We start from the raw sequence: 54,717 nt of genomic DNA on the forward strand, positions 1-54,717 counted from the left end.
GAGTGGTTGAATTCCAGCAGGTGCGCGGCCTCGTGCAGGGCGACGTAGGCGGCCACCTCGCGCGGCGCGCGGACCAGCGCCCAGTGCAGCCGGATGTCGCCGGACGCCGTGCAGCTGCCCCAGCGGGTCCGGGCGCGGCTGAGGCCCACCCGCCCCAGGCGGCCCCGGGCGCCCAGCGCGTCGGCGTACCGCTCAGCCAGGGCGCGCAGTTCGGGCAGGGCTGCCGCCCGGTACCAGCGCTCCACCTGCGCGGTCAGGGTGGCGGGGTCACCCGGCGGGACGTGCAGGTCGTCGCCCAGGCGCCGGGGGGCGCGCAGGCCGGGGGTCAGGCGCAGGGTGAGGGTCTCGCCCAAGAAGGGCAGGGCCGCCCCGTCCGCCAGCTCGGAGGCCGGGCGCTCCCTGGCCGCGAACGCCTGAAGGTGGCGCTCGGCCCAGGCCCGCTTGGCGTCCAGAAAGTCGGCCAGCAGCGCCTCGGGCACGCGGGCGGGCGCGTGCAGGATCACCGCGCCGGGCTGCACCTGGAGCGCCACCGTGCGGCGGCGGGCGCTGCGCCGCAGCTCCACGGGAACGCCCCCGACTGTCCACGGGGGAACAGGGCGGGGGCGCGTCGGGGACATCGGGACAGGATTATAGCTGGCCGTAATTCTGGTTGAAGGTATCGCAGCCGTTGGGGTCGCCGCTCTGAAAGCCCTTCATGAACCAGCGGACGCGCTGCTCGCTGCTGCCGTGGGTAAAGGCGTCGGGCACGACCCGGCCCTGGCTCTGGCGCTGCAAGGTGTCGTCCCCGATGGCGGCGGCGGTGTTCACGGCCTCGCGCACGTCCTGCTGGGTCAGGTTGGCCAGCGAGGACACCCGGTTGCCCCACACCCCGGCGAAGCAGTCGGCTTGCAGCTCCAGCCGCACCCCGTAGGTGTTCGCCTCGGCCTCGGTGCGCGCCTGCTGCTGGGCGCGGCTGACCTGATCGGCGATGCCGAGTTCGTTCTGAACGTGGTGGCCGACCTCGTGCGCGATCACGTAAGAGTACGCGAAGTCGCCGCCGCCCCCCAGCCGCCGGTCCATCTGGTCGAAAAAGGCGGTGTCGAGGTAGATCTTGTTGTCCAGCGGACAGTAGAAGGGACCGACCGCGCTGCTGGCCTGCCCGCAGGCGCTGCGCACCGCGCCTGTGAACGGCACCACGACCGGTTTGGTGTAGGTGCGCCCCGCCTGCTGGAAGATGCCGCCCCAGACCTCGTTGGTGCTCCCCAGGATGCGGTCGAGAAACTCGTCGACCTCGCTCTCGCCGGGCTGCCCGGCCTGCGGCACAGACTGGGGCTGCGTCTGGGCCGGGGGAGCGCCGCCGCCTCCGCCCAGCACCGCGCCGGGATCGACCCCGAAGAACATGGCGATGAGGGCGATGATCAGGCCGCCGATGCCGCCGCCCACCGCCAGGCCGCCGCCCGGCAGGCCACCGCCGCCGCTGCGCTGCACACCGCCGCCACTGCGCGGGAGGTTTTTCCAGTCCATAGTCCCTTGTCTCTCCTTTGTCTGCCCGGCTCCCCGCCTGCTGGGCCGCCCGGTTGTACGCTGGCCCGCATTCTAGGCGGGCCAGCCCCGGCGCGGCCTTGAGGGAAACTGCACCAACCGGCGGGCGCGGCGCCGGTCCGTCTCGCAGGCGGGTCAGTCTCCGGCGGGAACGAGGTCCGGCGCCGCGTCCTGCGGCTCCCCCGGCCGCGTGCGCCGCCGCTCGAACTGGTAAAAGACGCTGGGCACCACGTAAAAGGTCAGCAGGGTGGAGGTCAGTACGCCGCCCAGAATCACGATGCCCAGGCCCCGCCGGAACTCGGCGCCGTCGCCCTGCCCCAGTACCAGCGGAATGCTGATCACCAGCACGGTCAGGGTGGTCATGATGATGGGCCGGAAGCGCAGCTCGGCGGCCTCGACCAGCGCGTCCCGCAGCGGCAGCGTCCGCATCCGCTCGGTCACGAATTCGAGGTAGAGGATCGAGTTCTTGGTGGACAGGCCCAGCAGGATCACCATGCCCAGCACCGTGATCACGTCGAGGTCCACCCCGAAGAGGCTGAGGGTCCACAGCGCCCCCACGATGGCGAGCGGCACCGGCAGCAGCAGGTAGACCGGGTAGCGGAAGGAATTGAACTGGCTGCCCAGCACCAGATAGGTCAGCAAGACGGCGAGCACGAGGACGATGGGGCCGTAAAACACCAGATCGGCGGTCAGGCCCGCGCTGCCAAAGGCGCTGGCGTTGCCCAGGGTCACGTTGTCGGTGAGCAGTCCGGCCTCGCGCACCCGGTCGGTCAGGGTCTGCTGGTAGGCGAAGGGGTTGGGGCCGCCGGGCACCAGATTGATGTCCAGGGTCGCGGTGTAGGCCTTGTTCAGGCGGCTGAGGGTGGCGGGCGCCTGCTGCGGCCGGAAGCTGCCCAGCTGCGCCAGCGGAATGTTGGCGCCCAGCGTCTGCGAGTACAGCGTCTGCGAGAGCAGGCTCTGCTCGCTGCTGACCTGCGCCGGGTCGAGCCGCACCAGGATGTCCACGCTGCGGTCGCCGTCGCGCAGGCTGCCCGCCACGCTGCCCTCGTTGTAGGTCCGCAGGGCCTGGGCCACGTCGCTGGCGCTCAGGCCGCTGCCCGCCAGGCGGCTGGGGTCGGGCACGAAGGTCCGCTCCTGGCGGGTGGCGCTGAGGCTGCTTTCCAGGGTGGCGATGTTGGGGTCGCCCGAGAGCAGGCGCACGACCTCGCGGTTGCGCTCGGCGAGCAGCGCCTGGTTGGGGGCGGTCAAGGCCAGGCTGAGGTCGAAAGACCCCCCCGGGCCGCCCTGCTGCGAGGCCACCCGGACCTCGGCGCCGGGGACCCCCGCCGTCAGCCTTCTGAGGTCGCGGGCGTAGCGGGCGGCGAGCGTCTCGATGCCGGGGCGCTCCTCTTTGTCCACCAGGGTGACGGTCAGGCTGGCGGTGTTCGCGTTGGTGCCGCCCAGCACGCCGCCCGCGCCCACGCTGGTCTGCACCAGCCGGACCTCGGGGCGGCGCAGCAGGTCGGCTTCCAGCCGGGCGGTGACCGCGTTGGTGCGCGCGAGTTCGGTGCCGGTGGGCAGCTCCAGCTCAGCGGTCAGGACACCGCTGTCACTCTGGGGCACGAAGGCGAAGCCGGTGCCGCGCAGGGCCAGCGGCGCGCTGAGCAAAAAGAGGCCCGCGACCAGCATGACCACCCAGGGCCGCCGCAAGACGTTCCCGACGCTGCGGGCGTAGGCGCGGGCGGTGCCCAGGACCACCCGGTTGGTGAGGCCGTGCAGGGTGCCGGTCAGCGCCTCCAGCACGGCCAGCAGCGCGGTCAGCAGGTAGCGCACCAAAGCCAGCCCCAGCGGCGCGAGCAGAACCGAGAGCGCCGCGACCCCCGCCAGCGGCAGCGTGGTCAGGCGGTCCAGGGCCGCCCACAGCCCCGCGCCCGCCAGCGCGAGCAGCAGCAGGCCGGAGAGGGTACGGACGCCCGAGAGCGCGTCCCGGACCATGCCCGGCCCCCGCGCCAGCACGCCGGGGACCTGCCGCCAGCCCAGCGGCTCGGGGTCGCGGGTGTAGGCCATGCGGACGGTCAGGAACAGCAGGCTCTCTAACCAGCTCAGCACGATCGCGGCGGCCAGCCCCAGCCCGAACTGGCTGAAGAACTGCCCCAGGATGCCCGGCATGAACGAGAGCGGGATCAGCACCGACAGCAGCGCGAAGGTGGAGGCGGTGACGGCGGAGAAAACCTCCGAGCCGCCCAGCAGCACGCTTCTGAGCAGGCCGTAGCCCATATCGCGGTAGCGCTGCACGTTCTCGGCGACCACGATGGAGTCGTCCACCACGATGCCGATGGCGACGATGATCGCCAGCAGCGACACGATGTTGAACGAGAATCCCAGCAGGCTGTACAGCAGCGGCGCGGCGCTGATCGAGATCGGGATGGCAAGGACGACCGCGAAGACGGTGTTCAGCCGCCCCAGGAACAGCAGCACGATCACGCCGACGGCGGCGACGGCGATCAGGAACTCCTTGAAGGTGTCCTCCACCGTCGCGCGGGTCTCGGTGGTCGTGTCGCTGGCGAGGGTCAGGCGGTACCCGGCGGGCAGCGGCTGGGCCTCCATCGCGGCCCGCACCACGTCGGCCACCGCCACGCTGTTGGTGCCGCTGGCCTTGCGGACATCGAGCAGCACGGCGGGCTGGCCGTTCACCCGGGCGTAGCTGCCGGGCCGGGCCGAGGTGTCGCGCACGGTCGCCACGTCGGAGACGCGCAGGCCCGAGGCGGGGTCCACCACGATGCGTTCCACGTCCGCCACGCTGGTGGGCGTGTTGCGGGTGGAAAAGCCGACCGTGTTGCCGTCCTGGGTGACGCTTCCGGCAGGCAGGTCGAGGGCGGAGGCCTGCACCGCGCCCGTCACCCGCGCGGGCGAGAGGTTGTAGGTCTGGAGCCGCGCGGGATCGAGCAAGACCTGAATCTGGCGCTCGGGACCGCCCGAGACGCCCACGTCGGCCACGCCCTCGACGCGCTCCAGCCGGGGAACCAGGGTGTCCTCGGCGTAGGCGGTCACGTCGGCGGCGCGGCTGGAGCCGCCCAGCAGGGCCAGGGTCAGGATCGGGGTGGCGTTGGGGTCGAACTTCTGCACGACCGGCGCTTCGCTGCCGTCGGGCAAGGCGGCCCGGATCGCCGCGACCGCCTGCGACACGCTGTTGGCCGCCGAGTCGATATCGGTGTCGTCGGAAAAGGTGATCACCACCGCCGACTGGTTGCTCACCGAGGTCGTGTTGATGTCCACCACGCCGCCCAGGGTGCTCACCGCGTCCTCGACCCGGCGGCTGACCTCGCGGTCCACCTGGTCGGGGGTAGCGCCCGGGTAGGCCGTGGAGACCGCCAGCACCGGCACCTCGAAGTTGGGCAGCAGCTCGACCCCCAGCCGCGAGGCGGAGATCAATCCCAGCAGCACCGCCAGCACGAAGATGCCGATGGAAAAGACCACGTTGCGGACGCTGAAGCGCACCGCCGGATGCACCGGGGGTTCGGGCGTGCCGTCGGGCAGCGTGCCGCGCGGCAGGCTGAGTTCGGGTGGGTCGTGGGTGCTCATGGGGTCTCCCCTCCCCCGCTGGCGGCGGGTGCGGTGCTGGCCGCAGGCGCAGTCACCCGCACGCTGGCCCCGTCTTGCAGGCTGGGGGGCACGGGGGAGATGACCCGCGCCCCCTCCTCCACCCCGCGCACCGCGACCCGGCCCTGCGTCTCGGCGACGACCGTGACAGGCACCCGGCGGGCCACGCCATCCTCCGCCACGTACACGGCGCTCTCGCCGCCGTCCACCGCCAGGGCCGCCGTGGGCACCAGCACGCCGCCGCCTAGGGTCGCCCGGTAGCGCACCTGCGCCGTGCCGCCCACCGGCAGCGCCTCGCCGCCCTCGACCCGCGCGGTCACCGGGACCAGCCGGTCGGTTCCGGCCACGCCGCTGGCGTCCTGCACGGTGGCGAGGTAGGTCCGGCCCGCGTAGTCGAGGTTGAGCCGGGTGCCGGGGGTCAGCGCTCCGGCGTCTCCGGGCGTCACGTTGAAGGTCGCGCGCAGGCTGCCGGGCGCGACCAGCCGGAAGACCGGGCTGCCCTGGGCGGCGAACTCGCCCTCCTCGACCGCCAGCGAGGCGATCACGCCCGCAAAGGGCGCCCGGACGCGGGTGCGGCCCAGGTTCTCCTCGGCCTGACGCACGCCCGCCTGCGCGCTCTCGACCTGGGCTTCCAGCAGCGCGAGGCTGCCCTGGCCGCCCCGCCCGTTCTGGGTGAGGTTGCTTCTCGCCTGCGCGAGCTGGCTTTCGGCCTGCGCCTGGGCGCTGCGGGCCGCCGTCAGGTCCGCCTGGCTGATGCCGCCCAGCGCATACAGCTCGGCGGCGCTGGCCGCGTCCTGCCTGGCTCTTTGCAGGTTCGCCTCGGCGGCGCGCACGGCGGCTTCCAGCGACGCGCTGCCCTGGGCCGTGTTCGTGCGGGTCTGCCCCAGGTTGATCTGGGCCTGGCGCAGTTGCAGCCGGGCACTTTCCAGCGCCTGCCGCGCCGGGGTGTCGTCAAGCTGCACGACGACGGCCCCGGCGGCGACCTGCTCGCCCTCCTCGGCCAGCACCCGCGTCACGGTGCCGCCGCTCTGGGCGGCCACGTTACTGTCGCGGTCGGCGCGCAGGGTGGCCGAGGCGCTGCGGCCCACCGTCAGGGTGCCGGGCTGGGCGGTGACGGTCCGCACGGCGAGCGCGGTCGTCTTGGGCGGCGCGGCGTCGAGGTCGTTGCGGGCGGCGCTGGAAGCGGAGGCGGCGGGCGTCGCCGTGCCGGACCCGGTCTCCTCCCCTCCGGGCGCGCAGGCGGCGAGCAGCAGCGGCAGGGTCAGCCCCAGCGCCAGAACGGGGCGGTGCAGGGCCGGGCGGCGGGCCACCTCCCTCACCTCACCAGTCCGGTCACGTCGCGGCCGGAAGCGGCGGAGAGGGCGGCGAGGGCGCGCCACAGCCCGCCCTGCGCCTGGGTGACCCCGAACTCGGCCTGCTGCGCCTGCACCTGCGCCGACTGCACCTCGACGGCGGCGGCGGTCCCGGCGCGGAGGCGGGCCTGCGCCTGGCTTAGCGCAGTCTGCGCGTTGGCGAGGGTCTGGCGGGCCAGGTTCACCCGTTCCTGGGCGTCTTGCACGGCGCGGTAGGCGTCGCGGACCCCGGTCGCGGAGGCGCGCACCGCGCCTTCCAGGTCGCGGCGGGCGTTGGCGAGGGCGACGCGGGCGTCTTCCAGGGTGCGGGCGGGCGTGTAGTCGTTGTCGGCCAGCCGGACTTGCAGGGCGGCGAATTCGGCCCCCTGCGCGGCCTGCACCAGCGTGGGCAGGCGGGTGTCCAGCCCGGCTTGCAGCGTGGCGAGCGTGGCTCCGAGCCGGGGCGGGGCGGGGGGCGCGGCCAGCGTCAGGTTGGTCCCCGCGCCCAGGCCCAGCGTGCGGGCGAGCTGCGCTTCGAGGACCGGCAGCCCCGCCCGCGCGTCGGCGAGTTCCTGGCGGTTCTGGTTGAGGCTGGTCTGGGCGCGGTTCAGGTCGAGCTGGGTGGCGACCCGGGCCTGAAGGCGGGCGCGGGCGATCTGCACGTTGCGCTCGTCGAGCCGCACCTGGGCCGCGTTGAGGTTGATGCGCCCGGCGGCCTCGGCGGCGGCGAGGTACTGGTTGATCACGTCTCGCGTCACGTTCAGCTTGGTTCCGGCCAGCGTGGCCTCGGCGGCCCGCAGCCCCTGTTCGGCCTGGGTGATCGTGGTGATGATCGCCGCCGGGTCGGCGCGGGTGGCGCGCACGGTGGCCTGCGCCTTCTGGAGGTTGGCGCGGGCGGTCGTCACGTCGGGGCCGCTTTCCAGCGCGCGGGCCACGGCGCCCGGCAGGGTCAGGCTGGTCTGGGCCTGGGCAGAGGCGGGCGCGGCCGCGCCGAGGGCGAGCGCGAGGGTCAGGGCAGGGGGAACAACAAGCTTCATGGGCGGGCCTCCGGGGGGGCGGGAACGGGGGGAAGGGAGAGCAGGGTGGGGTCGAGGTCGGTGGTGGCCTGCGCCAGCCGCAGCGAGGCGAGGTGGGCCTGGATCAGGGCGGCGTCGGCGGCCAGCCGGGCCTGCTGGGCCGCGAGTTCGGCGGCCTGCACGTCCAGGGCGGTGACCAGCCCCGCTTCCAGCCGCGCGCGGGCGGTGGCGAGCGCGGCCTCGGCGCGGGCAAGGGCGCCGCGCTGGCGCGTGAGGGCGTCCCGGGCCGTGCCCAGGTCCGCGAGGCGTTGGCGCACGTCGAGGTCCACACTCCGGCGGGCCGCGTCCAGCGCGAGCTGGGCACCCTCCACCCCCACCCCCGCCGAGGCGAGCGCGACTCCCTTGCCGCCGCCCACGACCGGCAGGCGCCCGCTGAGGCTGAGGGCCACCCCGGTGGGACGGGCCGGGGTGGGGGACTGGCCCCCCGGCGTCTGGCCGGGCGAGGGGGAGGTCGGGGCGGTCGTGAGCGGCACGCTGACCTGCCCGGCGAGGACACCGGACTTGAAGTCGAGGCTGCCGCCGATCACCCGGCCCGCCGCGCCCTGGGCGCCCGCCAGCTCGCCGACCTGCACCCCGGCGCTGAGGTCGGGCAGCCGGGCGTCGAGTTCGGCGGCGCGGCGCTGCGCCTGCGCGTCGGCGAGGTCGCCCGCCGCGCGCTGCACCTCGGGGCGGCCGCCCAGGGCGCGGGCCACCAGAGGCTCGGCCGGGCCGGGATCGCCGGGCGCGGCGGGCAGCGGGCCGAAGGCCGCCGGGTCCACCGGCAGGGTGACCGGCCCGCCCAGCAGGTTCGCCAGCGCCCGCGCCGCGAGGTCCACGTCGGTGCGGGCTTCCCGCAGCGCGGCTTCCGCGTCGGTCAGCGCCCCCTGGCGGGCCAGCAGGCCCTCGGCAGAGAGGACCCCCGCCGCGCGCTGGGCCTGGGCGACCTCGGCCTGCCGGGCGGCCAGGGTCGCCTGCGCTTCAGCCAGGATCAGCGCCGCCGCCGCGCTGCGGGCGTTCCAGTAGGCCCCCACGGCGTTGACCAGCAGGCCCAGCTGCGAGGCCCGCGCTTCGGCCCCGGCGCGCGCCAGGGCGCGCTCGGCGCTCGCCACGGCGGCCAGGGCAGGCGACCACGGCAGCACGCTCGCAGAAGCCTGCGCGCTCAGGGTGGCCCCCAGGGTGGTGTCGCCCGAGGCCAGCGGCACCCGCACGGCGGTCAGGTCCACCCCCAGCGAGACGTTCAGCCCCGCGCGCGCCCGGGCGCTCTCCAGCGCCAGCGCCGCTCCGCGGGCCTGCAACTCCGCGCTGCGCCAGCCGGGGCTGCCGCGCAGCCGGGTGAGCGTCTCCGCCAGCGTCAGCGGTGGCAGGGGCGACGGAGCGGCGCTGGGCACAGGCGGCGCAGCAGAAGGCGCCGCCCCCCCCTGCGCCGCCGCCAGCGGGGAGGCGAGCAGGGCCAGCGAGAGCAGCAGCAGCAGCGGTCGGAGCGGTGGAGCGTGCATGGAAAACCTCGGCAAAGCGCAGGAGAAGGGGGGAGTTAACGAGTGGGCACTTGCTTATGGGCCGGCTGATGGGGACGGGCCGGAGCGCGCGGCGAGGGGGCCTTTTCTTCGCCCCGCTACGGCTCCAGCCCCGGCCACAGCACGTCGAGCAGCCCGCGCACGAAGCGGCCGGGGTCGAGCGGTTCGCGGCCCGCTTCAGGCAACATCAGCTCGCGGTGAACGTAGTGGGTCAGGGTGCCGACCAGGGTCAGGGCCGCCACGTCGGCGTCCACCGGGCGCACCCGGCCCAGCCCCACCTCGGCGCGCAGGTAGGCGGCCAGGGCGTCGGCGTCGTGCCGGACCGGGTTGCCGAGCCGTTCGAGCATCGGGTTGTGCGCCGGGGCGTGTCCGCGCGAGAAGATCAGCATCAGGTTGGGCACGATCCGCTCGGAGGCTTCCAGAAAGCGCAGCGCCGAGCGCTCCAGGTTGCGCCGCACGTCGCCCGCGCCGACCAGCGTGGGCAATTCCGCGCGCCAGGCCGCGTAGTCGCGCAACCCCACGACCTCCTCGAACATGTCCTCCTTGGTCGCGAAGCGCTTGAAGAGCGTGCCTTCCGAGACCCCGGCGCGGCGGGCGATCTCGGCGGTCGTGGCCGAAAAGCCCTGCTCGACAAACACGGCCCGGGCCGCCTCCACGATCTGCTCGTCGGTGATGGTGCGCGGGCGGGCCATAAGTGAGTGTCTACTCGTTAATGTCGGCGGTGTGCTGTAGGGCAGGGCACATTGCCCCCCTCAGCGCCCCCCTTCAGCGCACCGCCCGCGCTGGCTGGGTCACCCGCACGCGCACCTGCTCGCCCTCGGGCCAGACCTCGCCGCCCGCCGTGTGGACCAGCAGTTCGTGCTGACCCAGGCCCACGGTGTAGGTCACGTCGTGGCCCTTGTACTCGCGCGCCAGGATGGTGACGGCGGCGCCCTCCTCGCCGGGCCGCGCGAAGGCCAGATGCTCGGGCCGCACGCTGACCATCACCGGGCCGTGGGCCGCTTCCGCCAGCGGCAGGTCGCCCAGGGCGGTGCGCGCGGTCAGGCCCGCCGCCGTGCCCGACAGCAGGTTGCTGCGGCCCAGGAAATTCGCCACGAAGGCGGTGCGCGGGTGCGCGTAGACCTCGTGCGGCGGCCCGATCTGCTCGACCCTCCCTGCGCGCATCACCAGCAGGCGGTCGCTGAAGGCCAGCGCTTCCTCCTGGTCGTGGGTGACCAGCAGGGCGGTGGTGCCGCTGCCCCGCAAGATCGCGCGGACCTCCTGGCGGGTCGAGTGCCGGAGTTGCGCGTCGAGGTTGGAAAACGGCTCGTCGAGCAGCAGCAGCGTGGGCCGGGGGGCCAGCGCGCGGGCCAGCGCCACCCGCTGCTGCTGCCCGCCGGAGAGCTGGTGCGGCAGCCGCGATTCGAAGACGGTGAGGCCCACCAGCGCGAGCGTCTCGCGGGCGCGGGCCAGCCTCTGCGAACGGGGCAGCCCGTGCAGCCCGAACAGCACGTTGCCCAGGACCGTGAGGTGCGGAAACAGCGCGTAGTCCTGAAACACCAGCCCCACGCCCCGGCGCTCGGGCGGCACGGGGGGAGAGGTCATCTCGCGGCCCGCGATGCGGATGTGCCCGGTGTCGGGCGTCTCCAGCCCCGCGATCAACCGCAGCGTGGTCGTCTTGCCGCAGCCGCTGGGGCCGAGCAGCGTGACGAGTTCGCCCGCCGCCACCTGAAGGTCGAGGGCGTCGAGCACCGGGGGCAGGCCCGGCGCGTAGCTCTTGCCGAGGTTCTGGAGGTCCAGAATGGGGGTCGGCGGGGCGCCGGCGGGCGCAGCGGCGGGCGCGGGGCGGGACTCGGCAGTCAGGCTCACTTCTCTCTCCTCAGAATCAGCAGGGTCAGCAGGGCCCCGCTCGCCGCGATCACCAGCGCGTAGGGGGCGGCGGCGGCGTACTGCGCCTCCTCGGTGTAGGTCCAGACGTTGCTCGCCAGGGTGGCAAAGCCGGTCGGGGCCAGCAGCAGCGTCAGCGGCAGCTCCTTGAGCACGCTCAGAAACACGAAGGCCGCGCTGGCGAGCAGCCCCGGGCGCATCAGCGGCAGCGTGACCCGCCACAGGGTGCGGCCCGGCGCGGCGCCCAGCACCCGCGCGGCCTCCTCCAGCCGGGGGGTGGCCTTGGACAGCGAGGTGCGGATCGGCCCGATCGCCTCGGCCACGAAATGCAGCGTGTACGCCAGGATCAGCAGCGCGAACGTCTGGTACAGCGCCGGACCCGACCGCAGCACGAAAAAGATCAGCGCCAGCGCAAAGGCCAGCGGCGGCGTCGCGTAGCCCAGGTAGGCCACCCGTTCGGTGAGCCGCGCGGCCCGCCCGGCGTAGCGGTTGCCGATGTACGCGAGCGGAAAGGCCAGCGCGGTCGTGGTCAGCGCGGCGACGGCGGCGGCGCCCAGGGCGCCCCGGGTCGCCTCGGCCAGCCCGGCGAGCGCGTAGGGGTTTTGCTCCAGCCGCAGCCAGTAGAGAACCGTGCCCAGCGGCACGACCAGGGCCGCCCCCGCCAGCAGGCCCACGAACGCCCAGGCGGGCAGCGTCCAGCCGCGCAGGGGAACCCGCGCCGGTTGCCGCGCCCCACCCGGCGACACCCGCGAGAGATAGACGCCGCGCATCAGCCGCGCCTCCAGCCAGAGGGTCAGCCCGGTCACCGCGAGCAGCATCAGCGCCAGCCACGCCGAGTACACCCGGTCGTAGGCGGCGGTGTACTGCTGGTAGATCGCCGCGCTGAAGGTGGGATAGCGCATCAGGCTGGTCACCCCGAAGTCGCCCAGCACGTGCAGGGTGACCAGCAGCCCCCCCGAGAGCCACGCCGGGCGCAGGTGCGGCAGCGTGACCTGCCGGAAGGTCTGCCCCGGCGATCTCCCCAGCAGCCGGGCGGCGTCCTCCAGCGCGGGGTCCTGCGCCCGCAAGGCCGCGTGCAGGTTCAGAAACAGGTACGGAAAGGTAAACAGCGTCAACACCCCCAGCGCCCCCCAGAACCCGCTCGGCCCCGGCCAGTTCAGCCCGGTCACCGCCTGGATGGTCCCGCCCGGCCCGCTCGCCGCGATCAGGGCGTAGGCCCCCACATAGCCCGGGATGGCGAGCGGCAACACCCCCAGCAAGGTGAGCACCCAGCGCGGGCGGAAGGTCGTCCGGGCCGCCAGGTACGCCAGCGGCAGCGCGACCGCCGTTCCCGCCGCCAGCACCCCCAGCGCCAGCCCCAGCGTGTTGCCCAGCAGCTCCAGATTGCGTACCCGGAACACGATCTCGCGCAGCTCGCCTGCCTCGGCGCCAAAGGCGCGCAGCACCAGATACGAGAGCGGCAGCAAGACGCCCAGCGCCGTCAACAGGGCGGGCAGCAGCAGGGTGGGGGGCACGCGGCGTCGGGTGGTCATAGACAGGGCGCGGGCCAGGCGGCCAGCCGCGCCAATTTATCAGAGTGGGTTGGTCAGGATTGGGGGGCAGCCGTCCCGGTGCGGCTCCATCCGGTACACTGCTGCTGTCTTCGGACGGGAAGCATGACAACGGGGACCGAGAGGGCTACGCCTCCAAAAGAGGTGAGCGCCCGTGGCTTCAACACGGACGCTCGGAAAGGTGGTGCTCTCTTGCGACACAAGAAGCCTACCGGAACCAGGGGCAAGCGACCAAAACGGAGGACAGGTGTCGAAGGGGTCCACGGTGCTGGTCGCTCAGCTCACGGCCCGGAAGAAGACACCGCTGACTGGGGGCCTTCTACACCCGAGTGTTCCGCCCCTCCTTCCCCACCAGCGCCGCTGCGGCCAGCGCGGGCAGCAGGCTCCAGATCAGCCCGTTGACGAGGCCGAAGGTCACGGGACCCCTTTGCTCCAGCGGTAGCCCCCGGACCAGCAGGCCATTCAGGCCCACGCCTCCCAGCGCCAGGGCCACGGCCGCCAGCAGACCGACCCCCCACGACACCCAGCGGGCCTCGCCCGGCCAGCGCCTGCGCCGGGGCACGGCACACAGCAGCCCCAGCAAGAGGCCCAGGATCAGGAACAGGTTCGAGAAGCCGATCGTCAGCGGGTCGATAGGCTCCGAGGGGGCCGACTCCCACGTCAGCACCGGCCACAGCGCGGTGACCATCCACGCGGGCCAGCCCAGCACGCCCAGCCCCCGAGCCGGGGCAGGCCGCAGCAACAGCGATCCCAGCACCACCGCGCAAGTCAGCAGGGCGCCCAGCATTCCCCCCAGCAGGCCCATGCCGCCAGTTCACCACAAGCGGAGAGGGCCAGTCAGGAGGCTCCCCTCCGCCTCGCCTGCCAGGCCAGCAGACTGACCCCCACCCCTGCGGCAGGCAAGGCCCAGGGCAACGAACGGGTAAAAGCCCGCGAGGCAGCCGCGTTCTCATCGAGAGCCAGCCCGTAGTGCAGGCCGTAATTCAGGGCGGCAGCTCCCAGCGCCAGCACGTTCGGGATCAGCAGTCCCACGCCCAGCGAGAGCCAGGGCCTCTCCCGCCAGCGCAGCCAGCGCGGAATCCCCAGCAGGACGCCAGCCAGGATGGCCCCCAGCAGGGTCGCCTGCACCAGACCGCCGATCTCGAAGGAGGGACTGAGACTCGCCGGGACCCAGACCAGCAACCAAACCACGCTCAGCGCGTACCCCAGCCCGGCGAGCGGCCTCGCCCGTGCCGGGGGCAAGAACGTGAAAGCCCAGACCAGCAGTCCCGCCAGCACAACGCCCATGAAGGTGCCCAGCAGCCAGAGCGGCGTGACCATGCCGCCGAGCATAGAGGGAGAAGCTCCACCCCACACGGGATGAAGCCTCTCTCTTCTTGCTGACCGCTGGCGACTGCCTTACAGCAGTCCGGCGTCGCGCAGCAGCTTCTGCGCCTTCTCGATGTTCTTGGGCAGCACGGCGGGGTCCAGGCGGGGGCTGCGCTTGGTCACGTCCGTATAGGGCAGCATGGTGGTGGGCTGGAGGATGTTGCCGATCACCGGGTACTCGAAGTTCACGCTCAGGAAAAAGGTCTGGGCGTCCTTGCCGACCAGGGCGCTCAGCAGCCGGACGGCGCTGGCCTGGTTCTTGCTGGTCTTCAGGATGGCCGCGCCCGTCGCGTTGCCCAGGTTGCCGATGTCGCCGTTCTTGAAAAAGTACGTCTCGACGGGGTAACTCAGGCGGTTCACGCGCTGGATGTAGTAGTGGTTGGTCAGCGCCACGTCGATCTCGCCCGCACGCATGGCCTCCAGCATCCCGACGTTGCTGGTCTTGTAGTCCTTGGGTTGCAGCGCCTTCATGCCCTCGATCCACGCCCTGGTGGTCGCCTCGCCGTGCTTGGCGATCATGCCCGCCAGGAAATCCTGGAAGGACGGGTAGCTCACGGTCCAGCCGATGCGGCCTTTCAGGCTGGTCATCTTGGGCAGGTCCAGCACGCTGTCGGGAAGCTGCTCGGGCTTGATCTTGCCCGGGTTGTAGGCCAGCACGCGAAACCGCAGGGTGGTGGGCAGCCAGGAGCGGTCGTCGGGCACGTAGTCGGCGGCCACGTTGCGGGTCAGGGCCGTGCCCAGCCGCACGAACCGGCCGTCCTGCGCAAGTTCGCCCAGCGCGCCCACGCTGTTGCCCCAGTACACGTCGGCGGGGCTGCGGGCGCCCTCCTCGCGGATCGCGGCGACCAGCTGGCTGTCGGTGCCGTAGCGCACGTTCACCTTGATGCCAGTCGAGCGCTCGAACTGCTGCACGATGGGGTCCACGAAAGTCTTGGCCCGGCCCGAGTACACGGTCAGGGTCTTGTTCGCCTGCGCCAGGGTGGTCCCGGTGAGCAGCAGGGCGGTCATCGCCAGCAGGAAGCGTTTCACGTCCGGAATCCTAAGTAACTTGATCGGGATTGTCAATCAGGGGGAGACGGCGGGGGGTGGGGGGAAGGGAAAGCTTTGCCGCTCACCCCCCTACCTGTCTTCCAGCGCCAGCTCGATCAGCCGGGTCACCAGCGCGCTGTAGCTCAGGCCCGCCGCCTCGAACAGCTTGGGGTACATCGAGGTGGTCGTGAAACCGGGCATGGTGTTGACCTCGTTGAGCAGCAGCTCGCCGGTCTCCTCGACATAGAAGAAGTCCACGCGGGCCAGCCCCGCGCAGTCGAGCGCCCGGAAGGCGGTCAGGGCCAGCGTGCGCACTCGCCCGGCCACCTCGGGGGGCAACGGGGCCGGAATGTGCATCTCGGCGCGGCCCTGGGTGTATTTGGTCTCGTAGTCGTAGAAGTCGGCGTCGAAGCGCAGCTCGCCCACCGGGCTGGCGATGGGCGCGTCGTTGCCCAGAATCCCGACCTCCACCTCGCGGGGCCTGAAGGCCGTCATCGCCTCCAGAATCACCCGGCGGTCGAGGGAAAAGGCCAGGTCGAGGGCCGCGTCCAGCTCCCCTGGCGCGCCGACCTTGCTGATGCCCACGCTGGACCCCAGGTTGGCGGGCTTCACGAAGAGGGGGTAGCCCAGTTCGTCGGCGCGGTCACGGACCTCCTGCGGCCCCCGCTGCCACTCGCCGCGCAGGGCCAAGCGCCACGCCACCTGCGGCACCCCCGCCGAGGCGAGCACCTGCTTGGTCATCACCTTGTCCATGCAGGCCGCCGACCCCAGCACGCCCGACCCCACGAAGGGGATACCCGCCAGCGTGAGCAGGCCCTGGACCGTGCCGTCTTCGCCCATCGGGCCGTGCAGCAGCGGAAAGACGGCGTCGTAGCCTTCCGCGCTGGCGGCGCGGTGCAGCACCAGGTCGCCGCCGGAGGACGTGGCCTGCCCCGTCTCCAGGGCGCGGGCGGTGTCGGTGGGCGCGAGCCAGCGGCCCTGCGGGCTGATCACCACTGGCGTCACGTCGAATTGGTCGCGCGGCAGCGCCGCCAACACGCTCCGGGCGCTCATCAGGCTGACCTCGTGTTCTCCGGACTGTCCGCCCGCCAGCAGCAGGATGCGTTTCTTCACGGGGCGCAGTATGGCACCCACGCCCCCGCAACAGGCGGCCGCAGAAGACCCGCCGGGAGGGGGGCAGGTCACTTTCGGCTCTTTGGTGACTCTCACATCCTCTGCTCAGGCTACGCTATGATGCCTACCGTCTAAATCACCCCGGTCCGGTTTCCCGCGCAGCTCAGGTTTGCGCCGCGTTCCGTACCACCTGCCCAGGAGGCACCATGAAGAAATTCGCTCTGCTCAGCTCCCTGCTTCTCGTCGGCTCGGCCTTTGCCGCAGCGCCCAGGGACACCCTGGTCGTGCAGCAGGCGGCCGACGTGCCCACGCTGGACCCGACCGCCACCTACGACACCGCCTCGGGCGCGATCGTCGAGAACATCTACGAGACGCTGGTGACCTACAAGGGGGCCAGCATCCGCGAACTCGAGCCGCTGCTGGCGACCAAGTGGGCCATCAGCAACGGCGGGCGGACCTACACCTTCGACCTGCGCAAGAACGTCAAGTTCCACTCGGGCAATACCATGACCTGCCGCGACGCCGAGTACTCCATCGAGCGCAACCTGGTCACCAACTCGGCCGAGTCGGGCAACTGGTTTATCGCCGAGAGCCTGCTGGGCACCGGCGCCAACGCCAAGGACGACAAGACCATCACCTGGGCCAGGATCGACCGGGCCGTCGAGTGCAACAACGCGGGCCAGCTGGTCTTCACGCTGCCCAAGGTGGACCCCGCGTTCCTGGCCAAGATGGCCTACCCCGGTCAGAGCATCGTGGACAGCAAGCACGCCATCGCCCAGGGCGAGTGGAAGGGCACGTCCGCCGACTGGGCCAACTGGGTCGGCAAGGACCTCCAGGGCAGCAACCTCAGCAAGCAGCCCAGCGGCACCGGCGCCTACAAGCTGGTGCGCCGCGACGCCAACGCGATCTTGCTGCAGGCCCACGACGCCTACTGGGGCAAGAAGCCCGCGATCCGCAACGTGGTGATTCAGAAGGTCCCCGAACTCGCCGCCCGTCAGCAGGCCTTCTTGCGCGGCGACGCCGACCTGATCGAGACCGGCGGCCGCGCCAATATCGAAGCGCAGCTCAAGGGCAAGCCCGGCGTGGTCGTGCTGGACAACCTGCCCAACACCACTGCCACCGCCGTGTTCATGAACGAGAACATCAAGGACCCCGCGCGCCTGGGCAGCGGCAAGCTCGACGGACGCGGCATTCCGGCCAACTTCTTCAGCGACGTGAACGTGCGCCGCGGCATGGCCTACGCCTTTAACTACGCCCAGTACATCAAGGACGTGCAAAACGGCAAGGGCAAGCAGCGCACCATGCTGCTGCCCGACACCTTCCCCGGCTACGACGCCGAGGTCAAGACCTACACCTACAACCCCAAGCAGGCCGAGGCCTACTTCAAGCGCGCCTGGGGCGGCAACGTCTGGAAAAACGGCTTTACCCTGAACGTGGCCTACCGCGCGGGCAGCGTGCCTGCCCAGACGGCCATGGAGATTCTCAAGCGCAACGTCGAGGCGCTGAACCCCAAGTTCCGCGTGAACATCCAGGCCAAGGAATGGTCCGCGATGCTCAACGACTCCAAGGCGGGCAAGGAACCCATGATCATCATCGGCTGGGCGCCCGACTACGCCGACGCCGACAACTTCATGTACACCTTCTACTCCAGCAACGGCTACTACTTCCCGCGCAACAACTGGAAAGACGCCAGCGTGGACAAGTGGCTCGAGCAGGCCCGCGCGACCACCAACCAGGCCACCCGCGACCGCCTGTACTCGCTGGTCGGCCAGCGCGCCTACGAGCAGGCCCCCTTCGTGCTGGTTCCGGCGGGCGTGTTCGTCACCGCGCACCGCGACAACCTGGTCGGCGTGAGCGCGCGGACCTTCAACCCCATGACTTCCTTTGACTACACCGGCACGCTCTGGAAGGACCTCAGCAAGAAGTAAGTGGGGGTTCGCTGACTCGCGGCGGGGCAGGCTCTCGGGGCCTGCCCCGCCCGTCTGTATGTCTGGCCCGGATGTGTGTATGGTGGGCTACTGGTTTCCTGGGAGCAGCTTCCGGCCCCCGCCTCCCGGCTCACCCACATTCACCACAGGCTCCCGGTTTGCGGCGACAATCTGCGCAAGCGCCCCCGCCGGGCATCCCCCGCTTCGAGGTCCCTCATGCTCAATTTCATCGTCCGCCGCCTCGTTCAGATTCCGCTGGTCATGCTGGCGCTGTCGGTGCTGATCGTGGCCCTCACCATGCTGCTCACGCCCGCGCAGCGCGCCGCCGGGTACATCCGCAGCGAGCAGCAGGCCGCGCAGCTCGAACGCATCATCCGCGACCGGGGGCTGGATCAGCCGTTTCCGGTGCAGTACGGCAAGTGGCTGCAAAGCACCCTGCAAGGCGACCTGGGCTTTTCCAAGTCGAGCGGCAAGCCGGTGCTCGAGACCATCGTCGAGCGGCTGCCCAACACCATCGAGCTGACGCTGGTCACGGCCATTCCGATTATCCTGATCGGCATCTGGCTGGGCACCCTCAGCGCGCTGAACAAGGACCGCTTTATCGACCAGGTGCTGCGCGTCTTTGCAGTGCTGGGCTACAGCCTGCCGACCTTCGTGCTGGGGATCGTGCTGCTGGCGGTGCTGTACGGCTACCTGGGCTGGTTGCCGGGCGCCGGGCAACTGGAGGTCATCAACCAGTTCGCGGTCGGGGACCTGCGGCGCTACACCGGGATGCTGGGCATCGACGCCCTGCTCAACGGGCGCTTCGACATCGCGCTCGACGTGCTGCGGCACCTGATCATGCCCGCGCTGACGCTCTTTATCGTGAGCAGCGCAACCATCCTCAAGGTGATGCGCAACAACATGCTCGAGGCGCTGACCAGCGACTACGTGCGCACCGCCCGCGCCAAGGGCCTCTCCGAGCGAGTCGTGAACCTCAAGCACGCCCGGCGCAACGCCCTGCTGTCCATCGTGACGCTGGGCGGCTTCACGGTGATCGGCCTGCTCAGCGGCTCGATCATCACCGAGACGATCTTCGCCTACCCCGGCATCGGGCAGTGGGTGGTGCAGTCGGCGCTGGCGCTCGACATCCCTTCCGTGCTGGGCTTTGCCCTGCTCTCCGCGCTGATCGTGGTGGTGGTCAGCACCCTGATCGACATCCTGTACGGTGTGGTCGATCCCCGCGTGAGGTTTGACTGATGACGACGGTCAGTGCTCCCCCCCAGTCCCAGCGCAGCGCCCTGCAAGGCTTCCTGACCTCGCGCCCGGTCATGAAGCTGCGGCGCAACAAGCTCGCCATGCTCGGGCTGCTGATTACCCTGCTGTTCGTGCTGGTGGCCTTTTTCGCGCCCTTTATCGCCCGGCCCTCGGCGGGGTCCAACTGCCTGCGTGACCTGGGGGTCAGCAGCCCCAACCAGATCTACAATCCGGCGGGCGGCGCGTTCTGGCAGGTGCTCTTCTCGGCGCCCGAGAGCTGCTACGCCATCGAGCGCGAGAGCTTCTCGCCCACGCCCACCCCGCCCAGCAGCGAGGCCATCTTCGGCACCAGCCAGGGCTACGACATCTTTTACGGCCTGGTGTGGGGCACCCGCACGATGTTCAAGCTGGGACTGATCATCGTGGGAATCACCCTGCTCACCGGGGTCATCATCGGCGCGATCAGCGGCTACTACGGCGGCTGGATCGACAACCTGATTCAGCGCTTTCTGGACGTGCTGTTCGCCCTGCCGGGATTGGTGCTCACCATCATCCTGATCACCTTCCTGAAGGCGAGCAATCCCGGCATTGACCCCTCGGTGCCGATCATCCTGGCCTTTGTCGCCACCGGCTGGGCCAGCTACGCCAAGATCGTGCGCGGCGACGTGATCCGGACGCGGCAACTCGAGTACGTGGACGCCGCCCGCAGCCTGGGCGCCCGCGACAACCGCCTGATTCTCAAGCACATCGTGCCCAACAGCCTCGCCAGCGTGCTGACCATCGCGGTGCTGGACCTGGGCACGGTGCCGCTGGGCATCGCCGCGCTGTCGTTCCTGGGCCTGGGCTTTCCCGCCGGCTACGCCGAATGGGGCCAGCTGGTGGACTTCGCCCGCGCCTGGCTGCAACCGCAGTACTGGTACGTGATGGTCTACCCCGCCGCCTTCATCATCCTGTTCAGCCTGGGCTTCAACCTGTTCGGGGACGCCCTGCGCGACGCATACGACCCCAAGACGCGCTGAGCCGTCTCCTCTCCTCCAGCCCCCGCTGTCTTTCGGCGGGGGTTTTTCCGCTTGGGCCGGGGAGAAGCGGGGCTTCAGGCGGGAGCCGCCGGGCGCGCGCACACCAGCAGCTCGCCGACCTCCTCGTCCCAGGCCACGCCGACCTGCCCGGAGCCTAGCTTTTCCAGCACCCGCGCGCTCGCCGGGTTGATGGTGGCGGTCTGCGCCGTGACGCGCCGGACACCGGGACGGGGGCCAGCAGCGCGGCAACCAGCGTGCCCACCGCCCCTCGGTCGCGTAGCCCCGGCCCCAGGCGCCGGGATTCAGGCCGTAGCCGATTTCCAGGTCGCCGTCGGCGGTGGGCTGGCCCGCTCGACCACCGTAGTGCTCGCGCTCCCGTTCCGGGCCGAAGGCGGCGAGCCGGGAAAAGCGGCAGCAGATCGCCCGGCCAGGCCGAGGGACAGGTCACCGTCAGCGGCCCGGCAGGCGTGGGAACGGTGGCCTGGAAGGTGTCACGAGCCAGGCGCGTCTCGATGACCTCGCGGGTGAGGGGCACGAGCAGCAGGCGGGGCATCTCGGCGTACGTGGGCGCCAGGGTAAGGGGCGGGCGGGGGTGGGCGCCTGCGCCGGATGGCGGAGGCTTGCCCGCCGCCTTAGCCCCGGCGCAGGCTCGCCTCGCGGACCCAGCCGGGCACCCCGGCGCGGGCCAGCGCGAACGCCAGCGCCGCGACGCTCCAGAGGCTCAGCACGGCGGCGGGCTGGGCCAGGCACGCGCAGCCCAGCAAGAAAGGCACGGCGGGGGCGGCGGCGGCTTGCAGGGCGGCGGTCAGGGCGGCGCGGGCAGGCGGCCCGGCCGGGTCGCGGGCGGCGCGGCGCGAGAGCCGCAGCGGCAGCAGGGCCAGGGCGGCGCCCAGCAGCGCCAGGGCCGCCACCCAGGCGGGGGCGAGCGGCGCGGGCCGGGTCAGCAGGTAGAGCAGTCCCAGCGGCACCCCCGGCGCAGCCAGGGCGGCGAAGGCCAGGGCCTGCGCCCGGCGCGCCGCGCGGGTCAGGTCGGCGGGCGCTCCGGCGTGCAGGTCGCGGGCCAGCGCCTCAAGCATTCGCGGAAGGGATGGGCGTCAGCAACTGCACCGTGGCGGGCACGCCGCCGACCTCCACGGCCTCGCCCTGGGCAAGTTCCTTGCGCAGCCGCGCGAGGCTCAGGCCAGCGGCGTGCAGGCCTGCCTGCCCCACGGCCCGGCCCTCCCGCGTGACCTCGGCGTGGTCGGGCAGGCCCTCGCCAGCGAGCCGCGCGAGGTGGTAGCGGGCATTGCCGCGCGCCTCCAGCCGGGCCATGATCTCCTGTCCCACGTAACAGCCCTTGCGGTAGCTGATGGCGGGGAGGAGGCCGCCCACGTCCAGCCCGACCTCGGGGAGCAGGGTGCCCGTGAACCCGTCGCGGACCACGTCGGGAATCCCGGCCCGGACCCGCGCCGCGTCCAGCTGCGCCAGCCCTGTCTCCTCTCCCCCCAGCGCCGCCAGCACTTCCGGCTCCTGGCGGGTGAGGTAGTGGAGGTCCACGCCCGGCTCGCCCGCGCGGTTGACCCGTCCGGCCAGCACGGTCCCCCCCGCCAGCTCGACACTCTGCGCGTCCCCGCCCGCCGGGTCCCAGCCGGGGACGCCCTGCCCGCCCCAGACGTGGACGGTCCGCAGCTCGGCGGACAGGTCTTCAAGCTCCACCTGGTCGAAGATGATGTAGCGCCGCAGCCGCGCGGCCAGGGCCGGAGCCTGCCCCGCGTCCAGGTGCAGGTACACGTCGCCCTGGCGCTTGTAGGCCCGCGCGAAGAATTCGATCTGGCCGCGCACGTTCAGAAAGCAGCAGGCCACCACGCCGGGCGTCGGGGCGCCGCGCAGGTCACCTGTCATCTGGCCCTGCGCAAAATCCACCCGGTCGGCGCCGGTCAGCCGCAGGGCACTGGAAGGAAGCCGGGTCCACATGGGGGCAGGGTACGGGAAAAGCGCTCGGCGGATAGTGGGGAGGGGGAAAGGGCCGCCGGGCCAGGGTCCACGCCCATTTCAGGGTCAGGGGAGGCGGGGATGATCGCGCGCGCCCTCCCGGCTTGCCCCTCCCCGCCTCAGTCGCTCGCCACGGCCAGCTCACGGGGGGCGTAGCGGGCCTGCTGGGCCTCGCGGGTCAGGTGCCAGCGGGCAAGGTCGGCGGCGGCCTCGCGGATGATCGCGTCGGCGTGCGGCAGGGCGGCGCGGCGGCTTTGCAGGTTGCGGCTCACGATGGCGGTGAGGTCGTCGAGGTTGTAGAGGTGCGCGCCGGGGACGCTGCCGATCTCGGGATTCAGGATGCGCGGCACGCTGATGTCGATCAGAAACATGGGCCGCTCCGGGCGCCCGGCCAGGGCTTCTTGCACGCCCTCGCCGTTCAGGACGTAGTGGGGCGCGGCGCTCGAGGCGATCACCACGTCGGCTTCCGGCAAGACCTCGTGCAGGTACTCGGCGGCGCAGGCGCGGCCCCCCAGGCGGTCGGCCAGCTGCCGGGCGCGCTCGGCGGTGCGGTTGACCACGATCACGTCGCCGACCCCTGCCGCCCGCAGGTGGGTCAGGGTCAGCTCGGCGGTCTCGCCCGCGCCCAGGATCAGGGCGGTGCGCCGGGTCAGGTCGCCCAGCGCGGCCTGCGCGAGTTCGACGGCCGCACTCGACACGCTGACCACCCGGTCGCTGAGGCCGGTTTCGCTGCGCACCCGCTTGCCGGCGGCCAGCGCCCCCTGCGCGACCTTGTTCAGCACCTTGCCGCAAAGCCCGCGCGCGTGCGCCTGCTGCCAGGCCCGCTTGACCTGGCCCTGAATCTGGGTCTCGCCAATCACCAGGCTGTCGAGACCTGCCGCCACCCGGTAGAGGTGCGCCACCGCCGCGTCGCCCCGGTGGACGTACAGGTGGCCTTCGAGCGCGTAGCCCCAGGCGCCCTCAAAGGCGCTGACCGGATCCCCCTGCACCCCGGCGAGGTAGATCTCGGTGCGGTTGCAGGTGGCGAGCAGCATGACCTCCCCGGCGTGCAGCGAGAGGTGCTCCAGCAAGGCCTCTTCCTCGCCCGCGCGCACGGCGGCCCGCTCGCGGACCTCGACCGGGGCGGTCTGGTGGTTGAGGCCCACCACCACGAAGTCCAGCGGGGTGGGGTGCGCCGCGTGCGGCTGGGCGAGCAAGGCGCGGGCGGTCGGGCAGGCCAGGGTCACGCGGCGCCCCCGGCCAGCCGCACGTCAGGCAGGCCCAGCGCGGCGCGGATGTCGGCGCGCAGGCCCGCCAGACCCTGCTCGCGCTCGGCGGCCGGCAGGGTGAGGGCCTGCTCACGGCGGGCGGCCCAGGCGTCCAGCGTGGCCTCGGCAGGCAGCAGCCCGGCGACGCGCTCGCCCAGCGCCTGCGCCAGCAGCGGCAACTCGCGCCCGCTGCTCACGGCGACCTGCACGGCCCCGCGCCGGGTCACGGCGGGAAAGCGCAGGTTGCCTTTTGCCGCGTCGCCCGCGTGGCTCACCAGCGCGCCCGCTGCGCGTGCCCCGGCCGCCACGGCGTCGTTCACGTCGCTGCGGTCGGTCGCGCAGACCACCACCCGCTTGCCGCGCAGGTCGTCCGGACCGTAAGGGCGGCGCAGCACCTCCACCGGCAACGCCGCCAGCTCGGGATGCAGGTCGGGCGCCACGACGGTGACGTGCAGGCCCGCCTCCAGCAGCGTGCGGGTCCGGCGCAGGGCCACCCGGCCGCCCCCAACCACCAGTGCCCGTTCACCATGCAGATCGAGGAAGGCCGCCAGACTCATCGGGCGCAGCATAGCGTCTGGACCCCGGGGCGGGCGTCCCCGACCGAACGGTCAGAAACCCGGCAGGGACGGGGTTTTTGCCGGGCGACGGCCCGCCGGGAGTGGCCGGTCTGGAAGTTGGCCGCCTCAGGGCTGGTCCCAGGCCACGCCAGCCGGATCGGGCGCGGATTGGAGGCGCAGGCTCAGAAAAGCCTCGATCACCCGGGGATCGAACTGCCTGCCCGACTCGGCGCGCAGCAGCGCCAGGGCCTCCTCTACCGTCAGGGCGGCGCGGTAGGGCCGGGCGTGGGTCAGGGCGTCGAACACGTCCACCACCGCGAAGATGCGGGCCAGAGGCGCGATGGCCTCGCCCTTCAACCCGTCGGGGTAACCGCCGCCGTCCCAGCGTTCGTGGTGCGAGCGGATCACCGCCAGCACCCCGGCGGCCAGGCCCGGAATGCGCCGCGCCAGCGCCTCGCCCGTCTGCACGTGCGCCTGCATCTGCCCCCACTCGTCGGGCGTCAGGCGGCCCGGTTTGAGCAACACGCCGTCGGGCACACTCAGCTTGCCGATGTCGTGCAGGTAGGCGCCCTGGCGCAGCAGGTCGAGGTCCTCGTCGTCCAGCCCCAGGGCGCGGCCCAGCCGCAAGGAGAGCGCCACCGTGCGGGCGGTGTGGCCCTGGGTCTCGTAGTCGCGGGCTTCGAGGGCCAGGCCCAGCGCCAGCAGCGTGCCTTCGCGGGTCGCCAGGGCGCGGGCGGTCTCGCGGGCGCGTTCCAGCGCCACCGTGCCGGTGTTGGCAAAGGTCCTGAGCAGGCCCTCGTCGCGCGCGCTGAACTCCGGCGCGAGGCGCCCCACGCTGAGCACCCCCAGCAGCTCGCCCGCAGGCGTGCGCAGCGGCGCGAACAGCGCGGACTGGCGGGGCGAGCCGTCCAGCAAGACCGCTCCCGGAGGAAAGGCGGCGCGCTGCACGTGCAGCACGGGCGCGGCGCCCAGCGCGGCCTGCCACGACAGCCCCTGGCCGCGCGCCAGCGTCACGCCCAGCTCGCGGGCATGTTCGCCCGCCTGGGTGGTGACCCGCAGCACGTCGGCTCCCGGATCGAAGCGCAAAAAGAGCGCGTAGCGGGTACCCAGCAGGCTCACGCTCAGCCGCGTCAGGATGCCCTCGACCTGCCCCGGCGACCGCGCCGCCAGCAGCGCCCCGCTGAGTTCCAGCAGCGCGGTCAGGGCGGTTCGGTCGTCAGGGTTCATGTGCCTGCACCTGTGGGCCGGTGTTCACGCGCCGTGCAGACTCTCGCCTCACCAGGACCGGACCGCGCAGCACGACCACAGCGTAAATCGTGACACATTTCATCCGGGCTGGGGCACCGGGGGTGGGCGCCCCCCCCGCCGCTGCGGGTCAGGTGGGGCGGGCGGCGGCAGCCACGGCCTGCGCGGCGGCGTCGGCCAGGGCCTCCAGCGAGGCGCCTTGGGCGACCGTCACGCGGGTGAACCCGGCCTCACGGGCGGCGTCGGCGGTCTGGGGTCCCATCGCGGCGACCACGAAGTCGGTTCCGGCCAGGGCGGCGAGGTGCCGGGCCGCGCTGCCCGAGGCGAGCGTGACCACGTCGGCGCCCCGCAGCCGGGCCAGCGCGTGTTCGCCCGGCTGGGCAGGTTCGGTGCGGTACAGCTCGGCGCGCTCGTAGCGCAGGCCGCGCGTGACCAGCGCGCGCTCCAGCTCGTCTTCCGCAAGCTGGCTGGTGAGGTGCAGGGTGACCTCGCCGGGCCGGGCGGGCAGTTCGGCGCCGAGGTGCCGCGCGCCCGGCGTGGCCGGAACGAAGTCGGCGCGCAGGCCGCGTTCCGCCAGCGAGCGGGCCGTGCTGGGACCAACCGCCGCCAGCCGCACCCCCGCGAGGTGCCGCGCGTCCAGGCCCAGCCGCTCCAACTGCGTGAACAGCGCCGTTACCGCTTGGTTGCTGGTCAGCAGCAGCCAGCCCACCCCGGCGAGGTCGCGCAGCCGGGCGTGCAGGGCGGCCTCGTCGCCGGTCTCGGCAAAGCGGATCAGCGGCACCTCCAGCACCGAGGCCCCGCGCGCCCGCAGCACGTCAGACAGGCCACTGGCCCCGTCCCGCGTGCGGGTCACGGCCACGCGGCGCCCGGCCAGCGGGCCGCCGAAGTCGGGCGCCGCGTGTTCGGCGTGGTCGAACCAGCGCAGGGTCTCGCGCAGCCGCACGACCTCGCCCACCACCGTCACGGCGGGCGCCTCCAGCCCGGCCTCGCGCACCCTGTGGGCGATGGTGGCGAGGGTCCCGGTCGCCACCCGCTGCTGCGGGGTGGTGCCCCACTGCACGGTGGCGGCGGGGGTCTCCGGTGCCCGGCCCGCCTGGATCAGTTCGGCGGCGATCTGGTCGAGGTTGCGCACGCCCATCAGGAGGACCAGCGTGTCCACACCGGACAGCCGCTCGTAGTGGGCGCCGCCCTCCTTGGTGTTGCCCGTCAACACTGCAAAGGAGCGGGCGGCCTCGCGGTGGGTGACCGGAATCCCGGCGTAGGCGGGCGCGGCGACGGCGCTGGTCACGCCCGGCACGATCTCGAAGGGCACCCCGGCCTCCGCGCAGGCCTCGGCCTCCTCGCCGCCGCGCCCGAAGACGAACACGTCGCCGCCCTTGAGCCGCGCGACCCGCTGCCCGCCCCCTTCCTGCGCCTTGGTCACGATCAGGGCGTTGATCTGCTCCTGCGAGATGTACTCGGAAAAGCCCTTCTTGCCCACGTAGATCGTCTGGGCCTGCGGGCAAAAGCGCAGCAGCTCCGGATTGGCGAGGTAGTCGAACAGCACCACGTCCGCCTGCCTCAGGGCCTCGGCGCCGCGAAGCGTCAGCAGGCCCGGATCGCCCGGCCCCGCCCCGATCAGGGAGACGAAGGCGCGGGAAGGCGCGGCAGGCTGGGGCGCGGAAGCGGCGTCGGTCATGGGCCACAGGCTAGCGGGCAGCGGCGGGGACAAATGCGGGGGGCGCGAGGCGGGCCGCCCACAAAAAAAAGCGCCCTTCCGGACGCTGATAGGAAAAAGATAGCGCGTTATGCAGGGGGGGTCAAGGGATGCAGCCCGATTTTTTCCCGAGCACGCACCCCACAGGGACCCGGGGAGAGGGGGCCAGCTCAGTCGGCGGCGCTGGCGGGGGCCGTCTCCTGCGGGTCGAGGGGGTGGGCGGCCGTGTCGTGCAGGCCCGCGAAGCGCAGATGCCGCTGGCGGATGAACCACAGGTTCTCTCGCGGTCGTTGGGCAGGACGAAGGAGGCGTCGGAGGTTTCGGACGGGCTGAAGACGACCAGCCCCCGGTGGAAACGCCCCCGCGTCAACCCGCTCTCCAGGGGCCGGGGGACCGGGGCGCGGGGAGCGGGTGCAATCCTCGACGCGCACGAACTTCTGGGGATGAAAGGCGAGCATGGTGGCTCCACTGTGGGCCAGCGGCCAGCCCACGAGCAGCCTGTGAGGGCGTCTTTTGCCACAAGCGCGGCGGCGGCGCCGCCGGCTCCAGGACCCGTCAAGGCCCCGCTCAGGCGTGGTCGGCCGTGCCCGCGTCCACGCCGACCGGGACCTCGGGCAGCTCGGGCAGGCTGTAGCTGTGGGCGAGCTGGGGCATCTCCAGCGATTCGTGGCCCCGGTTGACCAGCGCGCCGCCCGCGTAAGCCGCCACGCTGCTGAGGGTCAGTTCCCAGTTGCGGCGCTGCCCCGCGTGCGCGCCGAAGATGTAGGCCAGGCGGTCAAATTGCGAGTTGGTCCGCAGCAGCGACTCGATCTGGAGAATCAGGTGCCCCGGCTTGTCTTGTGGGTAGACCCGGAAGTCGGAGGTGCCCGCGTCGGGGTGCAGCCGCAGCGTGCGGACGCGGAAGCCCAGGGGGTCGATGTGCTCCACGACGACCCGGCCCCGGCGCACCAGCATCATCTGAATCCACAGGCGGGTGCCCACCTCGACGGGCGGGATGGGGCCGTCCAGCCCCCGGAAGTACGCCAGCCATTTCGGCGCGTGGTTAGGCAGGTGCTCGCGCCAGTGCCGGGCGATCTCCTCGGGGGAGCGCTCAGCCCCCTCCAGTTCCACCCAGTAGCGGCGGCGGGTCAGCGGCCCCACGCCGTCTTCGGGGGTGGAGGGGCGCAGGGGATCGGGCGGCCCCTTCAGGGCGTAGGCGGCGGCGGCGAGGGCAGGCAGGGCGAGAATGCGCAGCAGTCGGGACATGGGGAGAGACCTCCAGGTGAGATGGGGGCGGGGCCGGGCAACGCGGGTAGGGTAGCCGCCGTGCTCGCAGCGGGGGTACGGCCGGGGTTCATGCAGCCGAAAGGGAGGCAGGATGGGGGGGACATGACCCCGGACCCCCTCCCCCACCTCGCCCGCGCGGAGGCCGCCGCACACGCCCGGTACGGGGCAGGCGGCGCGGCCCGGCGCTTCGGTCCGCTGGTAGCCGTCCACGCCGGGCCGAAGCTGCCCGTCAACGCCGCCTGGCACGGCGGCGCGGGGGAAGTCACGGCAGCCGACCTCGCCGCCTTCGAAGCCTTCAGCGCCGCGCATGGGCAGCCCGCGACCCTGCACCTGCTGTCGCACGCCGCGCCTGCGCTGCTGCCGCTGCTGAGCAGCCGGGGCTACGCGCTGAAGGCTGTCCTGCACGCCTACACCCATGACCTGACCGACCTCCCGGCGCGTCCCATCCTCACGGTCCGGGAAGAGCCGGACCCCGGCGCCTGGGCCGCCCTCTCCGCGCGGGGCTTCGGGGCGGGAACGGAGGCGATAATGCGCCTCGTCGGCCACGCGCCCGGCACCGTCCGGCTGGTGGCGGAGGTCGGGGGGCAGCCTGCCGGGACCGCCGCCCTGAGCGTGACAGGGGGAGTGGCCGCCCTCTACGGCACCTCCACGCTGCCGGAGTTCCGGGGGCGGGGCGTGCAGACGGCGCTGCTGGCCGCGCGGCTGCACCTCGCCGCCGACCGGGGGCGGGGGGCCAGCCTCGCCAGCGTGTTCGTGACGCCGGGCAGCGGGAGTGAGCGCAACGTGCGGCGGGCGGGGTTCGGGCTGGCGGGGATGCGGCTGACGTTCACGCGGGGGTAACACAGTGCTCCGCCATTGCGCGGAGGCGCGGGCAAAACCGGGCTGCGAGACTGCGGAGATGCAATCCGCCGACCTCGTTCGCCTCGCCCTGCCGCTCCACGGCCTCACCGACTCGCCCTTCACCGTTCTGCGCAGCCTGGGCGATACGGTAGCGCGGGTGGACACGCCCGCTGGCCCCACGGTCCTGCGGGTCTGCGAGCCTGGAACGGCGGAAGCCCGGCTGGCAGAAGTGAGCACCTTTCAAAATGCCGCTGCTGAAGCTGGACTCACTGTTCCCCACCGCGAGGCCGCCCGCGCCCTGGCCCTGCCGGACGGAACGCACCGCTGGACTGTCCGCTCGACCTGGGTGGACGGGGAGGCGCCCCGTCCGGTGACGGCGGAGCTGGCGCGTGCACTGGGGAAGGCGACGGCCCAACTGCACGCCCTGGACTTCCATCCGCCGCAGGACTGGACCGGCCCGGTGTACGGGGCCGCCTGGCTGCGCGGATGGTGGGAGGCCGGGGCCCCGCGTCACCTGAGCGCCGACGACCATGAGCGCTGTGCGCCCGCCGTCGCCCAGGCCGCCATCTTCATGGAGGCACACGCGGCGGAGGCACGGGTCATCCACTCGGACCTGCACTTCGGCAACGTGCTGCTGGCTCCGGATGGGCAGGCCGCCGTGCTCGACTTCGACGGGTGCGCTGTGGCCCATCCCGCCTTCGACCTCGCGTTGACGGAGCGGGAACTGCTCGACTTCCCGGAGGCCGGAACACTTACGGAGGCCTACCGTGCGAGCTACGCGGGGCAGAGCAGGCAGCCCTACCCCTTTGAAGCGGTGGAGCAGTGCCGCGCCGCTACAGGAACCGCCTTTCTGGAGTGGGTGTATGGAAGCAGGAATCCAGAGGTCCGCGCCCAGAAGGAAATGTGGGTGCTCCCGCTCCTGGATGACCTCGCGCTCCTGGGCTGAGGCTCAGGTTCCGGGGTTCGCCGCCCGCACCGCGTCCCGCACCGCCGCACACACCGCCTCCTGCACCAGCGCCCCCAGCAGCAGCGGGTCGGCGGCGGGCCGGGTGCAGGAACTCAGGACGAAGGCGCTGTCCCCGTCCCAGAAGGTGTGGCTGGGGTGAATCACCCGGCCCAGCGCAGCTTGCGCGGCGTCCGCGAGGCGGCGGGCGTCGTTCTTGGTCAGCGTGTGCTCGGTGGCGACCGCGATCAGGGTGGTGCTCTCCACCTCGCCCGGCGTGAAGGCGGCGGCGCCCGGCCCCACGCCCGGCCCCGCCAGCACCCCGCCGCGCTCGTCCAGCACGTCCCCGATGGGATTGACGACCGCCAGCGCGCCTGCGGCCACCCCATGCCGCTCCAGGTACACGCTGCCCAACCCGCCCGGCACGGCCCCCACCCCCAGGTACTTGCCCGCCGTCGTGCCTGTGCCCGCGCCGACGCGCCCGCGCCCGACCGGGGCACTTGACGCCGCCCGCGCCGCGAGTTCGCCCTCGCGCTCGCCGGGGCGGGCGGCCGGGTCGCCCACCCCCAGGTCGTACACCACCGCCGCCGGGACGAGGGGCACCCGCGCCCAGGGGGTCTCGTGGCCCACCCCGCGTTCTTCCAGCACCCGCACCACCCCGCTCGCCGCCGCCAGCCCGAAGGCGCTGCCGCCCGTGAGCAGCAGGGCGTGGACCCGCTCGACTTTCTTGTCGGGCGCGAGCAGCACCCCCTCGCGGGTGCCGGGGCTGGGGCCGAGAAAGGACGCCGAGGCCACCGCGCCCGCGTCCGGGCAGAGGATCACCGTGCAGCCGGTCAGGCCCACGGGGTCGGTCCAGTGGCCCACGCGAAAGCCGGGCACGGCGGTCAGGGTGGCGTTCATGATCCGTCCTCCGCGCCAAAGAGAAGGGGTTGGCCGGTCCGGGCCGCTTCGCGTTCGCCGGTCTTGACGGGTTTGCGTTCCAGGCTCACGTTCAGCGCCCCGGCAGGCACCTGGGGCCGCTTGCCCTCCAGCACCTCCGCCACGGTCAGAAGCTGAATGCGCGGAAAGGACTGCCCGCCGTACACGTACACGCCCGCCTTCGCGGCCTCGTCACGCATTCCCCGGGTCGGTGCGTCCAGCGTCAGAAACACACCCAGCGCCGCTTTCTCGCGTGTCACCGTGCCCACGAGGTCGCGCACCATCGTCGGGTTGAGGTTCTTGCCGCCCTTGACACTCACGATCCCCTTTTCGAGCCGTTCACCCCCCGGCGTGCGGAAATACAGCAGCCCGTCTATCCCGGTGTCGCCGCCCTTTTTCCCCTTTTTGTTCGCGGCGGTCGCCCCATACGGCTGCGCCCCGATCAGCCCCACGATCCAGAACTGGAACTGAAAGGCGTCCTGGGCGAACAGATACCGCGCCGCGTCCTCGTCTCCCGGCGTGCCCTCCACCGTGAAGTCTGCGCCTACTCGCAACCCGAACTCGCTCTCCAGCCGCGAGGTCATCAGCGCCACCGACAGGTGCGTAATGTCAATCCCGCGCCACCCCCGCCCCAGCCGCTGCGCCGCCACCACCGCCGTCCCGCACCCGCAAAAGGGGTCCAGAACAATGTCGCCGGGGTTGGAGGACGCCGCGATGATGCGCTCAAGGAGGGCGACAGGTTTTTGCGTGGGGTAGCCGAGGCGTTCAGCAGCGTGAGAAGAAAGCGGCGGGATGTCATCCCAGAGCGTTTGGATTTTTTCGCCCGGTGCAACGTCCAGATACCGTTTGAGCCTTAAACGGCCATCTTGTTTGGCTGGGAAGTAGAGGAGGCCCTTCCTATCATATTCTTGCATCACGCTCAGACTAACAGCCCATCCATTCGGATGCGGCTTATATGTAACTCCATTGCTAGCCAAATAATCATACCGTAAGTTAGGTCTTACACTTGGATTTCTGAGGTTTTCAGTTGCATAGTATCTACCACTTTCGTCCCGTTTACCAAAGTTTTTCTCGGCATACTCCTTGCTATAAGGTCTATAAATCTGATTCCAGGTAAAGTTCTTGGACTTGGCGTAGTACAGGATAGAATCCGTTACGTCTCCATAACCCCTGCTCACATTCCCATGTGAACTCGTCCGCTTCCAGATAATCTCATTCCTGAAGTTCTTTGCGCCAAAAATCACGTCCAGAATCATCTTCAGGTAGTGGCTGGCGGTGGGGTCGCAGTGGAGGTATAGGCTGCCCGTATCCTTCAGGACCCTGTGCAGTTCGACCAGGCGCTCGGCCATCATCACGAGGTAGGCGCTCAGGTCGTTTTTTCTGAGCGTGCCGACGATCAGGTGGAGCAGTTCGGAGAGGGGACCGTGCGCGGCGGTCAGGCGGATCAGGGCTTCCTCGGCGTCCTGGGTCCATTTCCAGGTGTCCTCGAACGCCAGAATCTGCGCGGCGCTGCCGCCCCCCTTGTGGTCGTGAAAGATGACGTTGTAATCGGCGTTCGAGTTAAAGGGCGGATCGAGGTAGATCAGGTCCACGCTCGCATCCGCAAAATGCTCCCGCAACACGCCGAGGTTGTCGCCGTAAAAGAGCCGGTTGATTGGGGGAGAGGTCATTGAGGGGAAGGGTAGCGCGGCGGCGTTCGGGGTAAGTTGCGATATGGCCGAGACCATCACGTTCGCCTCCGAGGACCGCCTGCTCGCGGGGTATGTCGCCCGGCCCGAGGTCACGGGCAGGCAGGCCCCCGGCGTGCTCGTCATTCACGAGATTTTCGGCCTGACGGACGCCATGCGCGGGGTGGCCGACCGCCTCGCGCGGGCCGGCTACGTGGCGCTCGCCGTGGACCTCTTCGCGGGGCAGAGCCGCGCCGTGTGCATGAGCCGGATGCTGGCCGGGACCTTCCTGCACCCGCTGGAGCACCAGGGCGTGCGCGACACCCGCCGGGCGCTAGAGGCGCTCTCGGGGCTGGACGGGGTGGACCCCTCCAGGCTGGGCGCCGTCGGTTTCTGTCTGGGCGGCTCGCTCGCCGTGGCGATGGCCTGCACCGATGACCGGGTGAGGGCCATCGCGCCCTATTACGGCTTCAACCCGAAGCCGCTGGAGGCCGTGCGGCGCAGTTGCCCGGTGGTCGGCAGCTACCCCGAGAAAGACCCCACGGCCCGGCATGGCCTCGCGCTGGAGGCCGAACTGACGGCGGCGGGCATCCCGAACGACATCCAGGTCTACCCCGGCACCCGCCACTCCTTCGCCACCCCCGGCCCCACCTTCGACCCGCTGGCGAGCGTGGACGCCTGGAACCGGGTGATGGCCTTTTTCGACGACCATGTGTGACGGGAAGTTCGAGGGTGCCGGCGAAGCGTGGAAGCACCGAAGCGGGGCGAACTGGCCAGGCGGCGAAGCGGAGGGGCAGGACCGGACGCCCTCCGATGGCCTGCCTTCCCCCGGCCGCCCGACCCGCTGGCGGCACGACGGGACCCCGGCTCCACCGGGAGAGCCGGGAGCCGGGGGCGGGAGAGGGTGGGGCTCAGCGCAGCAGGCGGTTGCCCTTGTAGGTCAGGGTGTTGAGCGGGCGCCGCGCCGTCTGGGCCGACAGGCCCCTCAGCGTGTCGGTGGCCTGGGCGAAGTAGAGGATGGCGTGGGCCGCCGCGTCGCTCATCTGGTCGAGGGCCGTGACGTTGACGTTGGCGAGGGTGTCGCAGGCCTGGTGGTAGCACGGGTCGTAGGCCACGCCCGCCGCGCCGCCGAACAGCGCGGCCTCCTCCGGCGTCTTGCGGCCCTCGGCGCCCGTAAAGAGACCCCCGGCGGGAATGCCGACCCCGATAAAGGGGCCGTAGTCGGACCGGCCGCTGAACTCGGTGGGGCGCGACGCCAGCCCCTGCGTCTCGAAGTAGTCCACGAAGACCCGCTCGATGGTGTCCGAGCCGGGAGGCCCCGCCTGACTGTCGGAGCCGTCGCCGTCGTAGACGAAGCGGGCGAAGTTGGGCGAGCCGACCATGTCGAAGTTGAGATTCAGCGCGATGTTCGCCTGGGCCTCGGGGCCGAGCTGGGCCACGTAGTACTCGGAACCGAGCAGCCCCTCTTCCTCCGCGCCCCAGAAGGCGAAGCGCACCTGGTTGCGCGGCTGGATGCCGAGCTTGGCCATCTGGAGGGCCGTCTCCAGGATGGCGGCGCTGCCGCTGCCGTTGTCGTTGATGCCGGGGCCTTCCTCCACCGAGTCGAGGTGCGCGCCGACCACCACGACGTGATCAGTCCGGCCCGCCTGCGTGTCGGCGATGACGTTGGTGGTGGTGCGCTGCTGCTCCTCGATCTCGACTTTCAGGTCGGCGGAAGCGCCGTTCAGGGCGCGGCCGACCTCGAAGCTGGCGCCCAGCACCGGGATGGTCACGCCCGAGTCGGCCCCGCCGAGGGTCCCGGCGATCACGCCCGTGCGGCCCGGCTGGCCCTCGTTGAAGACGATGACGGCCGTGGCCCCCGCCGCCTGGGCGTTGAGGGCCTTTTGCGCAAAGGAGCAGGTGCCGCGCTGCACGAGCGCAATGTTGCCCCTGGTGAAGCCCGCGAAGTCGCCCGCCTCGCAGCCGCTGGTCGAGGACGGCGCGGGCGGGGGCGGCAGCGTGAGGTCCACGCCCTGCACCTGCCCGGAGACCTGCCCCTCGGGGCTGAAGGTCATGGACGTGAAGTCCTGCCCCCGGATCAAGGTCCGGGCGGTGGGGGCCGTCTGCGCCAGCGCCGAGCGGTCGAGGAAGACCGGGTAGGTGAAGGGCTGGAGGCGCACGCTGTACCCGGCGGCCTCCAGTTGCCGCTGCACGTAGGCGGCGGAGGCGGCGTAGCCGGGCAGGTGGGCGGCGCGGTTGCCGCCGTTGTTGTCCGCCAGCCTCTGGAAGACGTCCAGGTGCCGCCGGACGCCCTCCGGGGTGACCGCCCCGCGCAGGCTCGCCGTCAGGTTGAGGGGCGCGTCGGGCAGGCACGAGATCAGGGGCCGCGCCCAGTCGGCGTGGTCGTAGTGGATGCCGTCCCCGGCGTCGGTGACCACCAGCCGCAGTTCCCCCTTGCCCGCCACGTTCACGTCCACGGTCTTGGTCGTGCTCGCGCCCGTCATCGTGCCCGAGTCGTAGACCTTCTCGTTGTCGAGAAAGACCTGAAAGACGACGCTGCCGCGGTTCCCCACCTCGTCGTCCACGCCGATGTCGGCCGTGAAGCGGGTGCACACCGCTCCCGTCCCCTGGAGGCTGAAGCGCAGCTCGCTGCCCGCGTGGGTGCCGAAGCCCCGCTGGTAGGTCTTGCCGTCAAGGGTGATCGTCCGGCCGTCCCCGGCGGCCCGCTCGCCGTTGCTGCGGTCGATCTCGATGGGACCCCAGGCATTCCTGGCGGCCAGGATCGGCTCGTAGTACAGGTTGTTCTGGCCGGGGGTCAGGCTGAGGGCGCCGAGCTTCCCGGCGGGCGCCGTGTACGACCAGGGGTAAGAGACGCCGCCCGCGTAGGGGTCCGCCCCGGCAGGCAGACTCGGCTGCGGCTGACCGCAGGCGGCGAGGGACAACGTGAGGACTCCACCGAACCAGAGGCGGCCGCGAACACCTTGCTTCATGCTGTTCTCCCAGGACCCACATCGAAAGGACGCCCCGGAGCTTGCTGTGTGGGTCTCCCCCCCATCGTGACCCCCCGGCGAGCCTCAGCGCCTTTAGCGAGTCCTCATCCCTCGTGACCCGCGTTCATGTGGCGACTGGGGTCGGCCCGCGCCACAAAAAAGCCCCGCCGGAGTGACGGGGCCGGGGAGGTCACTGGACCTTTCAGGGCGTCTTGAGCGCGTAGCCGATCCCGCGCACGGTGCGGATGATCCCGTAGCCGTCGAGGTCGCGCAGCTTGGCGCGCATGTTCGCCATATGCACGTCCACCACGTTGGAGTTGCTGGGCAGCTCGCCGTTCCAGACCTCGCGCTCGATCTCCTGGCGCGAGTACACGCGCCCCGGCTGCCGGGCCAGGAAGGTCAGCAGGTCGAACTCCTTGGGCGAGAGCCGGACCTCGTGGCCGTTGTAGTGGCACAGCCGCTTTTGCGGATGGATCTCCAGCGCCCCGATGGAGATCACCTCGCCGTGCTGCTGGTGCCGGAGCTGAACCTTGACGCGCGCGACGAGTTCCTCGGGGTGAAAAGGCTTGGTCATGTAGTCGTCGGCGCCCGCTTCCAGCAGGTTGACCTTGCGGTCCACGGCGTCCATCGCGGTGAGGATGATGATGGGCACGCTGCTGGTCTTGCGCAGCCGCCGGGCGATCTCGGCCCCGTCGAAGTCGGGCAGACCCAGGTCGAGAATCACGAGTTCAGGGCTGTTCTCGCGCGCGCTGGTGAGGCCCGTGACCCCGTCGGGCGCGGTCAGCACCCGGTAGCCCGCCTGTTCCAGCTCGTACTGGACGACGCGGCTGATGTCGGGGTTGTCTTCGATCAAGAGGATGCGTTGTTCCATGATGGGGTGCCTTTGTCTCCCGGCCTGAGCCTGTTTATTCCGCATCGTAGGGGCCGGGAGGGCCGGGGCGGGTAACCGGGCCGCTTTACGGACTCTTAACGCCCGGTCAGCTTTCTGCGGGCACCTGCACCGAATCCACCTGCACGCCGTACCGGAGCAGCAGGGTCTTGAGCCGCTGCATGGCGCCGACCGCCCGCGCGCGCTCCTGCGGCGCGAAGACCAGCGTCAGCCGGGCAGGGTGGCCGGGGCGCGGCTCCTGCGCCTGCACCTGAAGGGGCCGCGCAAAGGCCGCGTCGTGCAGCACGTCGCGCAGGATGCGGGCGAAGGTCAGCTCGTCCACCCCGTCGAGCGTGAAGGCGATCCCCTGCGGCGCGGAGGCCGGTGCAGCGTCGGTCATGCGGGCCAGGGTAGCGGTCCCGGGAGGGCGCGGGCCAGGAGCCTCTCTACAATGGCCCCCATGACCTGGCACGGTGAACCGACCCTAGAGCGCCTGAACGGGGCCGACCTGTATTTCGAGGCGACCGGCCCGGAAGATTCGCCCCAGCCGCCCCTGGTCTTCTTGCACGGCGGTCCCGGGTACAACAGCTTTTCCTTTCGGGAACTGTTCGGGGACCGGCTGGAACACCGCCGGGTGGTGTACCTCGACCAGCGCGGCTCGGGGCGCAGCGGGGCACTGTCGGACACCGAGCAGGGCGAGCAGACCCTCGACCTCGACACGCTGGTGGCCGACCTCGACGCGCTGCGCGAGTACCTGGGCGCCGAGAGCCTCGTGCCGCTGGGGCACGGGTTCGGGGCGCTGGTGGCGCTGGAGTACGCGCGGCGCTGGCCGACCCGTACCGCGCGGGTGGTCGTGGTCAATCCCTGGGTGCATTTTCCCGAACTCGCGCTGACGCTGCTGCGCGAGGCGTCCGCGCTGCGCGGCACGCCGCTCGACGATCCCGCCCCGGCCCTGCGGGCGCGCACCCCGGAAGGCGAGTATCCGGCGGTGGGCGCGGCGCGCATCGAGGCGGCCTTCGCGCTGCTCAACGCCCGCGACCTGCTCAACGCGCTGCAATTTCAGGGCGCGCCCAGCCGGATGCGCCTGGAATTCATCGATGCCGGAAGCCAGCTGCTGGGCGGCGGCGAGGTGCAGCAGGCGCTGGTCAACCAGGGCCTGTGGGAGTTCGAGTACGTGCCCTTTTTGCAGGAGATCCGCCGTCCGCTGTTCGTGATCGCGGGCGTCCACGACCGCACCAGCTACCCCGAACAGGTCGAGTGGCTGGCCGACCTCGCGGGAGCCGACGTGACGGTCCTCGACGCCGGGCATTACCCCTGGCTGGACGACGAGGACGCCTTTGCCGAAGCGCTGGAGGAGGCCCTGACGCGCTGAAGGGGGGCGCGGGGGGCCGCGCCGCCGTTCTCCCCGGTCTCTCACAGCTGGGCGGGTATACTCGCCCCGAACCCTATGAAAGGCGTCATTCTCGCTGCCGGACGTGGCAGCCGTCTTCTTCCCGTGAGTGCCGGGCGGCCCAAACCGGCCGTGCCCATCGCGGGGGTGCCCATCATCGCGCGGGCGGTGCGGGCGCTGCGGGCGGCTGGCGTGGGGGAAATCGCGGTGGTGAGCAGCCCGGCGAGCGAGGCCGACCTGCGCGCCGCGACCCGGGGGGAAGGCCCGCTGACCTTCCTGCGGCAGGACGAGCCGCGCGGCACCGGCCACGCCCTGCTCGCGGCGCGCGGCTTTCTGGCGGGCGGCCCGGCGCTGCTGTACCTGGGAGACAACCTCTTTGCCGACCCGCTGGCGCCGCTGGTGCAGGCGCTCGACGGCGCCGACGCGGCGCTGGGGGTCAAGCAGGTGGCGGACCCCAGCGCCTACGGGGTGGCGACCGTGCAGGGCGGCTGGCTGACCCGCCTCGACGAGAAGCCCCGGCGCCCCGCGAGCGACCTGGCGGCCTGCGGGGTCTTCGCCCTGCACGGGCACGTCCTCGAGGAGGTCGAGCGGCTGGAGGTCAGCGAGCGCGGCGAGATCGAGTTTCCGCAGGCGCTGTTGCGGGTGATCGCGGCGGGCGGGCGGGTGCGGGCCGTGCCTTTCGGCGGCTTCTGGAGCGACGCGGGCACGCCCACCGATCTGCTGACCGCCAGCGCCCACTTTCTGGGCTGCCTGCCCCCCCGGGTGGACGGCGACGTGACCGGCAGCGTGCTCAGCGGCGCGGTGGTGGTGGAAGCGGGCGCGGTGGTGCGGGGATCTACCCTCACCGGCCCGCTGTGGATCGGCCCCGGCGCCCGGGTCGTGGACAGCCGCCTGGGGCCGAACGTCAGCGTCGGGCCGCACGCGCAGGTGGAGGAGGCGGTCCTCTCGGACACGCTGGTGGACGAGCACGCCCGCGTCCTGTCGCCGTCACGGCCCCTCACCCACGCGGTGATCGGGCGCCGGGCAACCGTCACCGCGCCCACCCAGGCGGGGCTGCAACTCGCGGTGGGGGACCACAGCGTGCTGCGGGTGTAGACCTGGGCGCCCCGTGCCCGGCCCGCTTATCGCCGCGCCCACACCACCCGCGCCCCCCGGGGCCGTACCCTGGAGCATGACCCAGCATCCTGAGGACCGGCGGCGGCGGCGGACGGGCAAGCAGGCTCCCCAGGCCAGGCAGGCGCGCGGCGAGGTGCTGATCAGCGGCCTGGACACCGGCCCCGCCGAGGGCCAGCGGGGCAACCGCACGCCCACCGAGGACCACGCCCGCTTTCTGCCGCCCGAGGAACGCGAGCCGGAGGACGAGGACGGTTAGGGCCAGCGGCGCCCGCGCGAACCATATACACTCCCCGCTGCGTCCCTGTAAGCTGGACAGGTGCTCTCCTTACAGAAGGCCGCCAGCATCCTTGGGGCGTTCAGCGCTGACCAGCCCGAGTGGGGCGTGCGGGCGCTGGCCGCGCATCTGAGCGTGCCCCGCGCCACGGCCCACGCCTACCTCGCCGGGCTGACGGGCGCCGGGTTTCTGCGCCGCACTCCGGCGGGCAAGTACCGCCTGTCGTGGCATATCGCCGAGATGGGCGCGCAGCTCACCTCGGCGCTGCCGTGGTTTCCCGACGCCCGCGCCCTGATCACCCGGCTGGCGATGGACGTGCAGGCGGTGGCCTTCTTGTGCATCCTGGAGGGCGAGGAGGTCGTCTGCGCGATTCGCGAGCGCCATCCCGACGCCGACATCGACCTGCCGCTCGACATCTACCTGCCGGCCACCGCGACCGCCAGCGGCAAGATCCTGTACGCCCACGCCGACCTCCAGCCGCAGACCTTCGCGGCGCTGACAGACAGCAGCATCACCACCGCCGACGAGTGGCGCACCGAAGTCGCGCGCGTGCGGCGCCGGGGCTACGCCTATTCCATCGAGGAATGGATCCCGGGGCAATGCACCCTGGGCGTGCCCTACCGCCACGCGGGAGGCGTGGTCGCTGCCATCGGCGTGCAGATGAGCGCGGGCCGCTACCTGCGCGAGGAACGCAGCATCCGCGAGCGCGTCCTCGCCACCGTCCGCGAGGCCGAGGGGCTGAACTAACCGCCCTCTCCGCGCAGTCCCATCAACCCCAACTCCCAGTCCAGCGCTTCCAGCACGGCGGGGCTGAGGCCAGGCAGCATCCCGGCCAGGACGGCCGCTTCCTCCAGCGTCCCGGTGAGTAGATCCGGGCCGGAGGGGAGCGCCCGCACCCGCACCTGCCCGTCTCGCAGCACGTCTACCCGCAGCCCGCCGCCCACGGCATCACCGGGGATGTGCACAAGAGGCCGCCGGACTTCCCCGGTCATCTGGAAAGCATGGCCGAATCTTTCCGCCTGACCTCTCTCCATCTGGCGCTCAACTCTTGTCCCCGAAGCTCCAGATTTCGAGGTCGTCCACCGACTCGCTGACCTTTTTCAAACTGGCGAGGTCCTCGCGGCTGGCCTGCTGGGGCTGCGCGGCACCGGCACCTGCCGGGCGCCCCACCGCCCCGGCCATCACCTCGGCGGGCACGGCGGCGAGCATGGAGGCGAGTTGCCGGGGCGTGGCGTCGAGCAGGGCGTCGGACAGGACCTCGTCGGGCACGTCCGCAGAGATGCGGGCGCGGGCGGCGGCGACGGCGGCGGGGTCCACGTCGGGGCGCAGCGCCACCTCCTCGTCGAGGCCAGCGGTGCCGGGGGGCCGGGCCGACGGCAGGCGCGGGCCAGCTGACCGCCGCTTTCTCAGGCTCAGGAGCACAGCCGCCACCACCAGCACGAGCAGCACGATCAGCAGGAACTTCATGCCCCCACCTTACGGTCCGCCCGCCTCCCGGCGCTTCCCCTGACCGGAGGGGCTGCTCCCCAAAGGCAAGAAACGGCCAAGCCCCCATCCGCACGGTCACAGAAGCCGGGAGCCTGCCCCCTCTCCCTCTCCGACCCGCCGCCCGTGGGGGCTGGGGGCTTACGCCTCGCTGTAGGTCTTTTCGATGGGCAGGCCGACCGCGTTGCCCCACTCGGTCCACGAGCCGTCGTAGTTGCGGACCTTGGGGTACCCGAGCAGTTCGCGCAGCACGAACCAGGAGTGGCTGCTGCGCTCGGCGATGCGGCAGTAGGCGATCACGTCCTTGTCGGGGGTCACCCCCTCGCCCGCGTACAGGGCGCTGAGTTCGTCGGCGGTCTTGAAGGTGCCGTCCTCGTTGGTCGCCCGCGCCCAGGGGATGTTCGCCGCGCCGGGGATGTGGCCGCCGCGCAGCACGCCTTCCTGCGGGTAGTTGGGCATGTGGGTGACCTTGCCGGAGAACTCGTCGGGGCTGCGGACATCCACCATCGCGCCCTGTCCGGCCCGCACCGTCTCGATGTGCGCCTTGACCTCGTCGCGGTAGGCACGCAGGCTCTCGTCGCGGCGCAGGGCGGGGTACTGGGTCGGCTCAAAGGAGGGCACGTCGGTGGTCAGCTCGCGGCCTTCCGCCACCCACTTCTGGCGCCCGCCGTTCATCAGCCGCAGGTTCTGCACGCCGTTGTAGCTCAGGAACCAGTAGGCGTAGGCGGCCCACCAGTTGCTCTTGTCGCCGTAGAGAACGATCTGGTCGCCCTCTTTCAGACCCAGGCGGCCCAGGAAAGCCGACAGCTCCTCGGCGCTGACGAACTCGCGCTCGTGGGGGTGCCAGAAGTCGCCCTGCCAGTCCACCTTGACGGCGCCGGGGAGGTGCCCAGTCTCGTACAGCAGGATGTCCTCGTCCACCTCCACGAGGCGGACGCCGGGCGTGTTCAGGTTCTGGGCGACCCAGTCGGTGCTGACGAGGACGTCTTTCGCGTATTCCATAATCTGTTCCTCCTGAAAAGGGGCCTGGGCGGCGGGCCGACGAGCATGCCCAGCTGAGTGTAGGGGGCGCGGGCAATGGTTGACCAAAACGGTCAACTGGACAGGCCTCACCATAGCGTGCGGGAGGTGGGGGGTACAGTGGCCGCATGACCGACCCCGCGCCCCTGCCGGAAAAGCTCCAGAACATCGTGAGCCTGTTCAAGTCCGCGCCCAAGCCGCTGCGGCTCCAGGCCCTGCTGGAATACAGCAAGAAATTGCCCCCGCTGCCCGAGAAGTACGTCGAGCACCCCGAGTTTCTTCAGCCGGTGCCCGAGTGCGCCAGCCCCTTTTTTCTGGTCACCGAGCGGGCAGAGGGCGGCGGCGTGAACATGTATTTCAAGGTGCCGGAAGAAGCGCCCACCGTGCGCGGCTACGCGGGCATCTTGCACGAGGCGCTGGCGGGCGAGTCCCCCGAGACGATCCTGAACATCCCGGACCAGTTCTACATGGACATGGGCCTGACCGAACTGATCACCCCGATGCGCCTGCGCGGCATGGGCGCGATCCTGATGCGGCTGAAAAACGACGTGCGGGAGCACGCGGGGGAGTAACCCGTTGCTGACCCCTCAGCGGCCAGCCGGACAACGTTGTCCGGCTGGCCTCTTTCGGTGACTTTTTCCCTGCCCTACTCCAGCCGGGTGACCTCGCGGGCAGGCGGCCCGCCCCGGTGGGCCTGCATCAGGGCGGCGAGCGCCCGGCCCCGGTGGCTGATGGCCCGCTTTTCCGCGACCGTCATCTCGGCCAGGGTGCGCGCCTCGCCGTCGGGCACGAAGAGGGGGTCGTAGCCGAAGCCGTTCTCGCCGCGCGGGCCTTCCAGGAGCGTGCCGCTCAGCTCGCCCCGGTAGGTTTCCAGGTGCCCGTCGGGGTAGGCCAGGATCACCACCGACACGAACTTCGCGCGGCGGTCGGCCTGGCCGCGCAGGCGCTCGAGCAGGTAGACGTTGCGCTCCAGGTCACTCGCGCGGCCCCCGAAACGGGCGCTGTACACCCCCGGCTGGCCGTCCAGGGCCGCGACCTCCAGACCCGAGTCGTCGGCCAGGGCGGGCGAGCGGGCCATCATCGCCGCCGCGCAGGCTTTGAGGGCGGCGTTTTCCTCGTAAGTCGTGCCCGTCTCCTCGGGGAGGGAAATGCCGTTCAGGCCCGTCAGGCTCCAGCCCAGGCCCCCCAGCGCTTCCTCGATCTCGCGCACCTTGCCCGCATTCCCGGTCGCCACGACCACCCGCATCCCGCTTCCGTCCATTCCCGCGCTGCTGTTCACCCGCCGAGTGTAGGCGAGTGCCGGGGCGGGCGCGTGAAGCTCCCGGCCCGCTTCCGCTGGAAGCGACTGAAAACGGCAGAGAAACCGGGGGAGGACCAGGGTCTGGCCCCGGACGGTGGCTGCCGCTTGACTCTCCCGTGGGTGGAGGGTCTACGGTGACATTCAGGAGGAAACCCCATGGATATCAACCAGGCCCGCTTCCTGTTCGAAGTCCAGCGCGTGGGTGACCGGGTGGCCGCCGAATGCCGGTACATTCCCGGGCGGCCTCGCTCCACCCCCCGTCCTGCGGGGTCCGTCCGTCACGCCCTGGCCCTCTGGCTGCACCACCTCGCCACCCGGCTGGACGTTCCCGAACCTCAGCCCGTTTAAGCGGAAGGTGGTGGAGGCCTGTATGTCGAGCGACCGCCCCGACCGGGCGCTGTACAGCATTGGCCAGTTCGCCAAGCTCACCGGATTTCCCGTCAGGACCCTGCGGTACTACGACGAGGAGGACGTGCTCAAACCGGCCTTCGTCGATCCGGACACCGGGTACCGCTCGTACACCGAGACGCAGCGGCGGCAGATGCACCTCCTGGCCGAAGTCCACATTTTGGAAGTTCCCCTCGAGATGCTGCGCGACTTCATGCGTGACCCCACGCTGGAGCATCAGGGGGTGTTGTACGACTGGAAGATCGCGCAACTGAAGCGGGAGATCGAGCACCGTCAGCATGGCTTGCAATCCCTCCAGCGCAAGCGGGACCACCCCTGGCGAGGGCAACAATACGAGGTGATGGTTGGGCACCAGCCTTCGCGTCCCTGGGTGTCCCTCTACTACGTGACGAACATGTCGGGGTTCGAGGCAGACCGTGAGCAAGCGTTCGGCACCGTCCAGGCTTATCTCTCCCGGCATGGCGTGACGCCCGCCAGTCCACCGACGACGTTGAGCCTGCCGACAAAGACGCACCGCGACGTCTTGAAGGGCGTCGAGGTGTACGCGGGCTTCGAAGTGACGGAGCCTGTTCCGGCGGAAGGGAACGTGCTGGTGGGGACGACGCCAGCGGGGCAGTGGTACGGGGTGAAACATACCGGGCCGTACGAGCACATCTGGCATGTGATGGGCATGTTGCTGGGGCGGATGCAGCAGGACGGCCGGCCGGTGCAGCGGGTAGCGGGGCAATTCCTGACGCGGGAGGTCTTCCACGTCGGGCCGTGGGACACGCCGGATGCCGGGCAGTGGGTCACGGACGTGCAGTGGCTGGTTCGCCAGGACGACGCGGGGACCATCGTCCCCCGGGCGCCTTGATACGGGGCCTATTCAGGGAGCGTGCCTGGGGAACCCCAGCGGCTCTAGAGCATTTGACAGAATTACGGCCCCTGGGGAACGGCGCCCCAGGTGCCTCCCCAAACGCCCAATGCTCTTCTCGAATTCGCTCGCTCTGCTCCGCAGCTTTTCAAGTCCGCTCGGCCAACGAATGCGGAACACCACCGCATTCTTATGGCAAATGCTCTAGGCCAGCGGCACTTCGGCCCGCACCCGCCACCGTTCCTCGCCCTCGCGCTTCTCGAAAAGGGCTACCGAGCGGTACGCCTGGGTGTGGTGGGCCGAGGTCAGCGCCTCCAGCTGCGCCCGCAGGCTCGCCGGGTCGCTGCCGCCGTAGGGCTGCACCAGCGTGAAGTGGGGCCGCCAGGAATCCAGGCCGCGCGGCGTGTGCAGCAGCCCCAGGCGCGCCCGCTCGAAGGGATGCGCGTACCGGCCCTGGGCCGCGAGCACCGCGAACGGCGAGGCGGTCACGAAGCGCGCGAGCCGGGCGAGCAGCAGCGTGTGCAGCACCAGCAGCGGCGCGCCGGGGTCCAGGCGGTGGACCCAGGTTTCGCCGCCGTCCCAGGCCTCCACCCGCCCGCCACTGAGGGTCAAGGTCGCGCCCGGCGACAGGCAGGCCACGCAGGCGCGCGCCTCGGCCTCGATCTGCGGCCACCACGCGGGATCGGTGAAAAAGCCCTCCACCACGGTCAGGTGAAAACCGTAGGGGCCGGCGGCGGTCTGGTCCTGGGGGGTCAGGAAGTCGGGCTGCGGCACCTCCCGCCCGGCCCTCACGTCGAACCCCAGTAGCGCGCTGCCCGCCTCATACAGTGGACTGCCCGCCGGGGGGCAAAGGTAGACGGCGAAGCGGGTGCCGGAGCGGGGGTCAGTCATATCGGGGCCTGTGTGAGCGTGAGAGACATGGGGAGCGCGATCCCGTCAGTCATCCTGAGGCGGCCTCAAAACACCCGCCAGCGGTAGAACAGAAAAGCCAGCGTGGCCGCCAGCGTCGAGGCGATGCCCAGCACGATCCACAACGCTTCCGGGCTTTCGGCAAAGGGCAGCGGCACGTTCATGCCGAAGATGCTGGTGACCAGGGTCGGGATGGCGACCAGAATGGTGGTCACGGTCAGGACCTTCACGACCTGGTTGACGTTGTTGCTGATCACGGACGCAAAGGCCCCCGCCATGCTCGTCAGGATATTGCTGGCGATGCTCGCCATTTCGATGGCCTGGAGGTTCTCGATCAGCACGTCGTCGAGCAGGTCGGAATCCTCCTCGTACATCTCGAAGATGCGGTCGCGCTTGACCCGTTCCATCATCGCCTCGTTGGCCTTGAGGCCGGTGATGAAGTACACCAGGCTCTTTTCGAGCTTCAGGAGGTCCATCAGCTCCTTGTTGCGGGTGGCCGTCTCCATGCGGTCCTCGATGGCGTCCACCCGCTTGTTGATCTGGCGCACGTCGATCAGGAAGCGCTGGGCGTTGCGGAGGAACAGCTGCAGGGTCAGGCGGTTTTTCTTGGCGGTGGAGACCCGGCGCACCAGTCCGCTCACCACGTCGTTCACGACCGGATTCTCCTTAGCGCAGACGGTGACCAGGCAGTGGTCGGTGTGCAGAATGCCCAGCGGCACGGTGTCGTAGGGGATGTCGCTGTCTTCCCCGAGGCGGTAGCTCGTCTGCATGATGATCAGCAGCTGGCCGTCCTCGCGCTCGAAGCGCGACCGCTCGTCGGGGTCGAGGGGATAGCTGAGGTAGTCGAGGTCGAGGCCGGTCTCGCGGCTGACGCGGGCAAGTTCCTCGGCGGTGGGCGCGGTGACGTGAATCCAGCCGCCGTCCACATAGCCGTCGGTGACCTGAAGTTTGCCGCCGATACTGCGGTAGTAGGTCAGCACGGCTGGGCCGCCCTGGGGTTACGGTGTGGCATGGCGCGTCCTCCGGAAAGGTGATGGCGTGGAGCCGGACAAGAGAACCGGGCAGGCCGCCGAACTGGGCGGGTCGTGTTCGGGGGGGGCTTCGTGATGCACGTCCATCACCTCCTTTTCTCGGGGGACGCGCCCACCGGGACAGGGCACCGGCAGACGGGAGCCATGCTAGCGGGGCCAGCCCCACCGGGGCAAGGGTGGCCGCGCCAGACACGTAAAAATCAGCCACGCAAAATCCAGACACGCAGAAACCCCGGTCGCGGGCAACCGGGGCGGGACCAGGCGGGACGGATTTACAACCCGAAAAAGGCGCGGTTCCTGACGATGAACTCTTCCTCGCCGGTCGGCACGTCCTCCTCGGGGAAGATCGCGCTCACCGGGCAGGCGGGCACGCAGGCGCCGCAGTCGATGCACTCGTCGGGGTGGATCAGGAACATCTCGCCCGCGTCGTAGATGCACTCCACGGGGCAGACTTCGGTGCAGGCGTTGTCCTTGACGCCGATGCAGGGGCTGACGATCACGTGCGGCATGGGGGACAGTATGCACAGCCCCCCGGAGCGTGACAAGGGCGGGCGCCTTAAAGTTCGGCGGCGGATTTTCCGCGTCCAGCGGCCCAAAATCCGACCGCGCCCCTCAGGATTCGGGGGCCTGGCGTGGGGCGGGCGCTTCCAGGTACGCCTGGGCCAGCCGCAGGTCGGCGTCCTGGTCCACGTCGGTGCCGATGGCCGCGTGGGGCGTGATCAGCGCGCGGGCAGGGACGCCCAGCAGGGCGCTCACCCGCGCTTCGAGTTCAGGGACCGTCAGGCGGCGGGTCAGCAGGCGCAGCAGCACGCCGGGGCCGATCAGCGCCGCGAGCTTGAGGGGCGCCTTGCGCGCGTCCAGCACCTCGCGCAGCCGGGGCAGGAACTGGCCGATCAGGCGGGGATCGAGCAAAAAGACGTTGCCGCCGGTAAAGCTGCCCTCGCGCACGCGGGCGTAGGTGCGGCGCACCCCCGGAAAGGCCCGCTCGCAGTCCTCGCGGCGCACCACGGGGTAGACCAGCGCCGCGTTCCCGGGGGCCGCGTCCAGCAGCTCCGCGAGCTGGACCGCCGTGACCAGTGGGATGTCCCCGGTCACGACCAGCACCCGCTCGCCGGGGGCCAGCCCGGAGGCCGTCAGCGCCTCCACGCCCGCTTCGAGGTTGCTCAGCAGGGTGCCGTGGTCGGTCACGCGCCCGTCGATCAGCGCGTCCATCGCGGGCGTGGTGGGGCCGACGTAGGCGACGCGCGACACGCAGCCGCTCGCGCGCAGGGCGCGCAGGACATGCAGCGCCATCGGTTCGCCGTTCAACTCGATCAAGGCCTTGACAGGGACGCCGTGCGCCGCCGCAAAGGGATCGCCGGGATCGCCGCCGCCCAGCACGACCGCGCTCCACTGCGTCGCAGGCTTCCCGGCCTCAGATGGACTCATGAAGCCGAGGGTAGCACCCGTCTCCCCTCAGCCGCCTCTCCCCCGGCGCGGCCCGGCGGCGGCGCGCGCAGGCAGATGCAGCGTGGCGCTGAGGCCCGCGCCCGGGGCGCTCCGGAGCCGCAGCTCGCCCCCGTGCAGCTCGGCGGCGCGGCGCACCAGCGCGAGGCCCAGGCCGTGCCCCCCCGCGCCCCGGCTGGCGTCCGGGCGGTAAAACGCCTCGCCCAGCCGCGCCAGGACCTGCGGCGCCACCCCGGGGCCGTCGTCGCGCACCTCGACCTCGGCGCCGCCCGCGCCGTCCTCCCGCACGGTGACCGTCACGGTCGCGCCCGGCGCGTGCAGCGCCGCGTTGGCGGCGAGGTTCCAGATCGCCTGCCCCAGCAGCACCCGGTCGCCGGGCACGGTCAGGGGCTGCGGGGCGATCAGGTCCACGTCGGCTTCGGGGGCGAGTTCGCGGGCACGGTCCACCGCGTCGGCCGCCAGCTCCCGCAGCGGCACCGGCTCGCGGGCCAGCGCGGCCGGGTCACGGGCCAGCAGCAGCAGGTGATCGGCCAGGGTCGAGAGCCGGGTCAGGTCGGTGCCCAGCTCGCGCAGCTCGGCGCGGTAGCGTTCCGGATCGCGCTCGCGGGCCAGGGTCGCGTCCACCCGCGCCCGCAGGGCCGCCAGCGGCGAGCGCAGATCGTGGGCGGCGGCCCGCACGAAGTCCTGCTCGCGGTCGCGGGCGTCGGCCAGGCGGCCAAAGGCGCCCTGAAGCGTCAGGGCCAGTCGGGCGAGTTCGTCTCCGTCGCCCGCCCCCGGCAGCGGCGAGCGCAGGTTCCCGCCCGCCCCGATCCCGCGCGCCGCCCCCTCCAGCCGCTGCACCGGCACCAGCAACCGCCCCGCCACCGCGTACCCCAGCCCCAGCGACAGCGCGAGCGCCAGCGGCAGCAGCCACGCCAGCGCCTGCCCGAAGGCCGCGCGCGCCTCGGCCAGCACCGGCGTGCGCGAGACCACCGTGAGCCGCACGTCGCTGCCGCGCAGGGGCCGCACCACGAGCACCCGCCCCGCCTGGGTGTAGACGTCTGGCGGCAGGTCGGGCTGCACCCCCGCCGGAAACCCCGGGGTGCTCACGCTGCCCTGCGGGGCGGTCAGGCGCAGTTCCAGGTCGCGCGTCTGGTCGTCGGCGTCGGCCAGGCGTTCGAGCGCCCCGGCGTCGAGCCGCGCCACCCCGAACCCGAAGGGCCGCGCCGCCCGCTCGACCGCGTTCTCCACCCGCTCCTGCACGGTGCTCGCCGCGCTCTGGACCTGCCGCACCTGCGAGGCCCACAGGTAACGGTCCACCGCCAGATAAAGGCCCCCCGCGACCAGCACGGCGGCCAGCGCCGTCGCCAGCCCCGCCCACAAGGCCAGCCGGGCACGCAGGGTCAGGCGCACGGGGCCACTCACCGCTCCACCCGGTACCCCCGCCCGCGCTCGCTCGCCACCGCCTCGGGCGCCAGCTTGCGCCGCAGGTAGCGCACGTACACGTCCACGATGCGCGCCTCGCCGCCGAAATCCGGCCCCCACACCCGGCCCAGCAGTTCCTCGCGGGTAAACCAGCGGTCCGGCGCCAGCGCCAGCGCTTCGAGCAGGGCGTATTCGCGGCCCGTCACGGCGACCTCCGCCCCGTCCCAGGTCACCACCCGCGCCACCGTGTCGAGGGTGCCGCGCCCAGCTGCGAAACCCACGCGCGGCGCCGTCTGCCCGCGCTCGCGCCGCGACAAGGCCCGCAGGGTGGCGAGCAGTTCGGGCATGGCGAAGGGCTTGACGAGGTATGCGTCGCCCCCCAGGTCCAGCCCCTGCACCCGGTCTTCCAGCTCGCCGCGCGCCGTCAGAAAGAGGATCGCCGCCTCCGACCCCGCCGCCCGCAGCTCGCGCGCCACCCCGAAGCCGTCCAGCCCCGGCAGCATCACGTCCAGCACGACCAGCGGGTACTCGCCCAGCAGCGCTTCTTCCAGCCCCTCGGGGCCGGTCTGGCGCCAGGCCGCCGCGTAGCCCGCCTCGCGCAGGGCGCTCAGAGTCGGCCCGGCGATCCGGGGGTCGTCCTCGACGAGCAGCAGGCGCATGAGGCCAGTCTAGAGGGCCGGATCAGGCGGGCGTTAACTGGTCGCCGCGCGCCACAGCGCCCACCCCAGCAGGCCCGCGCCCAGCAGCAACAGGCCGCCCAGCACGGGCAGCAGCCAGGGCAGGCGCCGCTGGACCCCGGCGCTGCGTGCCCGCGCCCGCTCCAGCACCGGGGCGGGCAGCCCGCGCGCCGCCAGCGCCAGAATCGTGGGCACCACCACGAGGTCGTCGCCCAGCCCCAGCAGCGGCGTCAGGTCCGGCAGCAGATCGAATGGACTCAGCGCGTAGGCGAGGGCGGCCAGGGCCGCCAGCCGTGCCCGCACGGGCGTGCGCCGGTCGCCCACCGCGAACAGCAGCGCCAGGGCGTCACGCCAGAACAGCCGCACACGGGTCATCACGCTGCCGGGTACGGGGCGGCGGGGGCGGGGGTTCCCGCCCGCCTCTGCTATGCTGCGGCCCGGCATCAGGGCCACCGTCCGCCAGACGGTCCGCCCGGCGCCCCGGAGGTCACCCAGGCAGGTGACTTGCTCGCCCTGCGGCAAGTCGGCGTGTACCGCGAGGACACGCGAGAAGGCACGGAACACCACATCACCGCGACAATCGCCCCGCCGAGCGGGGTGGGTGATGCTCTGGTCCGTTCCGGCTCCTTTTGCTTCAAGGGGGCGTCCGGTTCGGGCGCCTCCCCATATGGGCCGGGCTGTGCTAGGATTTTTCACTGGTGACTCGCCTCCATGACCCACAGGGTGGGGACGAGCGAGAGCTGGCAGCCGGGGGCAGCGTTCTTCCGGCGCGGCAGAAGGAAGGTAGAGATGTTTGCGATCATTCAAAGCGGCGGCAAGCAGTACCGCGTGCAGGAAGGCGACGTTGTGCGCGTCGAGAACCTTCAGGGCGAGGCGGGCGACACGCTGAACCTGACCCCCATCTTCGTCGGCGGCGAGCAGACGGTCTTCGGCGCGGACGCCGGGAAGTTCACGGTGAGCGCCGAGGTCGTCGAGCACGGCCTGGGGCCGAAGATCTACATCCGCAAGTACAAGAGCGGCGTGCAGTACCGCCGCCGCACCGGCCACCGCCAGGGCTTCACGGCGATTCGCATCACGGGCATCCAGGGTTAAGGAGGCAGCGACATGGCTCACAAGAAAGGCGTCGGCTCGTCCAAGAACGGACGCGACAGCAACCCCAAGTACCTGGGCGTGAAGAAGTTCGGCGGCGAAGTCGTCGTGGCGGGCAACATCCTGGTCCGCCAGCGCGGCACCAAGTTCAAGGCGGGCCAGGGCGTGGGCATGGGCCGCGACCACACGCTGTTCGCCCTGACGGACGGCAAGGTCGTCTTCACCAACCGGGGCAACACCGGGCGCTTCATCAGCGTTCAGGCTGCGAGCACCGAAGTCGCCGCCGACTGATTCACGCGCGGCACAGTGCGGCACGCCCTGCCCCGGAGGCGGGGCGTGTTTTTTGAGCTTTCTACGGATTCCGTCCGATTCCTAAACAGTCGGCAGAGCACCGACTGTTCATCCATCTCCCGAAATCCGTATTTTTCCTTCTCCCTTCGGTCGGATTTCAGGCTGTCGTTGGCAGCCTTCCATCGGAATTCGTGTCACCCACAACACAAGAGGTAACTATGGCGTTTCGTGACGTGCTGGACATCGAGGTGGCGGCTGGCAACGGCGGCGACGGCAGCATGAGTTTCCACCGGGCCAAGTACATGGAAAAAGGCGGCCCGGACGGCGGCCACGGCGGGCGCGGGGGCAGCATCATCCTGCGGGCCATCGAGGGCGTCGAGAGCCTGGAGCGGCTGGTGGGCCGCCGCCGGTTCAAGGCCGAGAACGGGGCCTACGGCGAGGGCCGGTTGCGCCAGGGGTCCGACGGCCAGGACACCTATATCGACGTGCCGGTGGGCACCACCGCCTTCGACCGTGACAGCGGCCGGGTGATCGCGGACCTCGTGCGCGTCGGCCAGGAGAAGGTGATCGCGCGCGGAGGCTTCGGCGGACGCGGCAACTCGACCTTTGTCAGCAGCACCCGGCAGGCGCCGCGCTTCGCCGAGCTGGGCACGCCGGGCGAGAAGCGCCGGGTGCGGCTGGAGCTGCGCCTGATCGCGGACGTGGGCCTGGTGGGCTACCCCAACGCGGGCAAGAGCAGCCTGCTGGCGGCCCTCTCGCGGGCGAACCCGGCGATTGCCGATTACCCCTTCACGACCCTTTCCCCCATCCTGGGCGTGGTGGAGGCCGGAAGCGGCGAGCAGCGCTTCACGATGGCCGACATTCCCGGCATCATCGAGGGCGCCTCGGAAGGCCGGGGCCTGGGCCTGGAGTTCCTGCGCCACATCAGCCGCACCCGGTTGCTGGTCTACGTGCTGGACGTGACCCGTGACCCGGTGGGCGAACTGCGCGCCCTTCAGGCCGAGCTGCGCGCCTACGACCCGACTCTGCTGGAGAGCGTGGCCTGCGTGGCGCTGAACAAGGTCGAACTGGTCGAACCCGACCTCGCTGCCTTTGCGGAAGACGAACTCGCCGAATTCGGCCTGCCGGTCCTGCGGGTCAGCGCGGTGACCGGTCAGGGCCTGCCCGAGCTGCGCCAGGCGCTGTTCGAACTGCTGCCCGACCGCGAGCTGTGGGCGCAGACGCACGCGCTGGAGGTTGAGGAGGAGGTCGTGCGCGAAGCGCCCCTCACCATCACCTTCCGCGAGGGCGACCCCGAGCGCGGGCAGACGGCGCCCGAGCGCATCTGGGACGTGGAGGGCGGCGGTTTCGAGGCCCGCATCAACCGCTTTGCGCGGCATATGGAGGACGCCGCCGAGTACATCTCGGGGCTGTTCAAGCGCCAGGGCCTGTACAAGGAACTCAAGAAGGCCGGCGCGCGCGCGGGCGACACCGTCGAGATCGGCCCCTTCCGCTTCGAGTATTTCGAGGACGAGGAATAGGCCGCGAGGTCAGCGAAGCGGCGTCACGGGAATTGCCCTGTGACGCCGCTTTCCTGGGCTGGAGGCCTCAACCCTTGGTCAGAATCCGCACGCTGAGCATCCGGTCGGGGGTGGCGCCCTCGATGGGCACCTCCTGGCCGCTGCTGGTGTCGCTGGTGCGGGTCAGCTTGGCCAGCACGTCCTGGCCCTGCACGACCTTGCCGAAGATGGTGTGCCGGCCGTTGAGAAAATCGGTGGGCGCCAGCGTGATGAAAAACTGCGAGCCGTTGGTGGCCGGGCCGCTGTTCGCCATCGCCAGGACGCCGGGGGCGTCGAAAGTCAGGCTGGTGCGGAACTCGTCGGCAAACGAGTAGCCGGGGCCGCCCGTGCCCCAGGCGTCCTTTTTGCTCTCGTCGGCGCTGAGGGGGTCACCGGTCTGGGCCATGAACCCCTCGATCACCCGGTGAAAGCGCAGGCCGTCGAAGTAGCGGTTGCGCGCCAGCGTCACGAAGTTGTTCACGGTGACGGGCGTCTCCTCCTCGTAGAGGTCGGCCAGAATCTGGCCCCGGTTGGTGTCGATCAGGGCGTAGTAGTCTTTGCCCTCCTCCAGCGCCGGGGCGGGCGCGGCCCCGAACTCGCGCACCGGCTGCGCGCCCAGCGGAGCCACCAGGGTGTAGCCGCTGGGAACCGCCCCGGGCTGGGTGGTCGCCGCCGTCTCCCCGGCGGGGGTTTCCCCGGTGGCCGTCTCTTGGGTCGCTGCGTCGGGCGTCTCGGTTGCTGGCGTCTCGGTCTCCGGGGCCTGGGCTTCCGGGGTGTCGGTCTGGCTCTGCGCCGGGGTCTCGGCGTCGGTGCTGGCGGCATTGCGGTCCTGGCAGGCCGTCAGGGTGAGCAGGGCGGTGAGCATCAGCAGGGCGCGCTTCATGGCCCCCAGTGTAGCCGCCCCCGGATGAGGCCGGGCCTGCCGCGCCGCCCGGCCCGCCCTGCACCGGGCTTCTTCTACACTGGTCGGCGTGATCGTGACGATAGACGGAGTGGCCGCCAGCGGCAAGTCGAGCGTGGCGTCGGGCGTCGCGCGGGCGCTGGGCGTGCCCTACGTGAGCAGCGGGCTGCTGTACCGCGCCGCGACCCTGCTGGGGCTGGAAGCCGGGCTGCGGCTGGAGAACGCGGCGGAACTGCTCGCGCACCTGCGGGCGCAGCCGCTGCGGCTCGAAGCGCTGGCGGAAGGCAACCGGGTATGGGTGGAGGAGCGCGACCTCACCGCCGATCTGCATTCCTCGCGGGTGGACCGGGGGGTCAGCGTGGTCGCGGCGCTGCCGGAGGTGCGGGCCTGGGTAGACGGCCAGCTCCGCGCCCTGCCCGAACCCTTCGTGGCCGAGGGGCGCGACATGGGCACGGCGGTCTTTCCGCAGGCAGCGGCCAAGTTCTACCTCACCGCCAGTCCCCGCGTGCGTGCCGAGCGCCGCGCCCGGGAACGCCCCGAGGACGTGCCCGCCATCGAGGCCGCCCTGGTCGAGCGCGACCGCCTGGACACCGTGCAAAGTGCGCCCGCGCCCGACGCCCGGGTGATCGACACCGGCAACCTGACGCTGGAGGGCGTGATCGGGGCGGTGCTGGCGGGGCTGCCTGCGCGCCAGGGGTAGCGGCAGCGGGGAGCAAGGAAGGAGGGCAGGGAGTGTCGCCACCCCTGCCCCCTTTTGCGGCCGTCCCTGTTCAGGCTCAGCGCACGACGTTGAACTTCTGGCTGGTGTAGGTCTCGGTGTGGGCGGGGTTGCTCTCGTCGCCCAGCGCCTTGAGCACCCGCAGCCGCAGCTGGTACTGCCCGGCGGGCGCCTCGCTGCCGCCGCTGAGCTTGCCGTCCCACGCGAAGGTGTCGAAGGCGTCGCTGGTGGCGTCGGCGTAGACGTTGGTCGCGTTGCGGCCCCAGTAGTTGTACACGGCGATGGTGTCACGCACGGCCCCGCTGGCGTCCAGCAGTTCCAGGGTCACCCGGCGCGACTGGTGGGCGAAGTTCGCCAGCACGGCGGGCGCGTCCATCACGCTGAAGACCTTGCCCGCGCTGTCCTTCACGTCCACCTTCTTGAAGGTGTAGTCGGGCAGGGCGGCGGGCACCTCGCCTTCCTGGTACAGCTCGTCGGCCGCGTCGTCAGTCAGGGCGGGGAAGTTGTAGACCGCGTTGCCGATCCGCACGTCGCCCAGCACCTTGATGCTCTGGTAGTCGCCCTTGAAGCC

At 71.4% G+C, this 54,717-nt stretch carries 55 protein-coding genes (2 of these 55 running past the window's edge); 17 read left to right on the forward strand and 38 right to left on the reverse strand.

The features are described 5' to 3' along the window. From HNQ09_RS09830 to HNQ09_RS09890, 13 genes are all read right to left on the reverse strand, one after another. Positions 1-617 carry the 5' portion of a M48 family metallopeptidase gene (locus tag HNQ09_RS09830; protein WP_184028530.1) on the reverse strand. It extends 97 nt beyond the left edge of the window, so only the first 617 of its 714 coding nucleotides appear in the window; the start codon lies at positions 615-617; its stop codon lies beyond the left edge, outside the window. Positions 618-627: 10 nt separating this feature from the next. After that, positions 628-1,503, reverse strand: coding sequence for a KPN_02809 family neutral zinc metallopeptidase (gene ypfJ / locus HNQ09_RS09835; protein ID WP_184028532.1), 876 nt, complete (start codon positions 1,501-1,503; stop codon positions 628-630). Positions 1,504-1,656: 153 nt separating this feature from the next. Beyond that, positions 1,657-5,082, reverse strand: coding sequence for an efflux RND transporter permease subunit (locus HNQ09_RS09840; RefSeq protein ID WP_184028534.1), 3,426 nt, complete (start codon positions 5,080-5,082; stop codon positions 1,657-1,659). After that, on the reverse strand, positions 5,079-6,410 hold the full coding sequence (locus tag HNQ09_RS09845) for an efflux RND transporter periplasmic adaptor subunit (protein ID WP_184028536.1): 1,332 nt from the start codon (positions 6,408-6,410) through the stop codon (positions 5,079-5,081). Before HNQ09_RS09845 ends, HNQ09_RS09840 begins: the two co-directional genes overlap by 4 nt. 5 nt (positions 6,411-6,415) lie before the next feature. Next, entirely contained in the window at positions 6,416-7,468 is a 1,053-nt protein-coding gene (locus HNQ09_RS09850) for a TolC family protein (protein WP_184028538.1), read from the reverse strand. Next, on the reverse strand, positions 7,465-8,982 hold the full coding sequence (locus tag HNQ09_RS09855; RefSeq protein ID WP_184028540.1) for a TolC family protein: 1,518 nt from the start codon (positions 8,980-8,982) through the stop codon (positions 7,465-7,467). Before HNQ09_RS09855 ends, HNQ09_RS09850 begins: the two co-directional genes overlap by 4 nt. A 116-nt stretch (positions 8,983-9,098) precedes the next feature. Continuing rightward, positions 9,099-9,692 carry a TetR/AcrR family transcriptional regulator gene (locus HNQ09_RS09860; protein WP_184028542.1) on the reverse strand — a complete coding sequence of 198 codons (594 nt, stop codon included), beginning with the start codon at positions 9,690-9,692 and terminating at the stop codon, positions 9,099-9,101. Between the two features lie 73 nt (positions 9,693-9,765). Further along, the gene (locus HNQ09_RS09865) at positions 9,766-10,848 is read right to left on the reverse strand and encodes an ATP-binding cassette domain-containing protein (RefSeq protein WP_184028543.1); all 1,083 of its coding nucleotides are present in this window, start codon (positions 10,846-10,848) and stop codon (positions 9,766-9,768) included. After that, positions 10,845-12,398 carry an ABC transporter permease gene (locus tag HNQ09_RS09870; RefSeq protein ID WP_184028545.1) on the reverse strand — a complete coding sequence of 518 codons (1,554 nt, stop codon included), beginning with the start codon at positions 12,396-12,398 and terminating at the stop codon, positions 10,845-10,847. The genes HNQ09_RS09865 and HNQ09_RS09870 overlap by 4 nt, the downstream gene beginning before the upstream one ends. A 337-nt stretch (positions 12,399-12,735) precedes the next feature. After that, positions 12,736-13,221: a hypothetical protein gene (locus tag HNQ09_RS09875; protein ID WP_184028547.1), complete on the reverse strand. Its 486-nt coding sequence runs from the start codon at positions 13,219-13,221 to the stop codon at positions 12,736-12,738. A 32-nt stretch (positions 13,222-13,253) separates the two neighbouring features. Next, positions 13,254-13,736 (reverse strand): hypothetical protein, encoded by a 483-nt coding sequence (locus HNQ09_RS09880; RefSeq protein ID WP_184028548.1) that lies wholly within the window; start codon positions 13,734-13,736, stop codon positions 13,254-13,256. A gap of 78 nt (positions 13,737-13,814) precedes the next feature. Continuing rightward, entirely contained in the window at positions 13,815-14,813 is a 999-nt protein-coding gene (locus HNQ09_RS09885) for an extracellular solute-binding protein (protein ID WP_184028550.1), read from the reverse strand. Between the two features lie 90 nt (positions 14,814-14,903). Further along, on the reverse strand, positions 14,904-15,926 hold the full coding sequence (locus tag HNQ09_RS09890) for a D-alanine--D-alanine ligase (protein ID WP_184028552.1): 1,023 nt from the start codon (positions 15,924-15,926) through the stop codon (positions 14,904-14,906). Positions 15,927-16,132: 206 nt separating this feature from the next. Between HNQ09_RS09890 and HNQ09_RS09895 the strand changes: the two genes are divergently transcribed. The 3 genes from HNQ09_RS09895 (at position 16,133) to HNQ09_RS09905 (ending at position 20,109) form a co-directional block, all read left to right on the forward strand. Then, complete coding sequence (locus HNQ09_RS09895) at positions 16,133-17,854, forward strand: ABC transporter substrate-binding protein (RefSeq protein ID WP_184028554.1); 1,722 nt, start codon at positions 16,133-16,135, stop codon at positions 17,852-17,854. 216 nt (positions 17,855-18,070) lie between these two features. Beyond that, positions 18,071-19,093 carry an ABC transporter permease gene (locus HNQ09_RS09900; protein ID WP_184028556.1) on the forward strand — a complete coding sequence of 341 codons (1,023 nt, stop codon included), beginning with the start codon at positions 18,071-18,073 and terminating at the stop codon, positions 19,091-19,093. After that, positions 19,093-20,109, forward strand: coding sequence for an ABC transporter permease (locus tag HNQ09_RS09905; RefSeq protein WP_184028557.1), 1,017 nt, complete (start codon positions 19,093-19,095; stop codon positions 20,107-20,109). The genes HNQ09_RS09900 and HNQ09_RS09905 overlap by 1 nt, the downstream gene beginning before the upstream one ends. 632 nt (positions 20,110-20,741) lie before the next feature. On the opposite strand, the gene HNQ09_RS09915 is transcribed toward HNQ09_RS09905, so the two are convergent. The 7 genes from HNQ09_RS09915 to HNQ09_RS09945 form a co-directional block, all read right to left on the reverse strand. Continuing rightward, positions 20,742-21,185, reverse strand: coding sequence for a hypothetical protein (locus HNQ09_RS09915; protein ID WP_184028559.1), 444 nt, complete (start codon positions 21,183-21,185; stop codon positions 20,742-20,744). After that, positions 21,178-22,062, reverse strand: coding sequence for a CAF17-like 4Fe-4S cluster assembly/insertion protein YgfZ (gene ygfZ, locus HNQ09_RS09920; RefSeq protein WP_184028561.1), 885 nt, complete (start codon positions 22,060-22,062; stop codon positions 21,178-21,180). Before ygfZ ends, HNQ09_RS09915 begins: the two co-directional genes overlap by 8 nt. 137 nt (positions 22,063-22,199) lie before the next feature. Next, positions 22,200-23,306 carry a glutamyl-tRNA reductase gene (hemA, locus tag HNQ09_RS09925; RefSeq protein WP_184028563.1) on the reverse strand — a complete coding sequence of 369 codons (1,107 nt, stop codon included), beginning with the start codon at positions 23,304-23,306 and terminating at the stop codon, positions 22,200-22,202. Next, entirely contained in the window at positions 23,303-23,884 is a 582-nt protein-coding gene (locus HNQ09_RS09930) for a precorrin-2 dehydrogenase/sirohydrochlorin ferrochelatase family protein (RefSeq protein ID WP_246363266.1), read from the reverse strand. The genes hemA and HNQ09_RS09930 overlap by 4 nt, the downstream gene beginning before the upstream one ends. A 126-nt stretch (positions 23,885-24,010) precedes the next feature. Beyond that, positions 24,011-25,111 (reverse strand): HD-GYP domain-containing protein, encoded by a 1,101-nt coding sequence (locus HNQ09_RS09935; RefSeq protein ID WP_184028567.1) that lies wholly within the window; start codon positions 25,109-25,111, stop codon positions 24,011-24,013. 148 nt (positions 25,112-25,259) lie between these two features. Continuing rightward, the gene (gene cobA, locus HNQ09_RS09940) at positions 25,260-26,807 is read right to left on the reverse strand and encodes a uroporphyrinogen-III C-methyltransferase (protein WP_184028569.1); all 1,548 of its coding nucleotides are present in this window, start codon (positions 26,805-26,807) and stop codon (positions 25,260-25,262) included. A 585-nt stretch (positions 26,808-27,392) separates the two neighbouring features. Then, the gene (locus HNQ09_RS09945; protein WP_184028571.1) at positions 27,393-28,070 is read right to left on the reverse strand and encodes a DUF1990 family protein; all 678 of its coding nucleotides are present in this window, start codon (positions 28,068-28,070) and stop codon (positions 27,393-27,395) included. A 123-nt stretch (positions 28,071-28,193) separates the two neighbouring features. Between HNQ09_RS09945 and HNQ09_RS09950 the strand changes: the two genes are divergently transcribed. Next, positions 28,194-28,931 (forward strand): GNAT family N-acetyltransferase, encoded by a 738-nt coding sequence (locus HNQ09_RS09950; protein ID WP_184028573.1) that lies wholly within the window; start codon positions 28,194-28,196, stop codon positions 28,929-28,931. Between the two features lie 58 nt (positions 28,932-28,989). Beyond that, the gene (locus HNQ09_RS09955) at positions 28,990-29,877 is read left to right on the forward strand and encodes a phosphotransferase enzyme family protein (RefSeq protein ID WP_184028575.1); all 888 of its coding nucleotides are present in this window, start codon (positions 28,990-28,992) and stop codon (positions 29,875-29,877) included. A gap of 3 nt (positions 29,878-29,880) precedes the next feature. On the opposite strand, the gene HNQ09_RS09960 is transcribed toward HNQ09_RS09955, so the two are convergent. Together HNQ09_RS09960 and HNQ09_RS09965 are read right to left on the reverse strand one after the other, a co-directional pair. After that, a complete protein-coding gene (locus HNQ09_RS09960) occupies positions 29,881-30,774 on the reverse strand; it encodes a P1 family peptidase (protein ID WP_184028577.1) in 894 nt (297 codons plus the stop codon). Beyond that, positions 30,771-32,462 carry a DNA methyltransferase gene (locus tag HNQ09_RS09965; protein ID WP_184028579.1) on the reverse strand — a complete coding sequence of 564 codons (1,692 nt, stop codon included), beginning with the start codon at positions 32,460-32,462 and terminating at the stop codon, positions 30,771-30,773. The genes HNQ09_RS09960 and HNQ09_RS09965 overlap by 4 nt, the downstream gene beginning before the upstream one ends. A gap of 43 nt (positions 32,463-32,505) precedes the next feature. Between HNQ09_RS09965 and HNQ09_RS09970 the strand changes: the two genes are divergently transcribed. Beyond that, entirely contained in the window at positions 32,506-33,177 is a 672-nt protein-coding gene (locus HNQ09_RS09970) for a dienelactone hydrolase family protein (protein WP_184028582.1), read from the forward strand. Positions 33,178-33,370: 193 nt separating this feature from the next. On the opposite strand, the gene HNQ09_RS09975 is transcribed toward HNQ09_RS09970, so the two are convergent. From HNQ09_RS09975 to HNQ09_RS09985, 3 genes are all read right to left on the reverse strand, one after another. Next, the gene (locus HNQ09_RS09975) at positions 33,371-35,428 is read right to left on the reverse strand and encodes a M20/M25/M40 family metallo-hydrolase (protein WP_184028585.1); all 2,058 of its coding nucleotides are present in this window, start codon (positions 35,426-35,428) and stop codon (positions 33,371-33,373) included. A 202-nt stretch (positions 35,429-35,630) separates the two neighbouring features. Continuing rightward, positions 35,631-36,299, reverse strand: a complete 669-nt coding sequence (locus HNQ09_RS09980) for a response regulator transcription factor (RefSeq protein WP_184028587.1) — start codon at positions 36,297-36,299, stop codon at positions 35,631-35,633. A gap of 106 nt (positions 36,300-36,405) precedes the next feature. Next, the gene (locus HNQ09_RS09985) at positions 36,406-36,696 is read right to left on the reverse strand and encodes a hypothetical protein (protein WP_184028589.1); all 291 of its coding nucleotides are present in this window, start codon (positions 36,694-36,696) and stop codon (positions 36,406-36,408) included. A 60-nt stretch (positions 36,697-36,756) separates the two neighbouring features. Between HNQ09_RS09985 and HNQ09_RS09990 the strand changes: the two genes are divergently transcribed. The 4 genes from HNQ09_RS09990 (at position 36,757) to HNQ09_RS10005 (ending at position 39,823) form a co-directional block, all read left to right on the forward strand. Continuing rightward, positions 36,757-37,668 (forward strand): alpha/beta fold hydrolase, encoded by a 912-nt coding sequence (locus HNQ09_RS09990; RefSeq protein ID WP_184028591.1) that lies wholly within the window; start codon positions 36,757-36,759, stop codon positions 37,666-37,668. 75 nt (positions 37,669-37,743) lie between these two features. After that, complete coding sequence (locus HNQ09_RS09995) at positions 37,744-38,781, forward strand: sugar phosphate nucleotidyltransferase (RefSeq protein WP_184028593.1); 1,038 nt, start codon at positions 37,744-37,746, stop codon at positions 38,779-38,781. A gap of 76 nt (positions 38,782-38,857) precedes the next feature. Beyond that, positions 38,858-39,058: a hypothetical protein gene (locus HNQ09_RS10000; protein WP_184028721.1), complete on the forward strand. Its 201-nt coding sequence runs from the start codon at positions 38,858-38,860 to the stop codon at positions 39,056-39,058. Between the two features lie 60 nt (positions 39,059-39,118). Next, a complete protein-coding gene (locus HNQ09_RS10005; RefSeq protein ID WP_184028595.1) occupies positions 39,119-39,823 on the forward strand; it encodes an IclR family transcriptional regulator domain-containing protein in 705 nt (234 codons plus the stop codon). Here HNQ09_RS10005 and HNQ09_RS10010 read toward each other — a convergent pair. The 3 genes from HNQ09_RS10010 to HNQ09_RS10020 all read right to left on the reverse strand — a co-directional run bounded on the left by HNQ09_RS10010 (position 39,820) and on the right by HNQ09_RS10020 (position 41,563). Next, positions 39,820-40,068 (reverse strand): hypothetical protein, encoded by a 249-nt coding sequence (locus HNQ09_RS10010; protein ID WP_184028597.1) that lies wholly within the window; start codon positions 40,066-40,068, stop codon positions 39,820-39,822. The two genes, HNQ09_RS10005 and HNQ09_RS10010, sit on opposite strands and share 4 nt — an antisense overlap. 49 nt (positions 40,069-40,117) lie before the next feature. Next, positions 40,118-40,543 (reverse strand): hypothetical protein, encoded by a 426-nt coding sequence (locus HNQ09_RS10015; RefSeq protein WP_184028599.1) that lies wholly within the window; start codon positions 40,541-40,543, stop codon positions 40,118-40,120. Between the two features lie 159 nt (positions 40,544-40,702). Then, complete coding sequence (locus tag HNQ09_RS10020; protein ID WP_184028601.1) at positions 40,703-41,563, reverse strand: sulfurtransferase; 861 nt, start codon at positions 41,561-41,563, stop codon at positions 40,703-40,705. Between the two features lie 146 nt (positions 41,564-41,709). On the opposite strand from HNQ09_RS10020, the gene HNQ09_RS10025 reads away from it, so the two are divergent. Continuing rightward, positions 41,710-42,153, forward strand: coding sequence for a SufE family protein (locus tag HNQ09_RS10025; RefSeq protein ID WP_184028604.1), 444 nt, complete (start codon positions 41,710-41,712; stop codon positions 42,151-42,153). Positions 42,154-42,227: 74 nt separating this feature from the next. Here the strand turns inward: HNQ09_RS10025 and rdgB are convergent, their stop codons facing one another. Next, the gene (gene rdgB / locus HNQ09_RS10030) at positions 42,228-42,827 is read right to left on the reverse strand and encodes an RdgB/HAM1 family non-canonical purine NTP pyrophosphatase (RefSeq protein ID WP_184028705.1); all 600 of its coding nucleotides are present in this window, start codon (positions 42,825-42,827) and stop codon (positions 42,228-42,230) included. 210 nt (positions 42,828-43,037) lie between these two features. Between rdgB and HNQ09_RS10035 the strand changes: the two genes are divergently transcribed. Further along, on the forward strand, positions 43,038-43,229 hold the full coding sequence (locus tag HNQ09_RS10035) for a hypothetical protein (RefSeq protein ID WP_184028606.1): 192 nt from the start codon (positions 43,038-43,040) through the stop codon (positions 43,227-43,229). A 22-nt stretch (positions 43,230-43,251) separates the two neighbouring features. Then, a complete protein-coding gene (locus tag HNQ09_RS10040; RefSeq protein WP_184028608.1) occupies positions 43,252-44,142 on the forward strand; it encodes a MerR family transcriptional regulator in 891 nt (296 codons plus the stop codon). A gap of 204 nt (positions 44,143-44,346) precedes the next feature. Here HNQ09_RS10040 and HNQ09_RS10045 read toward each other — a convergent pair whose 3' ends face one another. The 7 genes from HNQ09_RS10045 to HNQ09_RS10075 all read right to left on the reverse strand — a co-directional run bounded on the left by HNQ09_RS10045 (position 44,347) and on the right by HNQ09_RS10075 (position 50,173). Next, a complete protein-coding gene (locus HNQ09_RS10045) occupies positions 44,347-45,033 on the reverse strand; it encodes a hypothetical protein (protein WP_184028610.1) in 687 nt (228 codons plus the stop codon). A 65-nt stretch (positions 45,034-45,098) separates the two neighbouring features. Next, entirely contained in the window at positions 45,099-46,031 is a 933-nt protein-coding gene (locus HNQ09_RS10050) for a CorA family divalent cation transporter (RefSeq protein WP_184028612.1), read from the reverse strand. A gap of 323 nt (positions 46,032-46,354) precedes the next feature. Beyond that, positions 46,355-46,591: a ferredoxin gene (locus HNQ09_RS10055; RefSeq protein ID WP_184028615.1), complete on the reverse strand. Its 237-nt coding sequence runs from the start codon at positions 46,589-46,591 to the stop codon at positions 46,355-46,357. Positions 46,592-46,694: 103 nt separating this feature from the next. Then, positions 46,695-47,510 (reverse strand): molybdenum cofactor guanylyltransferase, encoded by an 816-nt coding sequence (gene mobA / locus HNQ09_RS10060; protein WP_184028617.1) that lies wholly within the window; start codon positions 47,508-47,510, stop codon positions 46,695-46,697. A gap of 27 nt (positions 47,511-47,537) precedes the next feature. Then, on the reverse strand, positions 47,538-48,932 hold the full coding sequence (locus HNQ09_RS10065) for a sensor histidine kinase (protein ID WP_343057725.1): 1,395 nt from the start codon (positions 48,930-48,932) through the stop codon (positions 47,538-47,540). Further along, complete coding sequence (locus HNQ09_RS10070; RefSeq protein WP_184028619.1) at positions 48,929-49,591, reverse strand: response regulator transcription factor; 663 nt, start codon at positions 49,589-49,591, stop codon at positions 48,929-48,931. The genes HNQ09_RS10065 and HNQ09_RS10070 overlap by 4 nt, the downstream gene beginning before the upstream one ends. Before the next feature lie 33 nt (positions 49,592-49,624). After that, a complete protein-coding gene (locus HNQ09_RS10075; protein WP_343057726.1) occupies positions 49,625-50,173 on the reverse strand; it encodes a DUF1232 domain-containing protein in 549 nt (182 codons plus the stop codon). A gap of 225 nt (positions 50,174-50,398) precedes the next feature. On the opposite strand from HNQ09_RS10075, the gene rplU reads away from it, so the two are divergent. The 3 genes from rplU (at position 50,399) to obgE (ending at position 52,509) form a co-directional block, all read left to right on the forward strand. Next, positions 50,399-50,701 carry a 50S ribosomal protein L21 gene (gene rplU / locus HNQ09_RS10080; protein WP_184028621.1) on the forward strand — a complete coding sequence of 101 codons (303 nt, stop codon included), beginning with the start codon at positions 50,399-50,401 and terminating at the stop codon, positions 50,699-50,701. 12 nt (positions 50,702-50,713) lie between these two features. Then, the gene (rpmA, locus tag HNQ09_RS10085; protein ID WP_184028623.1) at positions 50,714-50,989 is read left to right on the forward strand and encodes a 50S ribosomal protein L27; all 276 of its coding nucleotides are present in this window, start codon (positions 50,714-50,716) and stop codon (positions 50,987-50,989) included. A gap of 218 nt (positions 50,990-51,207) precedes the next feature. After that, the gene (gene obgE / locus HNQ09_RS10090; RefSeq protein WP_184028626.1) at positions 51,208-52,509 is read left to right on the forward strand and encodes a GTPase ObgE; all 1,302 of its coding nucleotides are present in this window, start codon (positions 51,208-51,210) and stop codon (positions 52,507-52,509) included. Between the two features lie 67 nt (positions 52,510-52,576). On the opposite strand, the gene HNQ09_RS10095 is transcribed toward obgE, so the two are convergent. Further along, the gene (locus tag HNQ09_RS10095) at positions 52,577-53,410 is read right to left on the reverse strand and encodes a peptidylprolyl isomerase (protein WP_184028628.1); all 834 of its coding nucleotides are present in this window, start codon (positions 53,408-53,410) and stop codon (positions 52,577-52,579) included. A gap of 88 nt (positions 53,411-53,498) precedes the next feature. Between HNQ09_RS10095 and cmk the strand changes: the two genes are divergently transcribed. After that, positions 53,499-54,128 (forward strand): (d)CMP kinase, encoded by a 630-nt coding sequence (gene cmk, locus HNQ09_RS10100; protein WP_184028630.1) that lies wholly within the window; start codon positions 53,499-53,501, stop codon positions 54,126-54,128. Positions 54,129-54,204: 76 nt separating this feature from the next. Here the strand turns inward: cmk and HNQ09_RS19160 are convergent, their stop codons facing one another. After that, a protein-coding gene (locus HNQ09_RS19160; protein ID WP_343057728.1) for a S8 family serine peptidase crosses the window boundary here: on the reverse strand, positions 54,205-54,717 show its end. The gene runs 2,208 nt beyond the window's last position; the window shows 513 of its 2,721 coding nt (coding positions 2,209-2,721); the start codon falls outside the window, past its right edge; it ends in the stop codon at positions 54,205-54,207.

Source organism: Deinococcus budaensis, assembly GCF_014201885.1.
Lineage (GTDB): Bacteria > Deinococcota > Deinococci > Deinococcales > Deinococcaceae > Deinococcus > Deinococcus budaensis.

Bases quoted from the DNA above. Each gene is read 5' to 3' on its own strand.
- HNQ09_RS10045 (WP_184028610.1), bottom strand. From the start codon at position 45,033: ATGACTGACCCCCGCTCCGGCACCCGCTTCGCCGTCTACCTTTGCCCC.
- HNQ09_RS09980 (WP_184028587.1), bottom strand. From the start codon at position 36,299: ATGGAACAACGCATCCTCTTGATCGAAGACAACCCCGACATCAGCCGC.
- HNQ09_RS09850 (WP_184028538.1), bottom strand. From the start codon at position 7,468: ATGAAGCTTGTTGTTCCCCCTGCCCTGACCCTCGCGCTCGCCCTCGGC.
- HNQ09_RS09975 (WP_184028585.1), bottom strand. From the start codon at position 35,428: ATGAAGCAAGGTGTTCGCGGCCGCCTCTGGTTCGGTGGAGTCCTCACG.
- ypfJ (WP_184028532.1), bottom strand. From the start codon at position 1,503: ATGGACTGGAAAAACCTCCCGCGCAGTGGCGGCGGTGTGCAGCGCAGC.
- mobA (WP_184028617.1), bottom strand. From the start codon at position 47,510: ATGAGTCCATCTGAGGCCGGGAAGCCTGCGACGCAGTGGAGCGCGGTC.
- HNQ09_RS10035 (WP_184028606.1), top strand. From the start codon at position 43,038: ATGGATATCAACCAGGCCCGCTTCCTGTTCGAAGTCCAGCGCGTGGGT.
- HNQ09_RS10000 (WP_184028721.1), top strand. From the start codon at position 38,858: ATGACCCAGCATCCTGAGGACCGGCGGCGGCGGCGGACGGGCAAGCAG.
- HNQ09_RS09985 (WP_184028589.1), bottom strand. From the start codon at position 36,696: ATGACCGACGCTGCACCGGCCTCCGCGCCGCAGGGGATCGCCTTCACG.
- HNQ09_RS10070 (WP_184028619.1), bottom strand. From the start codon at position 49,591: ATGCGCCTGCTGCTCGTCGAGGACGACCCCCGGATCGCCGGGCCGACT.
- HNQ09_RS09875 (WP_184028547.1), bottom strand. From the start codon at position 13,221: ATGGGCCTGCTGGGGGGAATGCTGGGCGCCCTGCTGACTTGCGCGGTG.
- HNQ09_RS09955 (WP_184028575.1), top strand. From the start codon at position 28,990: ATGCAATCCGCCGACCTCGTTCGCCTCGCCCTGCCGCTCCACGGCCTC.
- HNQ09_RS09855 (WP_184028540.1), bottom strand. From the start codon at position 8,982: ATGCACGCTCCACCGCTCCGACCGCTGCTGCTGCTGCTCTCGCTGGCC.
- HNQ09_RS09880 (WP_184028548.1), bottom strand. From the start codon at position 13,736: ATGGTCACGCCGCTCTGGCTGCTGGGCACCTTCATGGGCGTTGTGCTG.
- HNQ09_RS09905 (WP_184028557.1), top strand. From the start codon at position 19,093: ATGACGACGGTCAGTGCTCCCCCCCAGTCCCAGCGCAGCGCCCTGCAA.
- HNQ09_RS09860 (WP_184028542.1), bottom strand. From the start codon at position 9,692: ATGGCCCGCCCGCGCACCATCACCGACGAGCAGATCGTGGAGGCGGCC.
- HNQ09_RS09960 (WP_184028577.1), bottom strand. From the start codon at position 30,774: ATGAACGCCACCCTGACCGCCGTGCCCGGCTTTCGCGTGGGCCACTGG.
- cobA (WP_184028569.1), bottom strand. From the start codon at position 26,807: ATGACCGACGCCGCTTCCGCGCCCCAGCCTGCCGCGCCTTCCCGCGCC.
- HNQ09_RS10095 (WP_184028628.1), bottom strand. From the start codon at position 53,410: ATGAAGCGCGCCCTGCTGATGCTCACCGCCCTGCTCACCCTGACGGCC.
- ygfZ (WP_184028561.1), bottom strand. From the start codon at position 22,062: ATGTGGACCCGGCTTCCTTCCAGTGCCCTGCGGCTGACCGGCGCCGAC.
- HNQ09_RS09965 (WP_184028579.1), bottom strand. From the start codon at position 32,462: ATGACCTCTCCCCCAATCAACCGGCTCTTTTACGGCGACAACCTCGGC.
- HNQ09_RS09945 (WP_184028571.1), bottom strand. From the start codon at position 28,070: ATGTCCCGACTGCTGCGCATTCTCGCCCTGCCTGCCCTCGCCGCCGCC.
- HNQ09_RS10055 (WP_184028615.1), bottom strand. From the start codon at position 46,591: ATGCCGCACGTGATCGTCAGCCCCTGCATCGGCGTCAAGGACAACGCC.
- HNQ09_RS09870 (WP_184028545.1), bottom strand. From the start codon at position 12,398: ATGACCACCCGACGCCGCGTGCCCCCCACCCTGCTGCTGCCCGCCCTG.
- HNQ09_RS09895 (WP_184028554.1), top strand. From the start codon at position 16,133: ATGAAGAAATTCGCTCTGCTCAGCTCCCTGCTTCTCGTCGGCTCGGCC.
- rdgB (WP_184028705.1), bottom strand. From the start codon at position 42,827: ATGCGGGTGGTCGTGGCGACCGGGAATGCGGGCAAGGTGCGCGAGATC.
- HNQ09_RS09950 (WP_184028573.1), top strand. From the start codon at position 28,194: ATGACCCCGGACCCCCTCCCCCACCTCGCCCGCGCGGAGGCCGCCGCA.
- HNQ09_RS09935 (WP_184028567.1), bottom strand. From the start codon at position 25,111: ATGAACCCTGACGACCGAACCGCCCTGACCGCGCTGCTGGAACTCAGC.
- HNQ09_RS09930 (WP_246363266.1), bottom strand. From the start codon at position 23,884: ATGAGTCTGGCGGCCTTCCTCGATCTGCATGGTGAACGGGCACTGGTG.
- HNQ09_RS09840 (WP_184028534.1), bottom strand. From the start codon at position 5,082: ATGAGCACCCACGACCCACCCGAACTCAGCCTGCCGCGCGGCACGCTG.
- HNQ09_RS09970 (WP_184028582.1), top strand. From the start codon at position 32,506: ATGGCCGAGACCATCACGTTCGCCTCCGAGGACCGCCTGCTCGCGGGG.
- HNQ09_RS09915 (WP_184028559.1), bottom strand. From the start codon at position 21,185: ATGCTTGAGGCGCTGGCCCGCGACCTGCACGCCGGAGCGCCCGCCGAC.
- HNQ09_RS09995 (WP_184028593.1), top strand. From the start codon at position 37,744: ATGAAAGGCGTCATTCTCGCTGCCGGACGTGGCAGCCGTCTTCTTCCC.
- HNQ09_RS10015 (WP_184028599.1), bottom strand. From the start codon at position 40,543: ATGAAGTTCCTGCTGATCGTGCTGCTCGTGCTGGTGGTGGCGGCTGTG.
- rplU (WP_184028621.1), top strand. From the start codon at position 50,399: ATGTTTGCGATCATTCAAAGCGGCGGCAAGCAGTACCGCGTGCAGGAA.
- HNQ09_RS10040 (WP_184028608.1), top strand. From the start codon at position 43,252: ATGTCGAGCGACCGCCCCGACCGGGCGCTGTACAGCATTGGCCAGTTC.
- HNQ09_RS10025 (WP_184028604.1), top strand. From the start codon at position 41,710: ATGACCGACCCCGCGCCCCTGCCGGAAAAGCTCCAGAACATCGTGAGC.
- rpmA (WP_184028623.1), top strand. From the start codon at position 50,714: ATGGCTCACAAGAAAGGCGTCGGCTCGTCCAAGAACGGACGCGACAGC.
- HNQ09_RS10020 (WP_184028601.1), bottom strand. From the start codon at position 41,563: ATGGAATACGCGAAAGACGTCCTCGTCAGCACCGACTGGGTCGCCCAG.
- HNQ09_RS09900 (WP_184028556.1), top strand. From the start codon at position 18,071: ATGCTCAATTTCATCGTCCGCCGCCTCGTTCAGATTCCGCTGGTCATG.
- HNQ09_RS10010 (WP_184028597.1), bottom strand. From the start codon at position 40,068: ATGACCGGGGAAGTCCGGCGGCCTCTTGTGCACATCCCCGGTGATGCC.
- obgE (WP_184028626.1), top strand. From the start codon at position 51,208: ATGGCGTTTCGTGACGTGCTGGACATCGAGGTGGCGGCTGGCAACGGC.
- HNQ09_RS09990 (WP_184028591.1), top strand. From the start codon at position 36,757: ATGACCTGGCACGGTGAACCGACCCTAGAGCGCCTGAACGGGGCCGAC.